General features: G+C 68.7%; 52 protein-coding genes and 3 tRNA genes (2 of these 55 only partly in view). 32 read left to right on the forward strand and 23 right to left on the reverse strand.

Annotated elements, in window-relative coordinates; translation table 11 throughout:
* A protein-coding gene (locus tag OHA61_RS24580) for a DEAD/DEAH box helicase (RefSeq protein ID WP_406304838.1) crosses the window boundary here: on the forward strand, window positions 1-2,788 show its 3' portion. 2,753 nt of this gene lie to the left of the window's left edge; the window shows 2,788 of its 5,541 coding nt (coding positions 2,754-5,541); the start codon falls outside the window, past its left edge; the stop codon is at window positions 2,786-2,788.
* 58 nt (window positions 2,789-2,846) lie between these two features.
* Here OHA61_RS24580 and OHA61_RS24585 read toward each other — a convergent pair whose 3' ends face one another.
* Window positions 2,847-3,056 (reverse strand): DUF397 domain-containing protein, encoded by a 210-nt coding sequence (locus OHA61_RS24585; RefSeq protein WP_406304839.1) that lies wholly within the window; start codon window positions 3,054-3,056, stop codon window positions 2,847-2,849.
* Window positions 3,037-3,903, reverse strand: a complete 867-nt coding sequence (locus tag OHA61_RS24590) for a helix-turn-helix domain-containing protein (protein ID WP_406307446.1) — start codon at window positions 3,901-3,903, stop codon at window positions 3,037-3,039. Before OHA61_RS24590 ends, OHA61_RS24585 begins: the two co-directional genes overlap by 20 nt.
* Window positions 3,904-4,119: 216 nt before the next feature.
* On the opposite strand from OHA61_RS24590, the gene OHA61_RS24595 reads away from it, so the two are divergent.
* Both OHA61_RS24595 and OHA61_RS24600 read left to right on the forward strand, forming a co-directional pair.
* Window positions 4,120-4,755: an ATP-binding protein gene (locus OHA61_RS24595; RefSeq protein WP_406304840.1), complete on the forward strand. Its 636-nt coding sequence runs from the start codon at window positions 4,120-4,122 to the stop codon at window positions 4,753-4,755.
* A gap of 465 nt (window positions 4,756-5,220) precedes the next feature.
* Complete coding sequence (locus OHA61_RS24600; protein WP_406304841.1) at window positions 5,221-6,432, forward strand: DNA cytosine methyltransferase; 1,212 nt, start codon at window positions 5,221-5,223, stop codon at window positions 6,430-6,432.
* On the opposite strand, the gene OHA61_RS24605 is transcribed toward OHA61_RS24600, so the two are convergent.
* From OHA61_RS24605 to OHA61_RS24625, 5 genes are all read right to left on the reverse strand, one after another.
* On the reverse strand, window positions 6,367-6,828 hold the full coding sequence (locus OHA61_RS24605) for a very short patch repair endonuclease (protein ID WP_406304842.1): 462 nt from the start codon (window positions 6,826-6,828) through the stop codon (window positions 6,367-6,369). The genes OHA61_RS24600 and OHA61_RS24605 overlap by 66 nt on opposite strands.
* Window positions 6,821-7,438 carry a hypothetical protein gene (locus OHA61_RS24610; RefSeq protein WP_406304843.1) on the reverse strand — a complete coding sequence of 206 codons (618 nt, stop codon included), beginning with the start codon at window positions 7,436-7,438 and terminating at the stop codon, window positions 6,821-6,823. The genes OHA61_RS24605 and OHA61_RS24610 overlap by 8 nt, the downstream gene beginning before the upstream one ends.
* 42 nt (window positions 7,439-7,480) lie before the next feature.
* The gene (locus tag OHA61_RS24615; protein ID WP_406304845.1) at window positions 7,481-8,887 is read right to left on the reverse strand and encodes a PIN-like domain-containing protein; all 1,407 of its coding nucleotides are present in this window, start codon (window positions 8,885-8,887) and stop codon (window positions 7,481-7,483) included.
* A 202-nt stretch (window positions 8,888-9,089) separates the two neighbouring features.
* Window positions 9,090-10,061, reverse strand: coding sequence for a NaeI family type II restriction endonuclease (locus tag OHA61_RS24620; protein WP_406304846.1), 972 nt, complete (start codon window positions 10,059-10,061; stop codon window positions 9,090-9,092).
* Between the two features lie 202 nt (window positions 10,062-10,263).
* Entirely contained in the window at window positions 10,264-11,274 is a 1,011-nt protein-coding gene (locus tag OHA61_RS24625; RefSeq protein WP_406304847.1) for an SEC-C metal-binding domain-containing protein, read from the reverse strand.
* A gap of 139 nt (window positions 11,275-11,413) precedes the next feature.
* Here OHA61_RS24625 and OHA61_RS24630 point away from each other — a divergent pair, with 139 nt between their 5' ends.
* The 4 genes from OHA61_RS24630 to OHA61_RS24645 all read left to right on the forward strand — a co-directional run bounded on the left by OHA61_RS24630 (window position 11,414) and on the right by OHA61_RS24645 (window position 14,425).
* Window positions 11,414-12,193 carry a class E sortase gene (locus OHA61_RS24630; RefSeq protein WP_406307448.1) on the forward strand — a complete coding sequence of 260 codons (780 nt, stop codon included), beginning with the start codon at window positions 11,414-11,416 and terminating at the stop codon, window positions 12,191-12,193.
* A 76-nt stretch (window positions 12,194-12,269) separates the two neighbouring features.
* Entirely contained in the window at window positions 12,270-12,590 is a 321-nt protein-coding gene (locus OHA61_RS24635; protein ID WP_324978074.1) for a DUF6412 domain-containing protein, read from the forward strand.
* 99 nt (window positions 12,591-12,689) lie between these two features.
* A complete protein-coding gene (locus OHA61_RS24640) occupies window positions 12,690-13,439 on the forward strand; it encodes a YidC/Oxa1 family membrane protein insertase (protein ID WP_406304848.1) in 750 nt (249 codons plus the stop codon).
* A gap of 125 nt (window positions 13,440-13,564) precedes the next feature.
* Window positions 13,565-14,425, forward strand: a complete 861-nt coding sequence (locus OHA61_RS24645; RefSeq protein WP_406304849.1) for a fumarylacetoacetate hydrolase family protein — start codon at window positions 13,565-13,567, stop codon at window positions 14,423-14,425.
* Between the two features lie 57 nt (window positions 14,426-14,482).
* Here the strand turns inward: OHA61_RS24645 and OHA61_RS24650 are convergent, their stop codons facing one another.
* Window positions 14,483-14,977: a heme-degrading domain-containing protein gene (locus OHA61_RS24650; protein ID WP_406304850.1), complete on the reverse strand. Its 495-nt coding sequence runs from the start codon at window positions 14,975-14,977 to the stop codon at window positions 14,483-14,485.
* A complete protein-coding gene (locus tag OHA61_RS24655; RefSeq protein WP_406304851.1) occupies window positions 14,974-16,053 on the reverse strand; it encodes a Gfo/Idh/MocA family oxidoreductase in 1,080 nt (359 codons plus the stop codon). Before OHA61_RS24655 ends, OHA61_RS24650 begins: the two co-directional genes overlap by 4 nt.
* Before the next feature lie 66 nt (window positions 16,054-16,119).
* Between OHA61_RS24655 and OHA61_RS24660 the strand changes: the two genes are divergently transcribed.
* The 14 genes from OHA61_RS24660 (at window position 16,120) to OHA61_RS24725 (ending at window position 30,070) form a co-directional block, all read left to right on the forward strand.
* Window positions 16,120-17,196 (forward strand): ROK family protein, encoded by a 1,077-nt coding sequence (locus OHA61_RS24660; protein WP_406307450.1) that lies wholly within the window; start codon window positions 16,120-16,122, stop codon window positions 17,194-17,196.
* A gap of 136 nt (window positions 17,197-17,332) precedes the next feature.
* Entirely contained in the window at window positions 17,333-18,124 is a 792-nt protein-coding gene (locus OHA61_RS24665) for a hypothetical protein (protein WP_406304852.1), read from the forward strand.
* Between the two features lie 30 nt (window positions 18,125-18,154).
* Window positions 18,155-18,919: a GntR family transcriptional regulator gene (locus tag OHA61_RS24670; protein WP_406304853.1), complete on the forward strand. Its 765-nt coding sequence runs from the start codon at window positions 18,155-18,157 to the stop codon at window positions 18,917-18,919.
* 229 nt (window positions 18,920-19,148) lie between these two features.
* Entirely contained in the window at window positions 19,149-20,270 is a 1,122-nt protein-coding gene (locus OHA61_RS24675) for a TIGR03364 family FAD-dependent oxidoreductase (protein ID WP_406304854.1), read from the forward strand.
* Complete coding sequence (locus OHA61_RS24680; protein ID WP_406304855.1) at window positions 20,267-20,950, forward strand: phosphonatase-like hydrolase; 684 nt, start codon at window positions 20,267-20,269, stop codon at window positions 20,948-20,950. Before OHA61_RS24675 ends, OHA61_RS24680 begins: the two co-directional genes overlap by 4 nt.
* Window positions 20,947-21,999, forward strand: coding sequence for an ABC transporter ATP-binding protein (locus tag OHA61_RS24685; protein WP_406304856.1), 1,053 nt, complete (start codon window positions 20,947-20,949; stop codon window positions 21,997-21,999). Before OHA61_RS24680 ends, OHA61_RS24685 begins: the two co-directional genes overlap by 4 nt.
* 106 nt (window positions 22,000-22,105) lie before the next feature.
* Entirely contained in the window at window positions 22,106-22,900 is a 795-nt protein-coding gene (locus OHA61_RS24690) for a 2-aminoethylphosphonate ABC transporter permease subunit (protein WP_406304857.1), read from the forward strand.
* The gene (locus tag OHA61_RS24695; RefSeq protein WP_406304858.1) at window positions 22,887-23,684 is read left to right on the forward strand and encodes an ABC transporter permease; all 798 of its coding nucleotides are present in this window, start codon (window positions 22,887-22,889) and stop codon (window positions 23,682-23,684) included. Before OHA61_RS24690 ends, OHA61_RS24695 begins: the two co-directional genes overlap by 14 nt.
* Before the next feature lie 14 nt (window positions 23,685-23,698).
* Window positions 23,699-24,754, forward strand: coding sequence for a 2-aminoethylphosphonate ABC transporter substrate-binding protein (locus tag OHA61_RS24700; RefSeq protein ID WP_406304859.1), 1,056 nt, complete (start codon window positions 23,699-23,701; stop codon window positions 24,752-24,754).
* Window positions 24,755-24,884: 130 nt separating this feature from the next.
* Entirely contained in the window at window positions 24,885-26,423 is a 1,539-nt protein-coding gene (locus OHA61_RS24705) for an alkaline phosphatase family protein (protein WP_406304860.1), read from the forward strand.
* Window positions 26,424-26,500: 77 nt separating this feature from the next.
* Complete coding sequence (locus tag OHA61_RS24710) at window positions 26,501-27,280, forward strand: HAD-IIA family hydrolase (RefSeq protein WP_389371884.1); 780 nt, start codon at window positions 26,501-26,503, stop codon at window positions 27,278-27,280.
* 149 nt (window positions 27,281-27,429) lie between these two features.
* Window positions 27,430-27,981, forward strand: a complete 552-nt coding sequence (locus tag OHA61_RS24715; RefSeq protein ID WP_406304861.1) for a hypothetical protein — start codon at window positions 27,430-27,432, stop codon at window positions 27,979-27,981.
* A 1-nt stretch (window position 27,982) separates the two neighbouring features.
* Window positions 27,983-28,651 carry a class F sortase gene (locus tag OHA61_RS24720; RefSeq protein WP_406304862.1) on the forward strand — a complete coding sequence of 223 codons (669 nt, stop codon included), beginning with the start codon at window positions 27,983-27,985 and terminating at the stop codon, window positions 28,649-28,651.
* 411 nt (window positions 28,652-29,062) lie between these two features.
* Window positions 29,063-30,070, forward strand: a complete 1,008-nt coding sequence (locus tag OHA61_RS24725) for a glycoside hydrolase family 6 protein (protein ID WP_406304863.1) — start codon at window positions 29,063-29,065, stop codon at window positions 30,068-30,070.
* 359 nt (window positions 30,071-30,429) lie between these two features.
* Here the strand turns inward: OHA61_RS24725 and OHA61_RS24730 are convergent, their stop codons facing one another.
* From OHA61_RS24730 to OHA61_RS24740, 3 genes are all read right to left on the reverse strand, one after another.
* Complete coding sequence (locus OHA61_RS24730) at window positions 30,430-32,382, reverse strand: galactose oxidase-like domain-containing protein (RefSeq protein WP_406304864.1); 1,953 nt, start codon at window positions 32,380-32,382, stop codon at window positions 30,430-30,432.
* Window positions 32,379-34,301: a glycosyltransferase family 2 protein gene (locus tag OHA61_RS24735; protein WP_406304865.1), complete on the reverse strand. Its 1,923-nt coding sequence runs from the start codon at window positions 34,299-34,301 to the stop codon at window positions 32,379-32,381. The genes OHA61_RS24730 and OHA61_RS24735 overlap by 4 nt, the downstream gene beginning before the upstream one ends.
* Before the next feature lie 445 nt (window positions 34,302-34,746).
* A tRNA-Lys gene (locus OHA61_RS24740) sits at window positions 34,747-34,820 on the reverse strand.
* A 146-nt stretch (window positions 34,821-34,966) separates the two neighbouring features.
* Here OHA61_RS24740 and OHA61_RS24745 point away from each other — a divergent pair.
* The 5 genes from OHA61_RS24745 (at window position 34,967) to OHA61_RS24765 (ending at window position 40,440) form a co-directional block, all read left to right on the forward strand.
* Window positions 34,967-36,310, forward strand: coding sequence for a peptidoglycan-binding protein (locus OHA61_RS24745; protein WP_406304866.1), 1,344 nt, complete (start codon window positions 34,967-34,969; stop codon window positions 36,308-36,310).
* Between the two features lie 35 nt (window positions 36,311-36,345).
* Window positions 36,346-37,521 carry an SPFH domain-containing protein gene (locus OHA61_RS24750; RefSeq protein WP_406304867.1) on the forward strand — a complete coding sequence of 392 codons (1,176 nt, stop codon included), beginning with the start codon at window positions 36,346-36,348 and terminating at the stop codon, window positions 37,519-37,521.
* A 121-nt stretch (window positions 37,522-37,642) separates the two neighbouring features.
* Window positions 37,643-38,230 carry a lytic polysaccharide monooxygenase gene (locus OHA61_RS24755; protein WP_406304868.1) on the forward strand — a complete coding sequence of 196 codons (588 nt, stop codon included), beginning with the start codon at window positions 37,643-37,645 and terminating at the stop codon, window positions 38,228-38,230.
* Window positions 38,231-38,256: 26 nt separating this feature from the next.
* Window positions 38,257-39,918 carry an AMP-binding protein gene (locus OHA61_RS24760; protein ID WP_406304869.1) on the forward strand — a complete coding sequence of 554 codons (1,662 nt, stop codon included), beginning with the start codon at window positions 38,257-38,259 and terminating at the stop codon, window positions 39,916-39,918.
* 264 nt (window positions 39,919-40,182) lie between these two features.
* The gene (locus OHA61_RS24765; protein ID WP_406304870.1) at window positions 40,183-40,440 is read left to right on the forward strand and encodes a hypothetical protein; all 258 of its coding nucleotides are present in this window, start codon (window positions 40,183-40,185) and stop codon (window positions 40,438-40,440) included.
* A gap of 38 nt (window positions 40,441-40,478) precedes the next feature.
* Here OHA61_RS24765 and OHA61_RS24770 read toward each other — a convergent pair.
* From OHA61_RS24770 to ehuB, 6 genes are all read right to left on the reverse strand, one after another.
* A tRNA-Lys gene (locus OHA61_RS24770) sits at window positions 40,479-40,552 on the reverse strand.
* A gap of 85 nt (window positions 40,553-40,637) precedes the next feature.
* Window positions 40,638-41,396: an IclR family transcriptional regulator C-terminal domain-containing protein gene (locus tag OHA61_RS24775; RefSeq protein WP_324980305.1), complete on the reverse strand. Its 759-nt coding sequence runs from the start codon at window positions 41,394-41,396 to the stop codon at window positions 40,638-40,640.
* Window positions 41,397-41,563: 167 nt separating this feature from the next.
* Entirely contained in the window at window positions 41,564-42,331 is a 768-nt protein-coding gene (gene ehuA, locus OHA61_RS24780) for an ectoine/hydroxyectoine ABC transporter ATP-binding protein EhuA (protein ID WP_406304871.1), read from the reverse strand.
* Window positions 42,321-42,971 (reverse strand): ectoine/hydroxyectoine ABC transporter permease subunit EhuD, encoded by a 651-nt coding sequence (ehuD, locus tag OHA61_RS24785; RefSeq protein WP_266476120.1) that lies wholly within the window; start codon window positions 42,969-42,971, stop codon window positions 42,321-42,323. The genes ehuA and ehuD overlap by 11 nt, the downstream gene beginning before the upstream one ends.
* Window positions 42,968-43,642 (reverse strand): ectoine/hydroxyectoine ABC transporter permease subunit EhuC, encoded by a 675-nt coding sequence (gene ehuC, locus OHA61_RS24790; protein WP_406304872.1) that lies wholly within the window; start codon window positions 43,640-43,642, stop codon window positions 42,968-42,970. Before ehuC ends, ehuD begins: the two co-directional genes overlap by 4 nt.
* Window positions 43,639-44,520, reverse strand: a complete 882-nt coding sequence (gene ehuB / locus OHA61_RS24795; protein ID WP_406304874.1) for an ectoine/hydroxyectoine ABC transporter substrate-binding protein EhuB — start codon at window positions 44,518-44,520, stop codon at window positions 43,639-43,641. Before ehuB ends, ehuC begins: the two co-directional genes overlap by 4 nt.
* A 42-nt stretch (window positions 44,521-44,562) precedes the next feature.
* Between ehuB and OHA61_RS24800 the strand changes: the two genes are divergently transcribed.
* A complete protein-coding gene (locus OHA61_RS24800) occupies window positions 44,563-45,054 on the forward strand; it encodes a DUF3830 family protein (protein ID WP_406304875.1) in 492 nt (163 codons plus the stop codon).
* Here OHA61_RS24800 and OHA61_RS24805 read toward each other — a convergent pair.
* Both OHA61_RS24805 and OHA61_RS24810 read right to left on the reverse strand, forming a co-directional pair.
* Window positions 45,035-46,441 (reverse strand): amidase, encoded by a 1,407-nt coding sequence (locus OHA61_RS24805; RefSeq protein ID WP_406307451.1) that lies wholly within the window; start codon window positions 46,439-46,441, stop codon window positions 45,035-45,037. The genes OHA61_RS24800 and OHA61_RS24805 overlap by 20 nt on opposite strands.
* Window positions 46,425-47,387 carry a D-2-hydroxyacid dehydrogenase gene (locus OHA61_RS24810; RefSeq protein ID WP_406304877.1) on the reverse strand — a complete coding sequence of 321 codons (963 nt, stop codon included), beginning with the start codon at window positions 47,385-47,387 and terminating at the stop codon, window positions 46,425-46,427. Before OHA61_RS24810 ends, OHA61_RS24805 begins: the two co-directional genes overlap by 17 nt.
* Window positions 47,388-47,489: 102 nt before the next feature.
* Between OHA61_RS24810 and OHA61_RS24815 the strand changes: the two genes are divergently transcribed.
* From OHA61_RS24815 to OHA61_RS24830, 4 genes are all read left to right on the forward strand, one after another.
* Window positions 47,490-48,332: a decarboxylase gene (locus OHA61_RS24815; protein WP_389371867.1), complete on the forward strand. Its 843-nt coding sequence runs from the start codon at window positions 47,490-47,492 to the stop codon at window positions 48,330-48,332.
* Entirely contained in the window at window positions 48,329-49,066 is a 738-nt protein-coding gene (locus OHA61_RS24820) for a decarboxylase (protein ID WP_361911938.1), read from the forward strand. Before OHA61_RS24815 ends, OHA61_RS24820 begins: the two co-directional genes overlap by 4 nt.
* Before the next feature lie 82 nt (window positions 49,067-49,148).
* Window positions 49,149-50,222: an LLM class flavin-dependent oxidoreductase gene (locus OHA61_RS24825; protein WP_324980280.1), complete on the forward strand. Its 1,074-nt coding sequence runs from the start codon at window positions 49,149-49,151 to the stop codon at window positions 50,220-50,222.
* Window positions 50,223-50,433: 211 nt separating this feature from the next.
* Window positions 50,434-52,113, forward strand: coding sequence for a glycosyl hydrolase family 18 protein (locus OHA61_RS24830; protein ID WP_406304879.1), 1,680 nt, complete (start codon window positions 50,434-50,436; stop codon window positions 52,111-52,113).
* Window positions 52,114-52,396: 283 nt separating this feature from the next.
* Here OHA61_RS24830 and OHA61_RS24835 read toward each other — a convergent pair whose 3' ends face one another.
* Window positions 52,397-54,205: a putative bifunctional diguanylate cyclase/phosphodiesterase gene (locus tag OHA61_RS24835; protein ID WP_406304880.1), complete on the reverse strand. Its 1,809-nt coding sequence runs from the start codon at window positions 54,203-54,205 to the stop codon at window positions 52,397-52,399.
* Window positions 54,206-54,558: 353 nt separating this feature from the next.
* On the opposite strand from OHA61_RS24835, the gene OHA61_RS24840 reads away from it, so the two are divergent.
* Complete coding sequence (locus tag OHA61_RS24840) at window positions 54,559-55,815, forward strand: M6 family metalloprotease domain-containing protein (RefSeq protein ID WP_361911926.1); 1,257 nt, start codon at window positions 54,559-54,561, stop codon at window positions 55,813-55,815.
* A gap of 82 nt (window positions 55,816-55,897) precedes the next feature.
* On the opposite strand, the gene OHA61_RS24845 is transcribed toward OHA61_RS24840, so the two are convergent.
* Both OHA61_RS24845 and OHA61_RS24850 read right to left on the reverse strand, forming a co-directional pair.
* Window positions 55,898-55,971, reverse strand: a tRNA-Lys gene (locus tag OHA61_RS24845).
* Window positions 55,962-56,438 carry the 3' portion of a bifunctional DNA primase/polymerase gene (locus OHA61_RS24850; protein WP_406304882.1) on the reverse strand. Its footprint extends 180 nt past the window's final position, so 477 of the gene's 657 nt are visible here — the last part of the coding sequence; its start codon lies beyond the right edge, outside the window; it ends in the stop codon at window positions 55,962-55,964. The genes OHA61_RS24845 and OHA61_RS24850 overlap by 10 nt, the downstream gene beginning before the upstream one ends.

The raw sequence follows: 56,438 nt of genomic DNA on the forward strand, positions 1-56,438 counted from the left end.
GAATCTTCTGAGGAGCATCCAGGAGTCGCTCCGTAGCGAGATGCTCGGAGGCCTTTTCGGCAGCGCCGGAAGGGACTTCGAGTCGCTTGGTCTCGGCTGGCTGAGCCTCGCTTCGGACACTTCTCCTGTCGGTGCTGATACCGCGTCGGACATTGCGCTTGTGCGGGCCAGCCTTCGAGTTCTCGGCCACCTCCGCCGCTTTCAGGAACTGCGGGACGGGCGGGCTGAGCCGCCCGCACCTTTGCGGATCTTCTGGGAGGCTGTCGCCGCGGATCTAGGCCAGGATCAGGAAGATGTACGCCGCAGAGCTGAGCGGGCCTGGGGCGACGCCGTAGTCGATTACGTCATCAATCCGGAGAAGGTCAGTCTTCGGCCCGCTGGCCCGCACATGTGGGTCTGCGCGAAGTGCAAGCGTAAGCACTTGCACAGGGGAGTCGGCCTCTGCACGAAGCCCAAGTGCGGGCGCCTGCTCTCGTCGGAGCCAACACCAGTGAGCAGGGCGGATGACGACTACTACGCCTGGCAGGCGTCCGAGGGCAACGGCAGGTTCCGCCTTAATTGCGCAGAGCTGACTGGCCAGACGGACCGGCTTGACGCCCAGGCACGGCAGGCCCGCTTCCAGGAGATCTTCCTTGAGGGCACAGAAACCAAGGGGCCCGACAGCGTCGATGTTCTCTCGGTGACCACGACCATGGAAGCCGGCGTAGACATTGGCTCGTTGGCCATCGTGCTCATGGCCAACATGCCGCCTACCCGCTTCAATTACCAGCAGCGTGTAGGCCGTGCCGGACGTCGTGCCGCGCCGGTGGCGCTTGCGCTGACCGTTTGCCGAGGCCGTAGCCACGACGAGCACTACTTCCAGGCACCGGAGCGGATCACCAACGACGAGACGCCCGAGCCGTACCTCTCGACGGACATGCGTGACATCTATCAGCGCGTTCTCGCCGCTGAAACCCTCCGCCGAGCCTTCGCGGCGGTCGGCGGTGACGCAGCAGATGGGCAGGAACTCGACCTGACACGCAATGTCCATGGCCAGTTCGGCACCGTTGCTGACTGGGGTCGGGTACGCAAGGCCATCAGTGTCTGGATCGACGGACACCACCAAGTCATCGCCGGGATCGCCCGCGCATTGGCGGCCCGTACCCAGGAACCGGAGAAGGCACAGGATGCCTGCCACTGGGTCCGGAGCAGCTTCGTCAGCGAGATCGATGAAGTCGCTGATGCCGGACATGGCCACGGAGATCTCAGCCAGCGGCTGGCCGAAGAGGGCCTGCTGCCGATGTTCGGCTTCCCCACCAGCGTCCGGTACCTCTACACGCGCAAGCCCAGCCGGGCCTACCCATGGCCGCCCGCCGGTGCAGTCGACCGGGGGCTGCCCATTGCGGTATCGCAGTTTGCGCCGGGCGCAGAGACGGTGAAGGACGGAGCGGTATATACGTCTGTTGGTGTCGTGAACTTTCGCCCTGCTGGACTCGATGCACAAGCTGTCCGCGATCCGATGGGTCCCGCGCGGCACATCGGAATCTGCCGCGCGTGCTCCCATGTGGAGGAAGGGATCACGCCGACGCTGTCGACGGAAAACGATGAGCCGTTGTCCTGCCCCGCGTGCACCTCAGCCGAGGGTGCGTACGCGCATGTCGAGCTCCGTGAACCTGAAGGCTTTTTCGCACCCCCTAAGTGGCCCTACAAGCGGGACTTTGACGGGAACTTCTCCTGGCGAGCCCGCTCGCTCGCCCCGAGGACGGGGGCGAACCTCGAGACCGAAGCGCGTGAACGCAACGTCGGCCCAGAGAGTATCGCTGTCCATGCCGGCAAGGGACGCAGGTATGCGGTGAACGATAATGGCGGCAGCCTCTTCAGGTTCGCCCCCGTCCTGGCCACCAACATGTGGTCTGGCGCCTACGCCGAGCTGGGCGCGATCGAGCGGTCACCACTGATTAAGGTGCACGAGGACCAGGCGATCAGCGTGGCGCTCGGTGCCACTCAGCGGACTGATCTGTTTCTCTTCGGCCCGCGTGAGCCCGTCTTCCGCGAATACGGATATCGGCTCGACCTGTCGCCTGTGCCGCATGTCAATGGCTTCCCCGACGACCGTACGGGCCGTAAGGCAGCCTGGCACTCGCTGGCAGCCCTGCTGCGGAAGTCCGCCGGGGTGCTGCTCGACATCCAGCCGTCTGAGATTGCCGCCGGGATCCATGGCGCGGTGACCAAGGACGTTGGAGCCAGGGTCTTCGCTTTCCTCTCCGACACCCTCGACAACGGTGCCGGCTACTGCACGCACCTCGCGGAGCCAGACACGTTCGGCCAGCTGATGGAGGTCACCGATGCCATGCTGGCAAGGCTCCGGGATGGCAGCCACGGAAGTGAGTGCAGGGGCTCCTGCTACGACTGTCTGCGCGACTATACAAACATGGCCTACCACCCGCTTCTCGACTGGCGGTTGGCTGCCGACCTGCTGAACATCATGCGTGGCGACAGGCTTGACCTGGACCGCCAGAACGCAACCATCTTGCTGACGAACTGGGCCGCCGACACGGAAGAGGCGGGGGCGGTGATGGAGCTTGAGAGCCACCCGGTGGTGCTCTTCGATGAGCGGGTCGCGGTCGCCGTGAAGAACCCCTTCGAGATGGTTGGCGAGCATCTGGAGAGCAATCGGATTATGAAGTTCGGCGACGAGATTGCTCAGCAGGGATGGGACGTTGAGGAGGTCGTCTTTGTTGACGACTTCCTCCTGGAGCGGGTGCCTTCACGGTTCACTGTCCAGCTGCGTGACTTCCTGGACCAGTAGCTGGCCCATCCAGAGTGCCCTGCTGCAGCCTTGGCTGCAGCAGGGCTGCCTCGGTGGGTCAGCCGAGCTGTCCCTTCTGCACAGCGCTGATGAACCCGGTCCATGCTGCGGCTTGCACGCTTAGCTGCTGCCCGCGCAGCTGCTTGCTGTCGCGCACGGCTGTGCGGCCTTCGATGAAGGCCGTTTCCACGCACTCGGTCTCATTGCCGCCGCTGTACGTCGACTTGAACCAGGCGGAGTCTGGAATCTCAGTGCTCGCTCGTCGCATCCTTCAGGTCCTCCTTGGCACGGTTGATCAGCTCCCGTGATGCCTCGATGTCCAACGCTTGTGCGCGCAGGTATTCGAACGCAAGCCGGTAGCGGTTCAGTTCCGCCTCCTTCTCCATGAAGACGGAGCCGATGTGAAGGTCGACGTACACCACATCCAGGGAGGGCTCGGCGCCGCCGAGGATGACGAAACTGCCGAGGGCTGCGCAGTGTGCGCCACGAGCGAAGGGCAGGACCTGAAGCGTGATGTTCCCTGACCCGCCGACGGAGAGCAGATGGCTGAGTTGCTCATGCATGATCTCGGGGGAGCCCATGACGCGGCGGATGACGGATTCATCGAGGATGGCCCAGAGGTGAGGGGCCTTGGGGCGGGTGAGGATCTCCTGGCGCCGCATGCGGATATCCACAAGGCGTTCGATCTCTTCAGGCGATCGGCGCATCTCGTTGGCCTGCTGTAGCGCGGTGGTGTAACTCCGGGTCTGGAGCAGACCAGGTACGTACACACAGGAGAAGTGGTCCTCGCGCACGGCCTCGTCTTCGAGGGTGAGCATCAGGTTCATCGTCTCCGGGATGTGGTCAGCAAATGAGCTCCACCACCCCTGCTGCTTCGCATCCTTGGCAAGAGCGACAATGGCTCTGCGCTCAGAGTTACTTGCTCCGTACTCACGGCAAAGACCGTCGACCACCAGCCATTTGACCGGCCCCTCGGTCGTCTCGTACCGGCTGACCGTGGCCTTGGATACCCCAACGAGCTGACCGGCTTCCTCCAGAGTCATCCCCTTGCGGGCACGCAGCTTGCGCAGCGTCGCGCCGAGGTGGCGTCGGCGGGTTGTGGCCCTCGCTGACATATGGATTCCTTCCAGTCCGGCCGGAACGCTGACCGGCTGCCCCAATGAGGCTAGATGCACGCTGAGTTGACGCACTACCAGATTCACTCGATCCATTCGCGTGAGAAGTTACACGGTGAGACTTCTCGGTGTCATACTCGCACCGAGGCGCTACGCAGTGCAGTCGTACAGATACGGCAGGCGCAGCACTGATGTGGCCAGGGAGGGAGTACCGGCATGACTAGTCGCGGCAACGCTCAGACTCCACATCGACACGTGATCCCGTTCAGGGCGTCCCCCGACGTGTTGTCCAGCCTCCGGCGGGCTGTGAGGGCGGAGCTGCGCCCCTGGGGCCTGGCGGGTCTAGCGGATGAGACTGAGCTCGTAGTGACCGAGCTCGCGACAAACGTGGTCAAACACGTGGGCATGGGAAGTGCTGCAACCCTCGTCCTTGAGCTGCACGCTGCCCGTATCCGCGTGGAGATCCACGACACGAGCTACAAGGTCCCGGTCCCCGCTGAGGAGGGGTGGCCGTCAGAGTGCGGCCGCGGTCTCCATCTGCTGTCCGCGATGGCGCACGACTGGGGCATCCTCGTGACAGCATCGGGGAAGGCGGTCTGGTGCGAGCTTTCGGTCGCCGCAGACGGTGCGTGCACTCGTATTCAGCGAGCCAATGCGGTCCTCGGCGACTACCGGGAGCTGGCCGGACCGGCGGTCGCGCCGTTGCTCAGCTGCCCACGAGCCCACGAGGAGACAGCAGTCAGTCTGATCGCTGACCTGCTTCACTGGCTGGCCGCCCAGGGGGCTGTCCCTGACGATGTCCTTGACCGAGCGCAACGGCAATACGAAGCCGAACTGGATGCTGCCGCGTGAACACCCAGGTGGTGGCCGGGTCCGCCCAGCTGGCCGCAGCGGGTTGTGCTATCTCGCCCCCAGGACTCCAGGGGTGAGGCAGGGTTCTCCGGAGCGGGCATCGCGGCAAGTGCGGTGCCACCGGAATTCCCGACCGCCCCTGGTCTCGCGAGGACGGGATACGGGGCTGCCCGAGTTTCTCGACGTGCGCGATTCTGCGGTCAGGTGCGAGCGGTCGCCCCTGTGGTCTGTTCGACGGCTGTTGCACTGCGTGCGCACAGGCTGGCAGCAGTTGGCCAAGGGGCCGTGCAGGCCCACGCGTCGCGGGCAATATCGTAGGCGTGTCCTCTGTCACGTGCGGGTCGGTCGGGGCGCGATGATGTGTGACGCAAACTTGGAGGCGGTCGCGTTGTCAGTGGGGTCTGTCACCCTCTGTGATGACTGGTGCCAATCGGCACCAGTCGGGCACGTCTGGAAGGAGGGTGCATGACCAGCACCGAGAGGAAGTTCTCCTCGGTTGAGATTTGCGCTGGGGCGGGTGGGCAGGCGCTAGGCCTGCATAATGCGCTGTTCAAGCATCTCGCGCTGATCGAGATCGACCCCAATGCGGTAGCCACCCTCGAGAAGAACGTGCAGGGCAACGCGGAATGGGGGGACTGTGAGGTCATTCAGGCTGACCTCACTGAGCTCGCCCCGGAGGAGCTGAGAACGAGACTGCGGTTGGATCCCGGAGATCTGGATCTGTTGGCCGGCGGGGTCCCCTGCCCGCCGTTCAGTGTCGCGGGGAAGCAGCTGGGGCCGGACGATGAGCGGGACCTGTTCCCGACCATGCTCGAGCTCGTCGAAGAGCTGGAGCCCAAGGTCGTAATGATCGAGAACGTCCGGGGGCTGCTGGAGCCTGAGGAGAAGTTCCGCGAGTACCGCAGGTCGATCCTGGGGGAACTTGAGTCCCTGGGCTACGGGAAGTGCTACTGGGACGTCCTGGAAGCCAAGGACTATGGGGTCCCGCAGCTCCGTCCGCGCGCCATCCTGGTGGCGATGAAGAAGGCGTACGTTCCGTTCTTTCCGACTCGGAAGCCGAAGGCACTCCCCCTGGTGACAGTAGCGGCGGCGCTGGAGGACTCCATGCGCGAACGCTTTAAAGACGTCGACGACCCGCGGGCCGACGAGAGGTTCGAGCGGTGGCTGGAGATGGCGTCGAGAGGCGTTGCCCCCACACTCGTCGGTGGCTCAAAGAAGCATGGCGGCGCTGACCTCGGCCCGACCCGGGCCAAGAAGGCCTGGGAATACCTGGGTGTGTGCGGGCTCGGTGTTGCGAACAAGCCCGAGGACATGGAGCGCCTGGAGAGCAAGGACCGTGATCTCTTTGCGGCTGCGGGCCCTAAGCTCACGGTGACCCAGGCGGCACTTATCCAGGGATTCCCGAAGGAATGGGAATTCACGGGCAAGAAGACCGCAGCGTACCGGCAGGTGGGGAACGCCTTCCCGCCACCGGTCGCTCAGGCTGTGGGCGAACAGATCAGGGAAGCACTCGAGGCGGCCATGAAGGCCGGGGTCAAGGCGCCGGTGCGGCAGGAGCGGGCCAAGGTCGGGGAGCTGAACAGCGGAGAGCTGTTCAGCATGGCCGATCTCTCAGCCCCTGTCATTCCGGAGCCGGCTGACCGTCGCAGCGATCGTGAGGGCGCAGTCGTCGGGTGACTCGTGCTCCCAGAATCGGAGCACGGTCCAACCGGCCGCGCGGAGGCGCTGGTCCGTGTCGAGGTCACGGGCCATATTGCGCGTGACCTTGCCCGACCAGTAGCTGGGGTTGGTCTTGGGTGGGACGTAGTGCTCGGGGCAACCATGCCAGTAACAGCCATCAATGAAGACCGCGACCTTCGCTGGGCGGAAGACCATGTCAGCCGTCCGGCGAAGATCGGGTAGCGGCCTGGCCGCTACCCGATAGCGCAGACCTTGCGCGTGAACGAGTCGTCGGATCAAACGCTCAGGTGCCGTGTCCCGGCTGCGGATGGCCTGCATGTTCCGGCGACGGGCAGCCGAAGAGGCCCAGGAACCTGGCGGCGGCTCCCAGTCGCTGCCACTGCTGCTACCCATCCTTTGGAATGCCCGCCCTCTCGAGAATCCGCTGCTTTTCACCCGTGGTGAGTACCTTGCTCTGTCGGACCTTGTTTCTCACTATAGCGGGAATCATTCCGAAGTCTATTTCGAGAGAACGCAGTTCGTAGACATTGATTCCTTCCAGCTCGTACCAAGCGAGGTCAAATCCGAGCTCGCGCAGCTCACGGGCTCTCCGCTCGGTGTGCACATCGTCTGCAGTCACAATTCGCAGCATTGCTGAAGGTACCGGTTGCGCCAAGTTCTCTTGAAGTAAGGAGAAGAGGCGCTCGTGAGTCTTGCTGCCATATGGACTCTTGAGCAGATTCGCCGGAACGATGTCTATGTAACGAGTAGTCATCTCCTTCTGGATTTCAGCATGCAGTGCCCGGAACTTCTGGTTCTCAGGCGGCAGGTGCATCAGCATTCGGGACTGTATAGCTCGCGCGGTGATGTCCTTGGCGTACGTGTAGGCCTCGAATAGCGACTGAGGGTTTCCTGGGTCTGGATTCACTTGATCTGCAATCTCCGAAAGGAGGTTCTTCAAGGCATGCCGTGCGTCCGGCTGGAGTTGGCGCCACAGATCCTCAGGCGACTGCTGACTGGTCACTTGGTGACTCCGTTCTTCAGGTGGGCGAGCTTCACGGCCTGGCTATTGATCGTCTGTCCGCTCGAAGTCCAGCTGTCGGGCGGCAAGCTGCTGAAGGATTTGCCTGTCGTGGCGCGACGCACTTATGACGGTCTGAGCAAACCAAGGCGCTATCCACGATGAACTCCGGTAGGGCCATTCACCCAGGTGGAGACGGCGTCCGGGCAGCCACGCAGGAGCTGGCTGTATCGCCGAGCGAGTCGCCGGCGCTACGGACACGTCTGGTTCGTCGTCGAAGCGCGGGCGCCGGTCCAGCTGTGCGGTGACGCCGATCAGCCACCAGGTGAACAGCAGGCGAGAAGCTGCGTCATTGATGTTGTCCAGAAGGGATTGATCCAAGCCTGCAGCATCGAATGCCGCTGCGATAAGTTCTTGCCCTGGCTGAACATGGACGGCTTCCTGCTCTGAGATCACAGCCTCGACGAGATGCTTGGCTGCGCGGTCGATCTCTGCATAGGTCTCGTCGGCGATCTCTGCGTCCAGAAAGCGGTTCACGCCTCGGTAGAACTCACCTGGTGTCTCGATCCGCAGTTCGGCCCCCGTGCGCATCCTCAACTCGCTTGCCAGATAAGGCCAAGGGCGGGAACTCAAGCCGTTGCCGGCTGGCTGGTACCAGTCGTCCTTCGTGTCATTGGAGACAAACAGCAAACGGGAACGCTCCGGCGAGTCCGCCATATGCCCAATCGTCTCCTCCCAGAGGAGGAAGTCGCCGGACGAGGAGAGTGGTGTCCCTTTTCCTTCGTCAGCGAAGCCTGGCGGGATGCGGTTAGGGAACCTGTACGACGAGGCTTCATCAACGCGCCGCCGGAGCTCGGCAGGATCCGGTGGCTCGGCGATCTTGTCGCCGAATAGTGCAGCCACTTGGGAGAGCACGGGGTCACCCTTATTCACGGATGAAATGGCAAGGTCGTACTCCTTGAGCCTTTGGAGGTGATCGCCGAGGGCTTTGCTCCACTCACTATGCAGCTTCTTAACGGCCTCATCGGAGATCTCAGATTCAAGTGCTGCCTTGGCCGTGGCGTCCTGCGCATACTTGATCAACAAGTCTTGGACAAGCTTCCGCGCGTCCACAATCGCCGTGCGTGCCTCTCCGAGCTTCTTGTGCAGAGCTTTGGAGGCATCTTCCAGTGCCTTCTTCCTGCCGATGATGATGCGATGACGGTTCTGGACAAACTCAAGCCCGACCTGATGTGGGAGCCACAACCGATGCTGCACACTCCGGAGGGCTCCCATGACCTGCTCACGGGCAGCAGGTGTGTATTCGTAGAGGCTCAGCAGCACGTTTGTGTCAAGTACGACGGTCCCCTGCCTGAAGAACTGTTCCCGGTCAGGTCCGTCCTCGGACGGGCTGTTCTGAATCCAGTCCCGGTACTGCCTAATCAGCGGGTACTCGCCGTCCGGGCCGTCCACTGGTCAACTCCTGTGTGTAGAAGGGGGATCGCTGGAGTGGATGATCCCACTTACCGTATGGCTTGTGGCCTCGCACGAGAAGATCGCACGTGCGCGAGCGACCAGGCCTTCCAGCGTCCGGCAGGCCATCGAGGCTGATGTGTCATGGCGAGGGACGACTTCGAGGTGAGTACAGGCTGTGTGTCAGTCTCGCCGGTCGGCTCTAGCGGGATGGGAGCTTTGGGGCGGGGACGTCCACGCTCTCCCCATCGCCTACTGCGACCCAATGGAAACCATCAAGCTCAACAGATGGGCGGTCGTCATGATGAGGCTGGGCCCGTGCGACCTGGAAACTGACGAACTCGCCTTTCTCTGGGATAGGTCCCCCCAGTGCCTGAGCCACGGCTCGGTGGTTCGCAGAGTCCCCGGGAATGATGATCCCCTCCTGCCGAAGGGCTGGCCGAGCTCGCGTTCCGCTCTTGTCGTCGCGGACACGAGCCATGTAATCGTGCTGCTGGCCCAGAGTTCTCACGACATTGCGATCGATCCGGCGTCGCTGGACGCGCCGGAATAGCTCGTTGATCCGCCGCTGCCCTGATGTAGGCGCGAGGATCGCATCTCGTATATCTGAATCCAGATGTAGCAGAAGATTCTCCTTCAGCGGCTCTCTGCGCCAGAGCCACGTGATCATCGAGCGGTGGGTTTGCGTGAGCCTGAACTTCCCATCGCGATTGCCCTTCTTGGTGATGTTCCCGCTCGTTGTCAGTCTCTTGCGATCCGCGCGGAACAAGCCGGCGCTCCAGAGACCCTGATGGTCGTCCGCCCAGACGACGAGGCAGATCTCATCCAAGGCCTCCGGCGGGATCATCCAGCCGAATTCCTTCTGAGAGAACTTGCAGTCCACCTCAATGCCTTCGATCAGGTAGTCCATGTCCTGCCCGCTGAGGAAGTCGAACTCCCGCAGCAGATTGATCTCTACCAGCGTGCCCGCGTGCGTCTTTTCGGTCTTGTGAAGGTCGTTCCAGTCGAAGCGTCCCGTGTGCTCCCCGTCGAGCAATTGATCAATGGTGTCCCGGAGGACCTGGCCGAAGCGCTGGCCGTCCGGGTCGAGCGCTATCAAGTACTGGTGAACCAACATGAGTTGAGGATCATCGCAGACGCCAGGTGCAGGTCCTGGCGGGTCGAACAGGGTCACTCACGGCTCCTTCTGAGGACAACTGGGGATGCCTCAACGTCACTTTTGGGGACTTGTGGACCTCGCAGGTGTGCCTGACACATCGAAGTCCCTGAACGGCGTCGGCGTGGGTTCAGTGTGTGCAGGCAAAGATGGCTTAACAGAGCGCGAGGCGCAGGGCGCAGTGGCAGGAGGCGCCCAGGTCAACAGGCAGTCGAGAGCCTCACGGCTGATTCGGCCCTCCGTGGCAGTCCCTGTACGCCACCCCCGACCCGCACCAGCACGCCGCCCCCCGCGCCGGAGGCCATGCCACCGCCCGGCCCCTGGCCGCCAGCGTTGTTGCGTACTGCGGGAGCAGGTCCGCGTTCGACGGGGAGGACTGTTCCGAGGCTGCGAAGGCCTCGTACGACGGGACCGTGCCCGTCACGATGCCCAGGTTGCCCGTGCCCGTGGCCGAGAGGTCGCGCAAGGATGCCTCGAGGTCCGTCAGGTGGGCATCGTGGGTCGGGTATTCGCGTTCCAACTCGGGGTAGGCCGCGAGCAGTTCGTCCAGTTCGGGCTCCGGCCAGTGGAGGACCGCCACCGGGAACGGGCGGGACAACGCCGAGCGGTAGGAGCCGAGTTCGGAGCGGAGGCGGGCGATTTCTGCCTGGAGTTCGGCCGGGTTGTCGGAGCCCAGGGCCCACAGGCGCTTCGGGTCGTGTAGTTCGTCCAGGGAGATGTCTCCCGGGTGGACCCGGTCCGCCAGGGCGTCGCGGTCGTCGTGGGGGAGGCCCAGGAGGCGGCGGACGCGGTGGCGGCCGGCGAGGAGGGACTGGGTGGCGTAGGGGACTTCGTCGTCGTCCGCGGGGAGCAGCAGGTCCAGGGCCGTGGTGAAGCAGTCGTGGGACGCCTCGAGCTCGTCGTGGGACTCCAGCGTCTCCGCGATGATCTCCCAGGGCGCCGCGTCGGCCGGGGCCGCCGTGCGGATGCCGTTGATCAGGGCGCGGGCCTCTGCCTCGTGGCCGTACTCCCACAGGTTCGCGGCCTGGAGGGCCTTGATCAGCAGGGTGTGTTCGGAGTCCGTCGCGAGGAGGTTGTCGTAGAGGGTGGAGGCGCGTTCGCGGTCGCCTGCCAGCTCAAAGTGAGCCGCGGCTTGGAGGAGCAGTTGCTCGTCGTCCTCGGGGTACTGCGCGGCGGTACGCAGCAGGCGCTCGGCTTCGGCGATGTGATCGGCAGGCGTGTCGGGGCGCATGGTGGACACCGTACTGCTGTACGGCGGTTCGGCGGGATGAAGCCCATACGACATGGCGTACGAGAGGGCTGATGAGTAGCGGCGTACGGATCTGGTGACTTCGGCGATCAGCACCTATCGTGCGCCCGTGCGGGAGCGGATGACGGTCGTCGTGCAGGGGCGCGGCTCGCGGAGGCGGGCCACGCTCGCCCGTGGGCTCTGGGCGGGTGCCGAGGTCGCCGTCACCTTCGGGGTCGTCGTACTTCTCCTCGTCGTACACCAGCTGTGGTGGACCAACCGGCAGGCCCGCGAAGGCGCCGAGCACAAGGTGCAGGCCCTGGAGCGGGAGTGGGGCAGCCCGGCAAGTGAGGAAGGGGACATATCGGGAGGGGAGGGGGAGGTCCTTCCCGAAGCCGGCGCGTCGAGCGAGCCCGAAAGCCCTCACTCCGATCCGCCGACCCCGCCGAGAACCACACCCCGCTGGGACCAGGCGTACGCCGTCCTGCGCATCCCCCGCCTCGGTGTCGTCGCCCCCGTCGCCCAGGGCATCGCCAAGCGGGGAGTCCTCGACAAGGGATACGTCGGGCACTACCCCGGAACCGCTCAGCCCGGCGAGGCCGGGAACTTCGCCGTCGCCGGGCATCGCAACACCCACGGCGAGCCCTTCCGTCACATCAACCGGCTCCGCGACGGTGACCAGATCCAGGTCGAGACGCGCCAGGGGGTCTACCTCTACGTGGTCGACGCCTCGCTGGCGCAGACCTCCCCCCGGGATACGGGAGTGATCGCCCGCATCCCGCGCAGCATCGTGAAGCCCTCCGCCGGATACAGCGAGCCCGGCTACTACCTCACCCTCACCACCTGCACGCCCGAGTTCACCTCCACCTACCGGCTCGTGGTCTGGGGGAAGCTGAAGTCCGTGCGGCCCCGCCAGAGCTAGCAGCCGTCGTGTATAACGGCTGGAGGGTTCGAGGACCGATCTGAACGATGTGAACGATTCGAGAGGAGGAGTGGGCATGGGGCAGCGTCGACTGCTGCAGTCGGTTCGGCCCGCCGCGCTCCTGTTTTTCCTCCTCGTCGAAGTCCTCCTCATCGACGGCGGCGGCCTCACCGCCGCGCTCGCGCTCGCCGCAACCGCCACGGCTGCCGCCGGTTCCGCGCTCGTCGTCTGCGCCGTCATCAGCGCGCGCTGTGCGCCCGTCGTGCCCCGCACCCGGGTCCGCACCGCTATCCGCGACCGCGAGCAGCGCACCGCATTCCTGCCCCAGCGTGATCCCGACGCGAAGGGGCGTACCAGGCCCCGAGCGCCCGGCCGTGCCCTCCTGACGGCCGCGTAGGGCAGCTCCCGTAGGGGACCCCACTCGTACCACCCTTCGCGGGCGTCATGCCGACGTATGTCCTCATCCGGCACGACGAGACCCTCGGAGGGCTCACCCATGTCCGTTTTCGCCAGCCTGGTCGCACAGCTCGCCGACCTGCTGCAGCCGCTGTTCCACGCGTCCGCCACCGCCGCCGCGATCATCCTGTTCACCGCGCTCGTACGGCTCGCCGTCCATCCCCTCTCGCGGGCGGCCGCCCGCGGGCAGAAGGCCAAGGCCAGGCTCTCGCCGCAGATCGCCGAGCTGCGCAAGAAGCACGCCAAGGACCCGGACCGTATGCAGAAGGCGTTCCTGGAGCTGCATGCCGAGGAGAAGGTCTCGCCCCTCTCCGGCTGTCTGCCGAGCCTGCTGCAGCTGCCCGCCTTCTTCCTCATGTACCACCTGTTCTCCAGCGCGCGGATCGGCGGCGAACCGAACGGCCTGCTCTCGCACACCCTCTTCGCCGCGCCCCTCGGTGACCGCTGGTCGGACGCCCTCGCGCATGGCGGGGTCTTCGGCGGGGCCGGGCTGGTGTACCTCGTACTCTTCGCGATCGTCGCCGCCGTGGCGACGTACAACTACCGGCGTACGAAGCGGCAGATGGCGGCCGCGCCCCTCGCTGCCGACCAGCAGATGCCCGGCATGGGCGCGATGAGCGCGATGACGAAGGTCATGCCGCTGCTCTCCTTCTTCACGCTGCTGACCGTGGCGTGGGTGCCGCTGGCCGCCGCGCTCTACATCGTCACCAGCACCACCTGGACCGCCGTCGAGCGGGCGTTCCTCTACCGGGACATGCCTGTCGCCGGCGCGCTTGCTACTGCCGCGTAAGGGTCCAGGTTGTGAACGGGGTCTTGCGGAGTGGTCTGCCGTCTTGGAGGATCAGCCAATCCTCAGATCCTCCCGATGGCCGCTACCCATCGTCGGGGCTCGCACTCGACCAGGGGAGATTGACCATGAAGCTGCTGCGTGTCGGTACTGCCGGTGCCGAGCGACCGGCTCTGCTCGACCAGGACGGTACGACCCTGCGCGACCTGTCCGGCCTCGTCACCGACATCGACGGCCAGCTGCTCGCCGACGCGTCCGCCCTCGCCCGGATACGGGCCGCGGCGGACGCGGGCGGGCTGCCCGTCCTTGAGTCCGACGGCCTGCGGACCGGTGCGCCGGTCGCCCGTATCGGCAAGGTCGTATGCATCGGGCTGAACTACCACGACCACGCCGCCGAGACGGGCGCGGACGTCCCGGCCGAGCCGGTCGTTTTCTTCAAGGCCGCCGACACGGTGGTCGGACCGCACGACACCGTGCTGGTGCCGCGCCGCAGCCGCAAGACCGACTGGGAGGTCGAGCTCGCGGTGGTGATCGGGCGTACGGCTCGCTACATCGAGGACGCCGAGGACCCGCTGTCGTACGTCGCCGGGTATGCGGTCGCGCACGACGTCTCGGAACGCGAGTTCCAGATCGAGCGCGGCGGCACCTGGGACAAGGGCAAGAACTGCGAGACGTTCAACCCGCTGGGCCCCTGGCTCGTGACGGCGGACGAGGTCCCCGACCCGCAGGCGCTGAGCCTGAAGCTGTGGGTCAACGGCGAGCTCAAGCAGAACGGCTCCACCGCGGACCAGATCTTCCCGGTGGCTGAGGTCGTGCGCTACGTCAGCCAGTTCATGACCTTGTACCCCGGCGACGTCATCAACACGGGGACGCCGGCGGGTGTGGCCCTTGGACAGCCGGAGCCGAAGCCGTTCCTGCGGGCGGGCGACGTGGTGGAGCTGGAGATCGACGGGCTCGGGCGGCAGCGCCAGGAGCTCAAGGACGCGTAGTCGGCATGGATAGCCCGGCGCGGGGTTCGGGACCGGTCCCGTATCCCCGCGCCGGAGTCAGTGACCGCCTCGGTGGGCGGAGATGAAGCGCTCCAGCGCCTCGACCACCATGGCGTGATCCTCGGCCTGCGGCAGGCCCGAGACCGTGACCGTACCGACGACGCCCGCGCCCTCGACGGTGATCGGGAACGAGCCGCCGTGGGCCGCGTAGAGGTTCGGGTCGAGGCGCGAGGAGTCCTCGAAGGTCGTGCCCTTGGCGCGGTGGCGGGCGCCGACGAGGAACGAGCTCTCGCCGTAGCGCTCGACGACCCGGCGCTTGCGGTCGATCCACGCGTCGTTGTCGGCGCTCGACCCCGGCAGCGCGCAGTGGAAGAGCTGCTGCGTCCCGCGGCGGATGTCGATCGCGACCGGGGCCTCGCGGAGGTGGGCCATTTCGACCAGCAGGCTGCCGAGCGCCCAGGCGTCGTCGTGGGTGAAGCGGCGCAGCGCCAGCTTGCGTTCCTGGGCCTCGATCTCCTCGACGGTGAGCGGGGCGGGGATGGGGACGGTCATAGCTTGACCTCCACGGTGATTCCTTCGCGTGCGGAGCGGCGCGCGGCCTCCAGGACGTCCAGCGCCTGAGCCGCCTCGTGGGCGGTGACCGGCGGGGGAGTGCCGTCGCGCAGGGCGACGGCGATCGCCGCGTAGTACGCGGGGTAGTCGCCCGGGGCCGACTCGACCGGGCGGCCGCCGTCGCCCGCGCCGATCCGGCCCCACAGGGACTCGGGCTCGACGCCCCACGCGTCCTTGTCCCCGGTCGGGCGGACGCCGTCGCGCAGGGCCGCCTCTTGGGGGTCGAGGCCGTACTTCACGTATCCGGCCTTCGAGCCGAGCACCCGGAAGCGGGGGCCGAGCTGTGCGGTCGTGGCGCTCATGTACAGGTGGGAGCGGACGCCGCTCGTGTGCGTGAGCGCGATGAACGTGTCGTCGTCCGTCTTGGCGCCGTGGCGGCGCACGTCCGCCTCGGCGTACACGCGCTCGACCGGGCCGAACAGGGTCAGCGCCTGGTCGACGACATGGCTGCCCAGGTCGTAGAGCAGACCACCGATCTCCTGCGGGTCGCCCGACTCACGCCAGCCGCCCTTGAGTTCGGGCCGCCAGCGCTCGAAGCGGGACTCGAAGCGCTGTACCTCGCCGAGCTCGCCGGCCGCGATCAGCTGCGTCAGGGTCAGGAAGTCGTTGTCCCAGCGGCGGTTCTGGAACACGGAGAGCAGCAGGCCGCACTCCTCGGCGAGGGCGGCGAGCTCGCGTGCCTCGGCGGCCGTGCCGGCGACCGGCTTGTCGACGACGACCGGGAGACCGGCCTTGAGGGCGGCGGTGGCGAGCGGGAAGTGCGTCTTGTTGGGGGAGGCGATCACGATCAGGTCGAGATCGTCCGTGCGGTCTCCCAGCTCGTAGGGCGAGTCCGCGAACCGCACATCGGGGAACTCGGCGCGGGCCTGCTGTCGGCGCTCCGGGTTCGAGGTGACGATCGTGTCGAGGGCGAGGCCCTCGGTGGCGGCGATCAGCGGGGCGTGGAAGACGGAGCCCGCCAGGCCGTAGCCGACGAGGCCGACGCGAAGGGGAGTGCGGGTGCCGGTACCGGTCATGCCTTCCACTTAAGCAACGGTGTTGCCAAAGTGCAAGCGCAGAGGACAATGGGATCCGTGAAGCCCATGAACCGAACCATCAACGGAGCGAATCTGCCCGCGCTGCGCAGCCACAACGCCGCCCTGGCGCTCGATCTGCTGCGTACGGCCGGAGAGCGCGGCATCAGCCGGATGGAGCTGGCCGAGCGCACCGGGCTGACACCGCAGGCGGTCAGCAAGATCACCGCGCGGCTGCGGGAGGAGGGCCTGGCGGTGGAGGCGGGCCGCCGCGCGTCCACCGGTGGCAGACCCGGCACGGTGCTCCGCCTGGTTCCTTCGGCGGGGCACGCCGTGGGCCTGCACCTGGACCGCGACGAGCTGACGGCCGTCCTGCTGGACCTGTCGGGCGCCCCGGTCGCGGTGCGCACCGCTCCTCTCGACCTCGGCGCGGGAGCCAAAGCGGTCTTGGAGCGGGTGGCGGGCGAGGTGGAGGCGCTGCCCACGGCGGGCGGGCGCGTCCTCGGGGTCGGCGCCGCCATGCCCGGGCCCCTCGATCACGCCACCGGCGTCGCCCATCGCGTCACCGGGTTTCCTCAGTGGGACGGCTTCCCGCTCCGGGATGCCCTCGCCGTCCGGCTCGGGCACGCCGTCGTACTCGACAAGGACACCAATGCCGCCGCCCTCGCGCTCGCTCTGCGGGGAGCCGGGGAGTCGTTCGCGTATCTCCACCTCGGGACCGGGCTCGGCGCCGGGCTTGTGCTCGGCGGGGCGCTGTACCGGGGTGCGCGCACCGGGGCGGGGGAGTTCGGCCATCAGGTCATTCAGCTCGACGGGCCACAGTGCGCGTGCGGCAGGCGCGGGTGCATCGAGGCGCTGTGTCTGGGAGCCGTGGGGCTGGGGGATCTCGACCGGGCCGCGGGCGTGCTGGGGACCGGTGCCGCCAATCTCGTCGAACTGCTCGACATCGACCGCGTACTGCTCGGGGGCCGGGTCGTCGCCGCGGACGCCGAACCGTTCGTGCGCGGCGTCGGCGAGCAGGTCCGCGTCCCGGTGGCGCTCGCCGAAGGGGGTGCGCACGTCGTCGCCGAAGGCGCCGCGCAGCTCGTCCTCGCCCCTCTCTTCGGCCGGGCCGAGGTCGCCGTCACCGCACCGAAAATAGGCTGATAGGGCGGATCTGCGCGGCTGATCGGCCCTGCCCGGACGTGGCGACCGGTCACCGCCGCGCGCGCGTGGAAGGGTCTGGCTGCATGACCGGGTGTCCCCCCGGGGTTCGTACGCAGCCGAGCAGCAAAGGTCCCCCATGCGACTGCGCAATGCCCTCGCCGTCGGAGTCACCGCGGCCACCATCGCGCCCGCGGTGCTCACCGGCGCGGCCGCGACGGCCGCCGCCGTGACCGCCCGTACTGCCGCCGAGACCCTCGCGGCGCCCGCCGCACCGCCGCTTCCCGGACGCCCCGACGACCAGCTGCCCACCTGTGGCACGGTCTCCGACCCCGACTTCCCGATCGACACCCGTATTCACGGCGGCCCGACCGCCCACCACCCCGGCGGTGGATTCAAGGAGTGGTCCGTGGACCTCGCCAACACCACCGGCGAGAGGTGCGGCAACATCCACCCGGTGATCGTCATCACCGCCCGCGACCCGGGACTCACGCCCGCCCGCCTCGCGCTGGAGTTCTACGACTCGGCGGCGGCCCGCTGGCGCCCCGTCACCCTGGAGACGACCGCCGAGGACGAGATCGTCGGCGCCTTCGACGACGGATTCCCCGGCTTCGTCGTCCCCGCCCACAAGTCGGTCACCGTCAAGGTCCGCCTCGCCCTGGCCTCCGACACCCCGCCCAACCAGGTCACGGTCAACGCCGCGGTCGTCCAGCGCCAGGGCGACGACGGCGACTGGGTCGGGGAGTCCGGCGACTACCGCTTCGCCGTCCTCGACGCCGACGCCCCCGGCGCGACCGACAACACCATCGACGAACTCGCCACCACCGGCACCGACACCCTCCTCCGCCACGGCGCGGCCCTCGGCGCGGTCCTGCTCGGCACCGGGATCCTCGTGCTCGCGCAGCGCCGGATGCGTGCGGGCCGCCGCTGACCGTTCAGATACGTCTGCGAACATCCCCTGGTGGACTACCCGAACGACCAGGCGCCCGGCGCCCCTGTCCGCTCCGGCATCCCGGAGCACGGACGCATCCCCAAGTACTACGCCGTCAAGGCCCGTATCTCCCTCCTGATCGAGGAGTTGGGCGAGGGAGGACTGCTGCCGACCGAGCGTGAACTCGCCGTACGGTACGAGGTCTCGCGCGAAACGGTGCGTCAGGCACTGCGCGAACTCCTGCTGGAGGGCCGGCTGCGCCGCCAGGGCCGCGGCACGGTCGTCGCGGGCGCCAAGCTGGAGCAGCCGCTCTCGCTCGCCAGCTACACCGAGGGCGTACGCCGCCAGGGACGCACCCCGGGTCGTACGCTCATCAGCCTCGACCGCTTCCCCTGCAACGACGCGCTCGCCGCCGACATCGGCGTGGCCCGCGGCGAGCCCGTATGGCACATGGAGCGAGTGCTGCTCGCCGACGACGAACGCGTCGGCCTGGAGAGTACGTACGTCTCCGTGGCCCGAGTGCCGGGCCTGGACGCCGACTTCGACCCCGATTCCTCCTTCTACGCCTATCTGCGCGAGCGGCTCGGGATCTCGTTCGGCGACGCGGACGAGCGGATCGAGACCGTGCTGGCGACACCGCGCGAGGCGCTGCTCATCGGCACGCCCCCTGCCCTGCCGATGCTGCTGATCCACCGCCTGTCGCGGGACACGGCGGGCAGGCCGCTGGAGCGGGTCCGGACCCTCTACCGCGGCGACCGCTTCAGCTTCACCGCGCATCTGGGCAATCAGAGCTGAGGGCTGAACGCGGGGGTTTCTGCCGGGGGTCCGGGGGTTGTCCCCCGGGAGATGCAGCACGGCGCATCTGGGCAATCAGAACTGAGCCGGCGCGATGTCGCAGCGCCCTCTGGACACCTCACGCTGGTAACGAGAAGGTAACGGGTCTAGGCCAAGATTGAGGGCCCGTTCACCGTCCCGTTGCCGACCGGCCCCGAACGGGACACCAACCCCGAGGAGCTTTGGCGTCGTGAGAGTCATCGTCGTAGGAGCCGGCGTGGTGGGAACCATGCACGCCTGGCACGCAGTGGAACGCGGCCACGAGGTCGTACAGATCGAGCGCGAGAGCGAGGCACGAGGCGCGAGCCTGCGCAATTTCGGCCAGATATGGGTCAGCGGCCGCGCGGGCGGCGAGGAGCTCGAAACCGCTCTGCGCGCCCGTGAGCTGTGGGAGTCCATCGGGGCGCGCGTGCCCGGGCTCGGCTTCCGGGCCATCGGCTCGCTCACTCCCGTACGCAGCGACCTGGAGCTGGCCGTCGCCGAGGCCGCCGTCGCGCGGCCCGACGCCCCGGCCCGCGGCTACAAGCTCGTCACCGCCGACGAGGCGCGCCGGATCAACCCCGCGCTGCGCGGCTCCTTCAGCGCCACCCTGTGGTGCGAGCGGGACGCGGCCGTCGAGCCCCGTCCCGCCCAACTCGCCCTGAAGGAGGCGCTACTGGCCTCCGGCCGCTACACCTACCTCGGCGGGCGCGAGGTCCGCGACGTGCTCGGTGACGGATCCGTCCGCGACGACCACGGCGACGTACACACCGGCGACGCCGTCGTCCTGTGCCCGGGCGCGGCGCTCTCCGGTCTCGTCCGCGAGCTCGTCCCCGACCTGCCCGTGCGCCGGGTGCGCCTGCAGATGATGCAGACCGACCCGCTCGGCGAGCCGCTGACCACCTCGGTCGCCGACGCCGACAGCTTCCGCTACTACCCGGCCTACGCGAGCGAGGCCCTGGACGCGCTCAATGCCGGACAGGACCAGACGCCAACCGCCGCGGCGCACAAGATGCAGCTGCTGATGGTGCAGCGCCGCGACGGCGGTCTGACCATCGGCGACACCCACGAGTACGAGCATCCCTTCGCCTTCGACACGATCGAGGACCCGTACGAGCACCTCACCGAGATCGTCGAATCCTTCCTCGGCAGGCCGCTGCCGAGGATCCGCCGCCGCTGGGCGGGGGTGTACGCGCAGTGCACCGACACCAGCCGCGTCGTGCACCGGCAGCAGGTGCGCGACGGAGTGTGGCTGGTGACAGGGCCGGGCGGGCGCGGCATGACCTGCTCGCCCGCCATCGCCGAAACGACCGCGAACGAACTGGGCTGGTGAAGAAGTTGAACGAGCTGAATCTCGTCGTACTGGACATGGCAGGCACCACCGTCGCCGACGGAGGCCTCGTCGAGCAGGCCTTCAGCGCCGCCGCCGAGCGGCTCGGCGCGGATCCCGCCACGATGATCGACTACGTCCGCGCCACGATGGGCGAGTCGAAGATCTCCGTCTTCCGTCACCTCTTCGGAGACGAGACGAAGGCGCAGGCCGCGAACGTCGCGTTCGAGGAGGCGTACGGCGCACTCGTCGACGGCGGGCGCATCGCGCCCGTTCCCGGCGCGCGGGAGGCGATTGAGCACCTGCGCGACCAGGGGCGCACGGTCGTCCTGACCACCGGCTTCGCCCGCACGACGCAGGACGCGATCCTGGCGGCGCTCGGCTGGCAGGACCTGGTCGAGCTCACCCTCTGCCCTGCCGACGCCGGCGGCCGCGGCCGCCCCTACCCCGACATGGTGCTCGCCGCCTTCCTGCGCACCGGCGCGGTGGACGGCGTACAGCAGATCGCGGTCGTGGGGGACACCTCGTACGACATGCTCAGCGGCGTACGGTCCGGCGCGGGGATCGTCGCCGGCGTGCTGACCGGCGCGCACGACACGGAGCAGCTGAAGACGCACGGCGCGACCCATGTGCTCGGATCCGTCGCCGAGTTGCCGGAGCTCCTGGCCGGGGCCGACCGATGACCAGCGGCATCCGCTTCGAGGACGTCTCGGTCGCGTACGGGAGAAATCTCGTGCTCGACTCGCTCGACCTCACCGTCGAGCCGGGCGAGGTCATGGCGCTGCTCGGGCCCTCGGGCTCGGGCAAGACCACGGCACTGCGGGCCGTCGCCGGATTCGTGCGGCTCGTCTCCGGGCGGGTGTTCATCGGCGACCGCGATGTCACCGCACTGCCGCCGCACCGGCGGGGTATCGGGATGGTCGTCCAGCAGTACGCCCTGTTCCCGCACATGCGGGTCGCGGAGAACGTGGCCTTCGGTCTCAAGGCGCAGAAGGCACCGAAGGCAGAGATACCGGCGCGGGTCGCCGATGCCCTGGAGATGACCGGGATGGCGGCGTACGCACGGCGCTATCCGCGCGAGCTCTCCGGCGGTCAGCAGCAGCGCGTCGCGATCGCGCGGGCGCTGGCGATCCGGCCCGGCGTGCTGCTCCTCGACGAGCCGCTGTCGGCACTGGACGCGCAGCTCAGGTCCGGGATGCTGGCGGAACTGGCACGGCTGCACCGGGAGTTGCCGGACGTCTCGATCCTGTACGTCACGCACGACCAGGTCGAGGCGCTGACACTCGCCGACCGGATCGCGGTGATGGACAGGGCGCGGCTGCAGGACTGCGGCACGCCGCAGGAGCTGTACCGGCGGCCGCGTACGGAGTTCACGGCGTCCTTCGTCGGCAACGCGAATCTGTTGCCGGTGACGGTCGGGGCGGGGGCGGTGTCCTTCGGTGGTGCTGAGCTGAAGGTGTCCACGGACCGCGTCCCGTCCGGCACGACCGCCACCTTGTGCGTACGCCCGCACCTCGTCGGACTCGGCGACGGGCCGAACGCGCTGCGCGGGACGATCGCTGAGGTCCAGTGGCGGGGCGCGACGCACCGGCTGTACGTGGACGTCGACGGTCACCGCGTCAAGGCGGACGTCCGTGAACTGCGGGCGACGCCTTCGCTGGGGGACGCGGTCACCGTGCACTTCGCGCCGGAGGACGCGGTGTTGCTGGCAGGCGGGGTGAGCCATGGGTAGTCCCGCTGGACGCCTGGCATTCGCTGAACGCCGTCCGGGCGTTGTGCCCACCCTCCCCCAGGGCCCTTCGGGCCTGGGAGGTGCCCCCATCGCCCTCGCGGAACGTATGCCCACAACGGTGTGGCTTCTTCCTCCAGTAGCCGTCCTGGCGCTCGTCTTCCTGTACCCGCTCGCGCTCGTCGTACAGGAGTCCCTCTCACCCGGCGCCTACTCCGACGTCTTCGGCTCCCAGGCCTTCCGCGACGCCCTGGCCACCACCGTATGGCTCGCCGTCGGTGCCACCGTCGGGTGTCTCGTCCTCGGGTTCGTCCTCGCCCTGATCATCGCCTTCGTGCCCTTCCCCGGCGGCAAGGCGGTCGCCAAGTTCATCGACGTCTTCCTCTCCTTCCCGTCCTTCCTCATCACGCTCGCGCTGCTCTTCGTCTACGGCACCGTCGGGATGGCCAACGGACTGTGGACGGACGTCACCGGGGCGGCCGAGGGCCCCTTCCACTTCCTCACCACCCCCTGGGGCGTGCTTCTCGCGGAGATCACCTACTTCACCCCCTTCGTGATGCGCCCCCTCCTGGCCGCCTTCTCGCAGCTCGACACCGCCCAGCTGGAGGTCGCCTCATCCCTCGGGGCGCGGCCCGCGCGGATCGTGCGGCGGGTGATCCTGCCCGAGGCGCTGCCCGCGCTCGCCGCCGGCGGGTCTCTCGTACTCGTCATGTGCCTCAACGAGTTCGGCATCGTCCTGTTCACCGGGGCCAAGGGAGTTACGACCCTGCCGATGCTCGTCTACGGCAAGGCGATCCTCGAGTCCGACTATCCGGCCGCTTGCGTCGTCGCCGTCGTCAACATCGCGATCTCCGTGGGTCTTTACAGCCTCTACCGAATGGTCAGCCGCCGTGTTGGTGCATAGCCGCAAGGGGAAATGGGCCGCCTGGGCGATCTTCCTCGTCCTGTTCCTGCCGCTCTTCGCGCTGCCGCTGCTCGTCATCGTCGCCGCGTCCTTCTCGACGCACTGGTCCGGCGCCTTCCCCTCCGGGCCGACGACCGAGCACTACAGCGCTGCCGTACGCGGTGAATCCCTCCAGGCACTCACTACCAGCCTGGTCACCGCCGTCACGGCCAGCCTGCTCGCCCTCACCGTCGGCAGCTGGGCCGCCATCGCGGCCGCCGGGCTGGGCAAACGCGGGCGGCGCGTACTCGACGCGCTGTTCGTGCTGCCCGTCGCCGTCCCCTCCGTCGTCTTCGGCCTGGCGATCCTCGTCGCCTTCTCCAAGCCGCCGATGCTGCTCAACGGCACCCGCTGGATCGTGATCCTGGCGCACACCGTGCTTGTCACGGCGTTTGCCTACCAGTCGGTCGCCGCCGCCATCATCCGTCTCGACCCGATGTACGAGCAGGCGGCGGCGAGCCTCGGCGCCCGCCCCTCGTACGTCCTGTTCCGGGTGAAACTCCCACTCCTGCTGCCGTCGCTCACCGCGGCCGCAGGGCTCTGCTTCGCCCTGTCCATGGGGGAGCTGAGCGCCACGATGATGCTCTACCCGCCCGACTGGGTGCCATTGCCGGTGCTCATCTTCACCGCCACCGACCGCGGGTCCCTGTTCACCGGATCGGCTCTCGCGGTCGTCCTGATGGGCACGACGCTCCTTGTCCTGCTCGCGGTCTCCCGTATCCGCACCAAAGCCTCTTACCGCTAGGAGAAGCACACGCCATGCACAGCCACATCAAGCCGATCGCCGCCGTCGTCGGCAGCCTCGCACTCGCCGCCTCCCTCACCGCCTGTGGCGGCTCGGCCGCCGCCGAAGAGAAGGTCGTCACCGTCTACAGCGCCGACGGCCTCAAGGGCGAGAAGGGCGACGGCTGGTACGACCAGGTCTTCAAGGACTTCGAGAAGGAGACCGGCATCAAGGTCAAGTACGTGGAGGGCGGCTCGGGCGAGATGGTGCAGCGCGCCGCCCGCGAGAAGTCCAACACCCAGGCCGATGTCATCGTGACTCTTCCGCCCTTCATCCAGCAGGCCGACTCCAAGGGGCTGCTCCAGGCGTACGACCCCAAGGGCGCCGACAAGGTCAACGGCGCCGACAAGTCCGGTGACGGCAAGTGGACTTCGGTCGTCAACAACTACTTCGGCTTCATCTACAACAAGAAGGAGCTGACGCAGGCGCCCACCACCTGGGAGCAGCTCCTCGACGGCAAGTACAAGGACAAGCTGCAGTACTCCACGCCCGGCGTCGCGGGCGACGGCACCGCCGTTCTCATCAAGGCCATGCACGACTTCGGCGGCAAGGAGCCGGCGAACGCGTACCTGAACAAGCTCCAGGCCAACAACGTCGGCCCGTCCTCCTCCACCTCCAAGCTCGCGCCCAAGGTCGACAAGGGCGAGATCCTCGTCGCCAACGGCGATGTGCAGATGAACTTCGCGCAGTCCAAGTCCATGCCGAACCTCGCGATCTGGTTCCCGGCGAAGGAGGGCGGCAAGCCCACCACCTTCGCGCTTCCCTACGCGGCGGGTCTGGTCAACAAGGCCCCGCACAGCGAGAACGGCAAGAAGCTCCTCGACTTCATGCTGACCGAGAAGGCGCAGAAGCAGGTCAGCGCGATCGGCGGCGGGTTCTCGGCCCGCGGCGATGTCAAGGCCACCGACGCCAACGCCATCGACCTCGTCAAGCTGCTCGAGGGCGTCGAGGTCTTCGAGCCGGACTGGAAGGACATCGACAAGAACCTCCAGTCCTATGTGGACGCGTGGAAGTCCGCGACCGGCAGCTAAGAGTTCACCGGAAACCTTCTGTTGCGGGACTGATTGTCGCGGAACGATAACGGGTACGGACCAACGCCCCCGGGAAACCGGGGGCGCTGCTCTGCCCGTAGACAACCTCAGCCCTCTGACGGAGGAACAGATGCCGCTCAACGGCATATCCAGGCGCTCCGTACTCGCCGCCGGCGCCGCCACCGCCGCGGTCGCCGCCGCCGGCACCCTCGCCACCCCCGCTCAGGCCGCCCAGGCCGCACCGACCCTCCCGAACGGCACCAGCAAGGACAAGGTGCTCTTCGTCGGCATGGACGGACTGCGCTACGACAGGATCGATGCGGCCAAGGCCCCGACCCTCAAGTCCCTGATGGCGAACGGGACATACGGCATGTCGCTGCTGTACGCCAACCCCATGGCGCAGACCTCGTCCGGACCCGGCTGGTCGACCATCTCCACCGGTGTCTGGCCCGACAAGCACGGCGTGAAGGACAACACCTTCATCGGCAAGAACTACGCCAAGTACCCCGGATTTCTGGCCCGGTTGAACCAGATCAGGCCCGAGCTGTCCCTCTTCGCCGCCGTCGACTGGCCCGAGCTCGACACCCATGGCACCGTCACCCCCGGCGCCGACGCCAAGCTCGTGTTCAACAACAACTACGCGGTGAACGACAAGGTCATCACCGATCAGACCGAGGACATCCTCCGCAACCAGAACCCGGACATCCTGTTCGTCTACTTCGGCGAGACCGACGAGATGGGCCACAGCTACGGCGCCGCGAGCCAGAAGTACCTCGACGCCATCGCCGTCCAGGACGCCTATCTCGGCCGGCTGCTGGCAGCGATCCAGGCCCGCCCCTCGTACGCCACCGAGCGCTGGACCGTCATCGTCGCCACCGACCACGGGCATGTCGACTCAGGCGGCCACGGCGGCAGCTCCATCGAGGAACGGCGTACGTTCGTGCTCGCCCAGGGCCCCGGCATCGCCGCCGGCGCCCGGCCCGCGGACACCCGGCTCGTCGATGTCGCCGCCACCGTCTTCAAGCAGCTCGGAATCACCCCCGACCCTGCCTGGGGCCTGGACGGCAAGCCCATCCAGGAACGCTCGACCGACCCCTTCGACACGCTGCAGTCCCAGCTGGGCCAGCGCGTCGACGAGACCGGAATCCCGGCCGGAGTGCTCGGCTTCACGCACACCGCGCCCAGCGGCTGGTCCGTGATCAACAGCGCGATGGGCACCGGCGGGGTGACCGAGTGGCGCGGCTGGGCCTTCGCCACCAACGAGTTCTGGTCCCGGGCCCAGCGGGACCAGTGGCGTGAGCTCAACGTCCGCTCGCGCGGCGTCTTCGCGGTCGCCGACTCCGACGAGTGGGACGACAGGACGAACTCGGGCGGCTACGACTCCACGCTCGTGACCCCGGCGTACAGCGTGAGCGGCAGGACGAAGGTGACGCTGGACTTCACCACCTTCTACCGCCAGGAGGGCAGCCAGACCGCCCAGGTCCTGGCCTCCTTCAACGGCGGCACGCCCACGGTGGTCAAGAGCTACACGGCCGATGTGGTCTCCCAGCCGCAGTCGCTGACCGTGAACGTCCCCTCCGGGGCCTCCAGCGTCAGCTTCCGTTTCCGCTACACCGGTTCCAACAACTGGTACTGGGTGATCGACGGGGTCAGGGTCTCGGCTTCCTGATTAGGCTGGGGGCGCCGCCACACCGTCGTCGCGGCGTCCCCAGCAGTTGAGTTTCTGCACGGCAGGAGTCCGCCCGCATGGCAGAGCGCAAGCCGATCGAATCCTGGCTCACCGACATGGACGGTGTCCTCATCCACGAGGGCGTGCCGATCCCCGGCGCCGACGCCTTCATCAAGAAGCTGCGGGAGACCGGGAAGCCCTTCCTGGTCCTGACGAACAACTCCATTTACACCGCGCGCGACCTGCATGCCCGGCTCTCCCGGATGGGCCTGGACGTGCCCGTCGAGAACATCTGGACCTCGGCGCTGGCCACCGCGCGGTTCCTGGACGACCAGCGCCCGGGCGGCACGGCATACGTCATCGGCGAGGCGGGTCTGACCACCGCGCTGCACGACATCGGCTATGTCCTCACCGACCACGATCCCGACTACGTGGTACTGGGCGAAACCCGTACATACAGCTTCGAGGCCCTCACCAAGGCGATCCGGCTGATCAACGCCGGGGCCCGGTTCATCGGCACCAACCCCGACGAGACCGGCCCCTCCGCCGAGGGCCCGCTGCCCGCCACCGGCTCGGTCGCCGCGCTGATCACCAAGGCGACCGGCAAGGAGCCGTACTTCGCGGGCAAGCCGAACCCGTTGATGATGCGGACCGGGCTCAACGCCATCGGTGCGCACTCCGAGACCAGCGCCATGATCGGCGACCGGATGGACACGGATGTGCTGGCCGGTCTCGAGGCGGGCATGGAGACCTTCCTGGTGCTGACCGGGCTGACCAGCCCCGAGGGCATCGACAAATTCCCGTTTCGGCCCTCCAAGGTCGTCGACTCGATCGCCGATCTCGTCGACCGGATCTGACGTCGGTCTCTCCGGCGCCCACCGGGTGTGCGCCGAACGGGTCTGATGCATTTGGGCACGTCAGGGGGCTCAAATGGACCACCGGGCCGCTCTTGCGGATGCGAAAACGCCCCAGACGCGTGAATCTTTTCCGTATCAGGAGGTTCACGATGCGTTCATGCTTGATAGCTCTCCGTGCCGCAGGGGCGGCCACGGTCCTGGTCCTGGCGCCCGCCGCCACCGCCGCACACGCCGACGACTCCGTACAGGTCGCGGTCGCCCCGGCCGCCGTCGTCCCGGGAGGTGCGGTGGCGATCAGCGTCTCGGGCTGCGAGGGAACGACGGCCACCGTCACGTCCCAGGCCTTCGCCGCGGATGTGGAGCTCTCCACCAGGCAGGGCTCCCAGTTCTCCGGACAGACGACCGTGAAAGCCGGCGTGAGCTTTGCCGCGTACGAGGTCAGCGTCGTCTGCGACGGCCATCGCCACCCGGCGAGGGGCCAGATCAAGGTCGTCCAGGCGCCGACGGATCAGCACACCCCTGTCGCACCGGTCCGCGCGGGCGGTGGCGGCGCGGCCCACCTCGCCGTGGCCACGACGGACCGCGTCGAGGGCACGGGCCCTGGCACCCCGCACGCCGTGATCGGTCTCGTCCTCGCGGGTGTGGCGGCCATCGCCGTGGCCTTCCGCAGCTCACGGCGCCGCCGGACGGAATCGGACTGACATGTCCTCCGCCGAACGCTCGGCGGGGAACGGTCGGCTGCTCACCGGAGTGGCCTGGGCGGTACTCCTGCTCGGGCTGTGGCTCTGGGGCAAAGGGTTCACCGGCGGCTTCGGCGGCACCTCCGCGCCGACCACGGGCGACGTGGCGGCGGTCGGACGGCCGCTCGGGGTGCCCCTGCCGCCCGCCCTCGATCCGCTGAGCCCCGCCAGGCCCGACCGGGTGGAAATACCGTCGATAGGCGTCGCCGCCCCCGTTGTCCCGCGCGGTCTGGACCCCGCCGGCGCGGTCGATCCTCCGCCGTACGCCATGCAGAACACCGTCGGCTGGTACGGCAGCGGCACGCAGCCGGGCGCGTCCGGCGCGGCGCTGCTCGTGGGCCATGTCGACACGGAGACAAAACCGGCCGTCTTCTACGGGCTGAGCTCCGCCCGTCCCGGCGAGAAGGTCCGGGTGAGCAGGGCAGACGGCTCGGTCGTGGAGTTCACCATCGACGACATCCAGGTCTTCGGCCGCGACCGCTTCGATCCGAGGAAGGTCTACGGGCCGCGCGAGGACGGGCGGGCGGAGCTGCGGCTGATCACCTGCGGCGGAACGTTCGACCGCGCGACAGGCACGTACAACGCGAATGTGGTCGTCTCCGCGTATCTGACCGCGGTGGTGAAGGATTGAGGTCCTGTCCGGCGAAGCGGTCGACAGGGTCCAACCTGGCTCGACCGACGACATGCTCCCCCCAGGGCCGTCGGCCGAGCCGGTCCTCGACCGCGGGCGCCCGGGCTGCGGGAGAAGCCCGGCACCGGCACGGGAGGTTCTGGTTGGTCCGGTCGCGCTCAAGGTCAGGGGCCGGGGCCGTTGCCCGACACTCTAGAGCGGTCGGTGGACCGGGCCTAGGGGCTGGATGACACCATGTCGTGAACTCGTCGCCCTCAGTGGCTATTTCCTGGCTGTCGCCCGGTGAGCACACCGCGACGAGGTACGGGCTCGTGGCTCTCACCCGGCGTGTGTCAGGATGGATTCGACCTGTCTTGTCCGGTGGGAAGCCCGGGCGTGCGGTCACCTGCAAGTGCAGCCAAGGGGGAGTGGATGTACGGGAGTTCCACCGGGCGTGCCCGCCTGTGCGGGGCCGCGGCGGCGGGGGCGGCGGTGCTGCTCTTGCTCGCAGGCTGTTCCTCCGGCGACGGCGAGGACAACAAACCGGCGGTGAGCCAGCAGCCCAAGGCGAACGATCCCTACTGGGTCAATCCCGACGGGAAGGCCGCGCGGCAGGTTGCCGCGTACCGCAAGGACGGCGACGACAAGAACGCCGAACTGATCAGGACGATCGCCGAGCAGCCCGTCGGCGAATGGATCGGCCCGGACAAGCCGGAGGCCGAGGCCAAGGGCTTCACCGAGGCGGCCGCGAAGGCCGACCGGGACGCACTGCTCGTCCTCTACAACATCCCGCACCGCGACTGCGGACAGTTCTCCAAGGGCGGCGCGGCCGACGGCAACGCCTACCGGGAGTGGGTCGACAAGGTCGCGGCAGGGATCGGCGACCGCCGGGCCACGGTGATCCTGGAGCCGGACGCGGTACTGCACCTCGTGGACACATGCACGCCGCAGGAGTTCCACGAAGAGCGGTTCGACCTGCTCAAGGGTGCCGTCGAGCGGCTGAAGCAGCAGCCGAACACGAAGGTGTACCTGGACGCGGGCAACGCGGGCTGGTCGCAGCCGGACGCGCTGTTCGACCCGCTGCGGCGGGCCGGGATCGACAAGGCCGACGGCTTCTCCGTCAACGTCTCCAACTTCTATCCGACCGCGGCGAGCAAGGAGTTCGGCCGCAAGCTGTCAGCGAAGGTCGGCGGCAAGCACTTCGTGATCGACACCAGCCGCAACGGCAACGGCCCGTACACCGCGGGCAAGGACCCGTGGTGCAACCCGCCGGGCCGCGCGCTGGGCGAGAAGCCGACGACACAGACGGGCGACGCGCTGGTCGACGCGTATCTGTGGGTCAAGCGGCCGGGGGAGTCGGACGGGGAGTGCAGGGGTGGGCCGCGGGCGGGGGAGTGGTGGGCGGAGTACGCGCTGGGGTTGGCGCGGGCGTCGAAGTAGGCGGTGCGGTGGGGGGTGCGCCTGCGGCGGGCTTGTTCCCCACCCCGCCGCTTCCCGAAAACTGGGGGCAAGCCCCCAGCCCCCCGACGGGGCTCCGCCCCGGACCCCTTGCGGGGGCGCTGCCCCCGGACCCCCGCGCCTCAAACGCCGGCGGGGCTGGATTGTGCGGCAGGGCCGCACATTCAGCCTGTCCGGCGTTTGAGGACACGCCCGAAGGGCGTATGGGGGCTTGGGGGCGGAGCCCCCGGTTCGCGCCGCGAAGCGGGCGCAGGGGTCTGGGGGCTTGCCCCCAGTTCGGGATGGGGGTACCTCCTACGGCCGCCAGGCCGTAGGGGGAGGGCGGGTAGGGGAAACACCCCCTACGGGACCTCCACCCACACACCCTCCGACGGCGTCCCCTTCTCGTCCGTCACGAACAGCATGTACCAGCCCGACGGCACCAGCGCCCGATTCGCCGGCACCGTCACCTCGATCCCGTCCGCCGTCTTCTTCACGTCCAGCGCGATCGACCGCTGGTCCGTGTCCGTGACATGCGTGACCGCGCTCGGCCGGATCAGCTTCGCCGTCTTGACGGACGCCGCGTCCTTGACCTTGAACGTCCCCGTGTCCCCGCGCGCGATGGACTTCGGCCCGCCGCTGATGACCGGCTTGGAGTCCCGGTAGAGATACGGCGGCGTGTAGATCTCGATGCGCTGCTCGAAGACGCCCGGCTTCGTGTTCGCCTTGTCCGCGAACAGCGAGTCCGAGCCGAAGATCATGACGCGCCCGTCGGGGAGCAGCACCGAACCCGAGTGGTAGTTGCGCCCCACCGCGGGGTCTGCGACCCGCTTGTACGTCCCGGTCTTCGGGTCGTACGTGCGCGCCTGGAGCACGTTCGAGCCGCCGCGCCCCCGGTAGTCCGAGGAGCCTCCGGTGACCAGGATCGAATCGTCCGGCAGCAGCGAGGCGCTCGGATAGCGCGTGCCCTTCTCCAGTGAAGCGCCGTCCTTGAAGCGGGGGTTGTTCTCCTTGAGGTCGACCAGGCGGGACTTCTCGCTCGCCTTCTCGGACTCGCCGACCCCGCCGCCGCCGATGACCATGAACCTCTGGTCCTGGGCGGGCGGCAGCATGACCGTGGCGGAGGTCTCCATCTTGTCCGGGTCGCTCAGCCCGGGGACCTTGACGAACTTGTTCGTCTTCAGGTCCCAGACGCCCGGCGCGCGGCCGACGTCGGCCGGTCCGTACCCGGCGTTGGAGCCGGAGTAGAAGAGCTTGCCGTTGTCCATCAGGAAGATCGCCGGGTAGGTGGGGAACTTCCTGATGATCCCGGTGTACTGCCACTTCTTGGTCTTCGGGTCGTAGACCTCGTCCTTGCCGGGGACGATCTGCCCGATCTCGTCGAGGCCGGAGAGCGCGAGGACCTTGCCGTCCTTGAGCGTGGTCAGCGTGGGGTACCAGCGGGCCTCGTTCATCGGGTCGACGGTGATGTACTTCTCCGCCACCGGGTCGAACTCGTAGGCCTCCTTGATGCCCTGGAAGTCCTTCTTGTCGAGGGCGAGCTTCTGCGCGATGCCGTAGATGTTGCGGGCGTCGGAGCCCTTGAGGCCCTGCACGCGGTAGTTGTCCTCGGTGCCGGTCTCGTAGTCCTTCCCGGACTCCTCGGCCTCCACGTAGATACGGCCGAGGCCCGGCTCGGTCCGCAGGAACCTGCCCGTCGCCGGGTCGAAGACCTTCTTCGCCTTCTCCACCAGGACGGGGTCCTTGGAGACGAAGGTCTTGCCGTTCTTCTTGCCGGTGAACTTGGTGCCCGCGGGCAGGGTCTTGGGCTCGTCCGGGTCCTCGTTGTGCACGACCATCAGGCCGCCGGCCTTGGTGGTGTCACCCTTGAGCTTCTCGTACCGCTTGGTGCCGCCCGCGATCAGGAGCTTGCCGTCGGGCAGTTGGGTGTGCCCGGCGCAGAACATGTCCTTGGGGGTGGGGATCTTCTTGAACTCATTGGTCTTCGGATCCCACAGGACCGACTCGAACTTCTTCGCGTCGAAGTTCTTCTGGTTGTTGCCCGATCCGGCGACGAGCAGCACCTTGCCGGTGTGCAGCAGCGCCGCGTGGATGGAGTTGATGCGGTACTCGGCGGGGACGTCCAGAAAGTCCCAGTGACCGTTCTCAGCCTTGTACTCGGGCTTGTTGATCTTGTAGTCGTGGTACTGGTCCGAGCCGAAGCGCCACAGCGCCGGCCCGTTGAAGCCGGCCACCGCGACGATCACCGCGGCGCCGATCGCTATCCGGCGGGCCCGGTTCTTGCGGTGGTTCGGCCGGACGGGCAGCGTGCTCATTTCTTACGTCCCCCAAGGGCGATCTGCATGGTCTGTTCTGCGGCGGAGCCCGGCCGCTGCTGCGGCACATGACCCTCGGGCCGGTCGGCGGGCGGCCGACCGCCGCCGTGGCGCCGTGTGCGCTTCTTCTTCTCGGCGCGGATGCCGTGGCGCCAGGCGAAGATCGGCGCCGCGGTGATCAGCAGGGCCAGCGTCGCCCACGTGATCATCGCCGGATGGTCGTGCCCGAAGTAGAAGGAGGAGCCCAGCGATCCGCCGAAGACGAGGATGAAGAAGAGATGGATCCGGAAGGTGCCGAAGAGGGTGTCCGGGCTGGACGAGTCGCCCTTGGGGGTCACGACGAACTTGCTCTTGCGGCGCAGTACGGCGTCCATCAGCGAGCGTGCGTAGATCGGTGCGGAGAGCGCGGACATGACCATGCCCGCGAGTCCGCCGGAGCCCTCGGGCTCGTGCGGCGAGACATTGTGGCGGCGGTTCCAGATGTAGAGGCCGATCTGGAGCGCCGAGGCATTGCCGTACAGCATCATCCAGATCGCGGGGTCGATCTGCACACCCGAGGCGCCCATGCCCAGGAACAGCGCACAGCTCAGCGCCGCCAGGATCCAGTTGAGGGCGGACATCGGGTAGAAGATGATCATCATCGTGTAGTTGAAGAGCTTGCCCGGCGGCAGGGAGTAGAAGCCCTTCCAGTACTGCTTCATGATCGTTTCGTATGTGCCCCGCGACCAGCGCAGCTGCTGGGTGAAGAAGTCGGTCCAGGCCGTGGGCCCCTCGCCGACGGCCAGCACGTCCGGGGTGTAGACCGAGCGCCACCTGTTGCCGGTGTCCGGGTTCTTGGCGCGGTGCATCTCGAAGCCGGTGGCCATGTCCTCGGTGATCGAGTCGTACAGGCCTCCGATCTGCTTGAGAGCCTTGATGCGGACGGCGTTGGAGGTGCCGACGAACATCGGGGCGCCGTAGCGGTTGCCCGCGCGCTGGATCAGGGCGTGGAAGAGGAACTGCTGGGACTCGGCGGCCTTGGTGACGAACGTGTCGTAATTGCCGTAGACCTGCGGGCCGATGACGAAGCCGACGTCCGGGTCGCGGAAGTAACCGAGCATCCGCTCCAGATAGTTGGGCAGCGGGATGTGGTCGGTGTCGACGGAGGCGAAGTAGTCGTAGTTGCCGCCGTGCGCCTCGAGCCAGGCGTTGTAGTTGCCGTGCTTGGTCTTGGCGCGGTGGGCGCCCTTGGTCTGGTTCCACTTCGCAATGCCCTTGCGGGAGAAGTGGTGGACGCCGAGGCGCGCGCACACCTCCTTGACGGCGGGGTCGTCGCCCTCGTCGAGGAGCCAGACGTGCATCAGCCCGCGGTGGCGGATCCTGACGGCCGCCTCCAGGGTCTTCGTCACCATCTCCAGGGGCTCCTTGCCCGGTACGAAGGAGGTGAGGAAGGCGACCTTGGTGCCGGACTCGGGCACCACGGGGACGGGGTCACGCGCCACCAGCGTCGCGTGCGCGTTGGACAGGACGTTCATCGTGCGGAAGAGCTCGATCAGACCGATCGAGACGAGCATGACGATGTCGAGGATGAGCAGCGTGTCGTTCTTCAGGTTCGGATCGCGCTCGGTCCAGTGCTGTGGCTGCATCAGCCAGGCGAACAGGCCCAGCGACACCAGCGGCGCTGCTCCCAGCAGCAGGGCGGCCCGTATGCGGTGCGGCTCCTGCGAAAGGAGGGAACGGTACTGCACCGTGTACGGCTTGGTGGGATCGGGCTGGGTGAGGGGGCCGGCGAGACGGCTGTAGTGCTCGTAGTCGTACCGCGGAAGCGCCTTCTTCGGGCGCAGCCGGTGCCCTCCGGTGCGCAGATGGGCGGGTACCCGGAGCTGAGTCGTCAGGGAAGGGTCGTTGTGCTGCCCGGCGCCGTTCGGCGTCGACGTCATGAGTCATCCCCCCGCACGCATGCTGGCTGCGTGTGATGTGGTCGGTTCTTAAGTCCTGACCCCGGTCCCCCTCGACCAGTTGCCCTGGACACATCAGTGGCGGGCCACCGTCCCTACAGACACGAAACAGTCACTCGCCGGTTGCATCATGCCCGTCACGTGTTCGGACCGTGATCGGGGTCCCCTTCCCCGCACTCCGACAACGGACTGATGCGCCTGTACTACCCTCAACTACGCGAAACGGATGCCCCATTGGAGCCATTGCTTCCAGGATAGGTTCTACGACCCCGGCCATGATCGCAAGGGTGAATGAAGCACTTAAGCGGATATATGTACGATTTAAGGGTCCCTTGTGGGCGAGCAGTGTTCGGGTGCAGGGCGGCCGAAAATAGCCGTAGGTACGACCGAGGCCCCCTCACTCGCCGTGAGGGGGCCTCGGTTTGCGTGCGCCGCCAGGGACTCGAACCCCGGACCCGCTGATTAAGAGTCAGCTGCTCTAACCAACTGAGCTAGCGGCGCCTGCTGACCTGGAGAACTCTACCGGGCGGCGAGGGGTGCTACTGACCATTATCTGATCGTTCCGGCCTGTCGGATCGTCGTTTATTACCGCTACTCCGTCAAAATGCGATCAAACGTGACAGATCAATGAGTGACAGGGGCCACGTATGACCGCGCCGGTATTCGAGGAATTCGAGCCCGCCGCCGACTGCGACTGCGCGGGGTGCGCGCAGCAGCGCCGGGCTCTCGCCGCGGGGGAGCACCCGGCCGCACACGGCTGCCGCCGGGCACTCGTGCTGTTCACGGCGGCTGGCGTGGTCCTGAGCGGCGGCGGAGGAGCAGCCGCAGCGACGACGGTCGGGGTCCCCTCCGCGCCCGGGTCCGCGCTCCGGTCCGCGTCGGGGGCGGCCGCTTCCGTCGACGATCCCGAGTTCACCAACGAGCAGGGCGGCACCGCACCGCTGCACGGACCCTCCGCCCATCCCGCCACCGCCACGGTCGCCGCCCCGCTGCGTCCGGTCACCCGGGCCGAGATCATCAACCGCGCCCAGCAGTGGGTAACTGCCAAAGTCCCGTACAGCATGGACCAGTACTGGTCGGACGGGTATCGCCAGGACTGCTCCGGCTTTGTCTCGATGGCCTGGAACATGGGCAGCAACGAGTGGACCGGGAGCCTCGCGCAGTTCGCCACCCGGATCACGCGCGAGGAGCTGGCGCCCGGCGACATCCTGCTCTTCCACAACCCGGACAATCCGACCAACGGCTCGCACGTCACGATCTTCGGCGGCTGGACCGACTACACGCACACCTATTACGTCGCGTACGAGCAGACGAAGCCGCACACCCGCAAGCAGCCGACGCCCATGGGGTACTGGACCAACGCCGACCGGTATCTGCCCTACCGCTACAACGGCCTCATCACCGCGACGACCAACGTGACGACCGCCGCGACCACCGCCGTGAGCGGGCCGTTCTTCGGCGATGAGTATCCGGGCGCGACAGCCTTCGGTCCCGGCGCGAACAACGCGCACATCACCAGGCTCGGCGAGATGCTCGTCGAGCGCGGCGGCAAGCACTTCTACACCAAGGGCCCCGGGCCCCTCTGGGGCGAGGCCGACCGCCGGGCCACCGAAGCCTTCCAGCTCGCCCAGGGCTGGCGCGGCCCGGCCGCCGACGGGATGCCGAGCGCGGAGACCTGGCAGCTCCTGACGGCCAGGCAGGGCAGGAGCATCCCCGCGGCGGCGCCCGGCCCCGGCGGCACGAGCGCGGCGAAGCCCACGTACCCCGGGACCCGGCACTTCAGGCCCGGCCGGTCCGGCGCGCATGTCATCCAGCTCCGCCGGAGGCTGGTCGAACTCGGCTTCGCCAAGCACTACACAGCCGAGCCCGGGCCGGCCTGGGGCGAGGCGGACCGGCGCAGTGTCGAGGCCTTCCAGCGGGCCCAGGGCTGGCGCGGCGCGGCGGCGGACGGATTCCCCGGGCCCGAGACCTGGCGCCGGCTCTTCGCCTGAGACACGCACCGAACCCATCAGTGGAGGCGGCAGTCATGAACACCACGCCCTCGGAGCCCGACGGCGAACCGACGTCCGACGGCCCGCGGCACACCCCCGTGATCGCCCAGGAGGTGACCACCGAGATCCCGGTGCATCTCCTCTTCCGTGACGACGACTCCCAGCCGATCGCCCTGCGCTCCGCCGTGGTGGCGCGGCGGCAGGGCACCGGCGAGCAGCCGAAGGTCGGGCGAAGGCCCGCGCCGCCGGCCGCCGTGCCCCTGCGGCCGGCGCCGCCCGTCGATCCGGACCTGGGCGAACGCCCCGCGTCCGCACTGCCCGGCTGGACCGGTCTGGTCGCGGGTGCGTGCGCGCTCGGCGGGGTCGGCGCGGTGCTGTGGGGGGCCGGGGCGGTGCCGGGCCCGGTGGCACGACTGCTCGGGCTGACCCCGCATCCGTTCCAGGGCATCGGGTTCGGACTGTGGTGTCTGCTCACGCTGGGCGTGATCCTTGTGCTCTTCGCCTTCGGCGGGCTCGGGCGCGGACGCGTCGGCCAGGCCTGGGTGCTCACGCTCTTCGGCGACTACTGCGGCAGCGTGCGGCGTACGGGCTTGCTGTGGGTGAGCCCCCTGGTGCTGCGCCGGCGCGTTGACGTACGGCTGCGGCACTGGCGCAGCGAACCCATGCCCGCGGTCGACGCGGACGGCACCGCGCTGCGGGTCGTCGTGCTCGTGGTGTGGCGGGTGGCGGACACGGCGCGGGCCGCGCTCGGTGTCGAGGACCACGAGGGCTATCTGAGCGAGCAGGTCGAGGCGGCGATGGCGCGGGTGCTCTCGCAGCTGCCCGCCGACGCACTTCATGAGGAGGCTCCCCCTGGCTTCGCCGGGGGGACCCCCACGCTGCGCGACGCGGAGGCGGTCGGCGACGCCCTGACCCGGATGCTGTCGGCGGACTGCGCGCCGGTGGGGATCGAGGTCTTCTCGGCGCAGCCGACGGGGATCGAGTACGCGCCGGAGGTGGCGGCCGCGATGCAGCGCCGGCGGATCGCGGCGATCGACGCGAAGCACCGCGACAGCGTGCTGACTTCGGTCGTGGACGCGGTGGAGGAGACGGTGAGCAGGCTGACCGCGCGGGGGCTCGTGGAGCTCGACGACTACGAGCGCAAGGCTCTCGTGAAGGACCTCACGATCGCCTTCTACACCGGGCGTTGTGGGGCGGCAGAAGGTACGTGATTGGTCTGGACATGTTCAAGTTCCGTTAATACCCTGGGGCTTGGTCTAGACCTGAATGTGCACCACCGCACGCGTGCAGCACGGCTCGCCTGAACTCCCCCACGTTCTCCAGGAGCGAAGCATGCGCAAGAAGATAAGCGCGGCCGTGGTCGGTCTCGCCGTAGCGGGCACCACTGTGCTCGCCACCGGCAGCGCCAGCAGCCACGGCTACACCGACTCGCCCATCAGCCGCCAGAAGCTCTGCGCCAACCGCACGGTCGCCGACTGCGGCGAGATCATCTACGAACCCCAGAGTGTCGAAGGCCCCAAGGGCTTCCCTGCCGCGGGTCCGGCCGACGGAACGATCTGCGCCGGCGGCAACAGCCGCTTCTCGCAGCTCGACGACCCGCGCGGCGGCACCTGGCCCACCACCAAGGTCTCCTCGGGCCAGAACTACACCTTCCGGTGGCAGTTCACGGCCATGCACGCGACGACCGACTTCAAGTACTACGTCACCAAGAACGGCTGGAACCCCAGCCAGAAGCTCACCCGCGCCTCGCTCGACTCGCAGCCATTCCTGACGATCCCCTACAACGGTCAGCGCCCGCCGTCCACGCTCAGCCACTCCGGGACGCTGCCGTCGAAGTCCGGAAGGCATCTGATCCTCGCGGTGTGGACCGTGCACGACACCGGCAACGCCTTCTATGCCTGCTCGGACGTTCAGTTCTGACGAGTAGTCAGTTACCGTGCGGCGTCATGAGGAACGCGGAAGCAGGAACCGTCGCGGAGCTCGTACAGCGCCAATGGGGCGATCACCGGGTGGGCCTGAGAGACCACGGTCACTCACTCACCCACCACCAGATGGCCGCGGGCGCCGCCGCACGGGCCGCGCTCCTCGTGGACCTGATGCCGCGCGGAGCCGAGCCACACCTCGGGGTACTGCTGGACAACACTCCCGAGTTTCCCCTGTGGCTCAGCGCGGCGGCTCTGGCCGGAGCCGCCGTGGCAGGCATCAACCCGACCCGCCGCGGGCCCGAACTGGCCCGCGACATCCAGCACACCGACTGCCGGGTGCTGGTCACCGAACGCTCCCGCCTTCCCCTCCTCGACGGTCTCGAACTGCCGGGGACACGGGTGCTGGTGACCGATCCCGACAGCGCCGACTACGCCGAGCTCCTCGCCCCGTACGCCGCCGCCGTACCGGGCGAGGCCACGCTCGGCCCTGTCGGGCCCGGCAGTCGGCTGCTGCTGTACTTCACCTCCGGGTCGACGGGCGCGCCCAAGGCAGCGATCTGCTCCCAGGGGCGGCTCGCGGCGGCGGGCGCGTCCCTCGTCGCGCACTTCGGCGTGCGCGAGGACGACGTGCACTACATCTGCATGCCGATGTTCCACGGCAACGCCGTCATCGCCGACTGGGCGCCCGCGCTGTCCGCGGGCGCTGCCGTCGCGCTGCGGCGGCGCTTCTCGGCCTCGGGCTTCCTGCCTGACGTACGGGAGTTCGGCGCCACCTACTTCACCTACGTCGGCCGGGCGGTGCAGTATCTGCTGGCCACGCCCGAGCGTGACGACGACCGCTCGCACTCCCTGCGGCTGGGCTTCGGCACCGAGGCGGGCGCGGTGGACGCGGCCCGCTTCCAGGCACGCTTCGGCGTACGCCTGGTCGAGGGCTACGGCTCCTCGGAAGGCGGCGCGGCGATCCAGCGGACCCCCGACACGCCCGCCGGCGCGACAGGCAGGGCCGGTCCCGGCGACGACCTCGCGGTGGTCGACCCCGACACGGGCAAGGAACGGGCGGCCGCGGTGCTGGACAAGGAGGGGCGGCTGCTCAACGGGGACGAGGCGATAGGGGAGTTGGTCAACCGCGGCCCGAACCCCTTCGAGGGCTACTGGCGCCACCCCGAGGCGGACGCGGCCCGGACCCGCGGCGGCTGGTACTGGACCGGCGACCTCTTTTTCCGTGACGCGGAGGGCTTCTTGTACTTCGCGGGCCGTACGGACGACCGGCTGCGGGTCGACAGCGAGAACCTCGCCGCCGCGATGATCGAGAACATCCTCGCCCGCTGGGAGCCCGCGGCGGCGGTCGCGGTCTACGCCGTGCCCGACCCGGTGTCGGGCGACCAGGTGATGGCGGCGATGGCCCTGCGGGACGGGGTTTCGTCCTTCGACCCGGAGGCCTTCGCCGACTTCCTGGCGGCGCAGCCGGACCTGGGCACGAAGATGGCGCCGCGGTTCGTACGGGTGCTGCGGGAGCTGCCGGTGACGGCGACGAACAAGGTTCACCGGGTGGGGCTGCGGAGGGTGGGGTTCGGGGGTGGGGACCCGGTGTGGTGGCGGCCGGGCGGCGCGGGGGCGTATCGGTTGCTGGGCGTGAAGGACCGGTCGGCGCTGGAGGCGGAGTACGCGGAGCGGGGGCGCTGAAATTCAGCCCCTCCGGCGTTTGAGGAGCGGGGGTCCGGGGGCAGCGCCCCCGCCACGCGGCGGAGCCGCAAATCGATACAGCGGGAAGGGGCGGGGTGGGGGCAAAGCCCGCCGCAGGCGAACCCCTCGCACGAGGCGTACAGGAGCATCACCGCCCGGCAGGCGGGTACCGCGTTCGGCGCTCTGCGTGAGGGGCCGGCGGACCTCGCGGCCGGGGCCGAGCGGGCCGCCGCCGAGCACGCGGCCCGTACCGCCGGCCGGGCCGTGCTCTTCCCCGGCGCGGCCGCCCTGACCGGCACACTGACCGTCGGCGAGCTGTCGGCCGCCTCCGCCGTCGACGAGGTGGCCACCCTCGGCGCGCCCGGCGCCGCGGACCCCGGCGGGCGGCTGGTCACCCGCGATCATGTGCGGCCCGAGTGGCGGGAGGGACGGCTGGTGCTCACGGTGACGCCCGCGGTGGGCGGCAGTCTGGTGCCGTTCGAGGCTCCCGATCCCACCCCGTGCTGCGCGGACCACACGTGAAAAAGCCCCTCGCGTGAGCGAGGGGCTTTCCCTGTCTGTGCGCCGCCAGGGACTCGAACCCCGGACCCGCTGATTAAGAGTCAGCTGCTCTAACCAACTGAGCTAGCGGCGCCTGCTGACAGAGAAAATAATACCTGCTCCGGAGGGGTGCTTCTGACACCCCCCGGGGGCACCCCCGCGGGGCCCGGGGGCAATGCCTAGATCGCCAGCGAGAGCACCACCGGCGCCGCCTTGCGGTTCAGCAGGTCGGCCGCCGAGCGCAGTCGGTGGGCGTGCTCGATCGGCATGGACAGCGCCAGGCACCCCACCGCCGAGCCCGCCGTCAGCGGGACCGCCGCGCAGACCGTGCCCACCGCGTACTCCTGGAGGTCCAGCACCGGGACCGTCGGAGGCTGACTGTCCAGCTTGGAGAAGAGCAGCTTCTCGCTGGTGATCGTCCGCGAGGTCAGGCGGGCGATCTTGTGGCGCGAGAGGTGGTCACGGCGGCCGTTCACATCCAGCTGGGTCAGCAGGCACTTGCCGACCGCGCTCGCGTGCGCCGCCGAGCGGAAGTCCACCCACTCGTTGACCTTCGGGGCGCGCGGGCCGTCGGCGTACTGGGTGATCTTCACCTCGCCGTCGATGTACCGGCTGATGTAGACGGCCGCGCCCACGGAGTCGCGCAGCTCGGTGAGCGTCTCCTGGATCTTCGCCTCCAGCGCCTGCTGACGGGTGATCCCCGAGCCGAGCAGGATCAGCGAGTCGCCGATCACATAGGCGCCGTCCGCGACCTGTTCCACATAGCCCTCGCGGCGCAGCATCGCCAGCATGGGAGCCAGATGGCCGGTCGGCAGACCCGTCTCGCGTGCGATCTGGACATCGGTGACACCGCCACCGTGCTTCGAGATCGTCTCCAGGACGCGCAAGACGTATTGCACCGAGTGGAACGGCGCGGTCGGCTCGGGCTTCAGCGCCACGGTTTCCCCCTACCAGGTTGTTACCGCAAGCTTCCGTACCACGATAGCGGCCAAGAGCCGTTTCCGGGGCGGCTGTTGGCGAGAATGATGGTGCGCCCCAGCCGCATAAGCTGGGGCGCATCCACTTGGCATATGCCAGGGTCACACTTTTCGGCCCGAGTAAATGGTCAGAGCACCGCACCGAGAAACTCGCGAGTACGTTCCTGCTCCGGATCGGAGAAGATTTTTTCCGGCGATCCGGACTCGATGACCCTGCCCGCGTCGAACATCAGCACCTCGTCGGAGATGTCCCGCGCGAAGTTCATCTCGTGCGTGACACACAGCATCGTGATGTCCGTCGAGCGCGCGATGTCCCGCAGCACGTCCAGCACGCCGGCCACCAGCTCGGGGTCGAGTGCCGAGGTCACCTCGTCGAGGAGCAGCACCTGCGGGCGCATCGCCAGCGCCCGGGCGATCGCCACCCGCTGCTGCTGGCCGCCCGAGAGCTGGGTCGGCTTCGCGTCACAGCGGTCGCCGAGGCCGACCAGTTCCAGCAGCTCCTTGGCGCGCACCTCGGCCTCGTCCTTGGACATGCCGAGCACGCGCACCGGAGCCTCGGTGATATTCCGCAGAGCGGTCATATTGGGAAAGAGATTGAACTGCTGGAAGACCATGCCGATCTGCTTGCGCGCTTCCCGGCGCTCCTTCTCGGCGGCTGGAAACAGCCGGTTCCCGTTCACCCGGATCGTGCCCTCGTCGGGCGTCGCCAGCGTCATCAGGAGCCGCAGGATCGTCGTCTTTCCGGAACCCGACGGACCTATCAGCGTGACGTGTTTGCCGGGTTTCACCGAAAAACAGAGGTTGTCGAGGACGGTGTTGTCGCCGAAGCGCTTCGTCACATTCTCGAAGCGGATCAGCTCGGACGTCGTATCGGTGGGGGCGGTGTCAGCGGACAAGACGGCGCTCCAGGGCTCGTACGAGAAGGGAAGCCGGATAGGCGATGAGAATGAAGGCGATGCCGATCACGGTCAGCGGCTCGGTGTACTGGAACGTCGATGCGCTCTCCAGTCGGGACTCCTGGAGCATCTCCAGGACGCCGATCGCGGCGAGCAGCGGCGTGTCCTTCAGCATCGCGATGACGTAGTTGCCCAGTGCCGGTGTGATGCGCCGGACCGCCTGCGGCAGGATCACCGCGATCCAGGTGCGGTGGGCGGGCAGGCTCAGCGCGGTCGCCGCCTCCCACTGACCGGCCGGTACGGCTTCGATGCCCGCCCGGTAGACCTGCGCGGTGTACGTCGAGTAGTGCAGCCCGATCGCGATCGTGCCGGTGGTCAGCGCCGAGAACTGCACGCCCCACTCCGGCAGTACGAAGTAGAGGAAGAAGAGCTGCACGAGCAGCGGTGTGGTGCGGATGAACTCCGTGATCAGGTTCACCGGCCACCGTACGAAACGGGTCGGCGCGCGGAATCCGATCGCCCAGAGAAGCCCGAGCGTGAAGGAGATCAGCGAGCCGAGCACCAGGATCTGCAGCGTGATCAGCACGCCGTCCCAGAAGCGCGGCATGAAGTCCGCCACGGCGGACCAGTCCCAGTTCACTTCGCGCCACCTCCCGAGACCGCGACGCCGATATTCCTCTTGGTCTTCTTCTCAAGGGCCTTCATGGAGCGTGTGATGACGAAGGCGAGCACGAAGTAGATGACCAGGCTGATGGTGTAGATCTGTGCGCTCTCCTGGGTCGCGAGCCGCACCAGATACGCGGCGAAGGACACGTCGCCCACCCCGAGCAGCGACACCAGCGCCGTGCCCTTGAGCAGCTCCACCAGCAGATTGCAGAACGGCGGGATCATCTCCGGCACCGCCTGCGGCAGCAGGATCAGCCGCATCCGCTGCCAGGGCGAGAAGCTGAGCGCGACGCCGGCCTCGCGCTGGGCCGGAGCCACCGAGTTCAGCGCGCCGCGCACGATCTCGGCGCCGTACGCGCCGTAGGAGAGGCCAAGTGCCAGCACCGCGGCCCACATCGGGACGAGCTGCCAGCCCAGCAGCGGAGGCAGCACGAAGAACAGCCAGAACATCAGGATGAGCGCGGACGTGCCGCGGAAGATCTCGGTGTAGAAGCCCGCAAGGAAGCGGACGAAGCGGGAGCGGTGGGTGCGGGCCATACCGACGGCGAAGGCGAGGAGACCGGCCAGCACCGCGCTGTACACCAGCAGTTGGACGGTGATCCAGATGCCCGGAAGTACCCAGTTCTGCCAGAGTCCGGCTGTCATCGGCACAGCTCCTCGGCAGTGAGAGCGGTCATCTCGTTCTTGGTGAAGCCGAACGGCCGCAGTATGCGGAAGAGTTCGCCGCTCTTCTTCATCTTGTGTATCTCGACGTTGAACGCGTCGCGCAGCTCGGTGTCGGTGGGGCGGAAGGCGAAACCGCCGCCGTCGATCTTCTTCTCGCCGTCCACGACGGCCGCGAACGGCGCGGTCGCCTCTGCCTTCCGGCTCTTCTTCACCACCTCGCGGGTGGTCAGCGCGGTGCCCGCGAAAACGTCGACACGGCCCGACTCGACGGCGTTCAGGCCGGCCACCTGGTCCTGGAGGATGACGATGTCCTTCTCCGGATAGCCGGCGGCGACCGCGTAGTCGATCTCCGCATAGCCGGTGCCGGTGGCGAACTTCGCCTTCGCCTTCACCACGTCCTCGTAGGTGTGCAGGTTCTTGGGATTGCCCTTGCGCACGATGAAAGAGTCGAGCATCTGGTACTCGGGGTCGGCGAAGATGACCTGCTCGCAGCGTTCCTTGTTGATGTACATCCCGGCCGAGACGACGTCGAACTGCTGTGAGTTGAGCCCGGGTATGAGGGAGGCGAAGTCCGTGGCGACCGGCTGGACACTGTCGATCCCGAGCCGTTTGAAGATCACGCGGGCCAGCTCCGGAGCCTCCCCCGTGAACTCGCCCTGGTCGTCGACATAGCCGTAGGGAACCTCGCCGGCGATGCCCAGGCGCACCGTGCGCTGGGACTTGAGCCGGGCCAGCGCGTCACCCGAGGGCACCCGGCTGCAGCCCGCCGCGCCCGCGGCACCGAGGGCACCGGCGGCAGCGGTACCGAGCAGCACTGTGCGTCTGCGAATTGATCCTGTCAGTCTTGTACGAGCCATGGGCGCGCGGCTACCCGGCTCCCGGCTGGGTATGCGTACGAGATGGCCGACCGATATGTGACCGTAGCCCTCGACAAGCGCGGTGTGCGTTGCACCGCGAAGCTCCTCGACGACAAGGCCCCGCTTGCCTGCGCGGCCGTGTGGGACGCGCTGCCCCTCGCGGGGGACGTGTACCACGCGAAGTACGCGCGCAATGAGATCTACGCCCTGTTCCCGGCGTTCGCGGAACAGGAGCCACCGCTGGAGAACCCGACGGTGACCCCGATTCCGGGTGATCTCTGCTATTTCACCTTCAGCGGTACGGAGTTGAGCACGGCGGCGTACGGATACGACCGCGACGTCTCCCGCCCGGTGACGGTCGACCTGGCGCTGTTCTACGAGCGGAACAACCTGCTGCTGAACGGCGACACCGGGTGGGTGCCGGGCATCGTGTGGGGCACGGTGGTGGACGGCCTGGACCGGATGGCGGACGCATGCCAGGACCTGTGGCGCGCGGGCGCGCTGGGCGAGACGCTCAGCTTCCGGCGAGAGTAGGCGCGTCGATCGCCGCCGCTCCCGACTCGTACAGCGCGTGCGCCGCACGCAGCACCACCGCGTCCGCGTGCCGCGGGCCGATCAGCTGGACACCGATCGGGAGCCCGTCCTCGTCGAGCCCGCACGGCACTGTCGCGGCGGGCTGCTGGGTCATGTTGAAGGGGTAGGTGAACGGCGTCCACCCCGTCCAGCGCCGGTGTCCGGAGTGCGCCGGGACCTCCGCGCCCGCCTCGAACGCCGTGATCGGCAGGGTCGGGGTGACCAGCAGGTCGAACGAGGTGTGGAAGCGGCCCATCCGCCTGCCCAGCGCCATCCGGGTGTCCACGGCCGCCAGGTACTCCAGCGCGCTGTACCGCGCGCCGTGCCCGGCGATCTCCCGCAGTCCCGGGTCCAGCAATTCGCGCTGGCGGGGCCCGTAGGGCTGGAGCAGCCGCGCCGCGCCGCTGAACCACAGGGTGTGGAAGGGCTCCACCGGGTCGGCGATGTCGGGGTCGGACTCCTCGATGTACGCGCCGAGTCCGGCGAGCGCCGCCACCGCCCGCCGTACCGCGGACGCCACCGCCGGGCGCACCGCCACCTGTCCGCCGAAGGACGGCGAGTAGGCGATGCGCAGCCCCTTCACGCCCTGCGCGAGCGCGCCGCGCACGCCCGCCGCCGGGCCCAGATGGGACCAGTCCCGCCAGTCCTCGCCGCTGATGACGTCGAGCATCAGAGCGGCGTCCGCCGCGTCGCGGGTCATCGGGCCCGCGTGCGAGAGCGTCCCGAAGGGGCTCGACGGATACAGCGGCACCCGCCCGTAGGTCGGCTTCAGCCCGAAGACGCCGCAGAAGGACGCGGGGATGCGGATCGAGCCGCCGCCGTCCGTGCCGATCGACAGCGCACCCGCGCCGAGCGCCACGGCCGCCGCGCTGCCGCCGCTGGAACCGCCCGACGTGCGCGCCGGATCGTACGGATTGCCCGTCACCCCGTGCCGCGGCGAGTCGGTGACACCCTTCCAGCCGAACTCGGGGGTCGTCGTCTTGCCGAGGAAGACCGCGCCATGCGCCCGCAGCCGTGCGACGGACGGCGCGTCCTCGTCCCAACTCCCTTGCTCGGAGACATTCCTGGAGCCGCGCAGGGTCGGCCCGCCGCGCTGCAGCAGCAGGTCCTTGACGGTCACCGGAACCCCGTCGAGCAGCCCCTGCGGCTCCCCCCGGTGCCAGCGCCCGGCGGACGCGCGCGCCTGGGCCAGTGCCTGTTCGGCGTCGACCCGGACGAAGGCGTTCACCAGCGGCTGCACCACCTCGATCCGCTCCAGCGCCGCGCGGGTCGCGTCGACGGGCGTGAAGTCGCCCTTTTCGTAGCCGGCCAGGAGCTGGTGGGCGGTGAGGTCAGTCAGCGGAGACATCATGCATGGGGACGTACCCACGTTTCTTGTCGACCACGTTCGGGAACGGCTTTCCGGCCTCCCACAATTCGTACAGCTCCACGAACTGCTCCCCGAGCCGGTCGCGCCAGCCGATCGTGTCGCCGCTCATGTGCGGCGAGACGATCAGCCCCGGCACGTCCCAGAGCGGGCTGTCGGGCGTGAGCGGCTCCGAGGCGAAGACATCGAGGGCCGCGCCCGCGATCCACCGCTTGTTCAGCGCGGCCACCAGATCGTCCTCGACGACCAGCGGCCCGCGCCCGACATTGATGAACCGCGCCGACGGCTGCATCAGACCGAAGCGCCGCGCGTCGAACATCCCGCGCGTCGCGTCGGTGAGCGGCGCGGCGCACACCACCCAGTCGGCGCGGGCGAGCAGCGGATCCAGGTCCTGGGCGCCATGGATGCCGGCGCGCTCGGTACGGCCCACGACCGCCACGGTGACACCCAGTGCCTCCAGGGTGTGGGCCACGGCCCGGCCGATGGGGCCCGCGCCGACGACGGTGGCCCGGGTGCCCGCTACCCGCAGGCCCTCGCGATGGCGCCAGCGCCGCTGCCGCTGGAGTTCCAGGGTGCCGGGGAGGTCCTTCGCCATGGCCAGGACCAGCCCGGCGACGTACTCGGCGATCGGCTCCTCGAAGACTCCTCGCGCATTGGTGACGACGGTGTCGGAAGCGATCAGTTCCGGGCAGAGCAGCCGGTCGACGCCCGCGCTCGGGGTGTGCACCCAGCCCGGCCGGGGACCCTCGCCCGGCCAGGCGGCGCGTACCGCCTCGGAGGTGAAGTCCCACACCAACAGCACGTCGGCGTACGGAAGTCGATCGGCCAGGGTCTGCTCGTCGGCGTACTGGACGTGGACCCGTCCGGCCAGTCGGCCGAGACGGGGCTCGGGGTCGGCCGCAAGCACCAGAAGAGTGGGTTCGGACATCAGGCGGAAGCCGTTTCGTAACGTCAGAGATGTACGGATTGACCACGCTCGCACCCGAACCTAACGTCGTCAACAACGGGCCAGGGCCATAAGGGGGCCGCTATGGATGTCTCCTTTCTCGGCGGACCACAGCCCCAGCACGGCGTCGGCGTGGTCGCCCCTTTCGACTTCGCGCTGGACCGTGAGCTGTGGCGCTGGGTCCCCGACGATGTCTCTCTGCGGCTCACCCGTACGCCCTACGTGCCCGTCGAGGTCTCCCTCGATCTCGCGCGGCTGGTGAGCGAGCACGAGACACTGCGCGACGCGGTACGGGCGCTGAGCGCATCCGAGCCCGAGGTGGTGGCCTACGCCTGCACGTCGGGGAGTTTCGTCGGCGGTCTCGCCGGTGAGCGGGCCATGTGCGAGGCGATGACCGCGGCGGGGGAGGTGCCCTCGCTGACCACCTCCGGCGCCCTGCTCGAAGCACTCGAAGAGCTGGGCGCCGGCCGTATCGCCCTGGTCACGCCGTACACGGAATCGGTCACCGAGGCGCTGGAGGAGTATCTCGGCGAAGCCGGGGCAACCGTCACCGGACGCGCTTTTCTCGGGCTGACCCGGCACATCTGGAAGGTGCCGTACCGGTCGGTGGTGGACATGGCGCGCCAGGCGGTGGTGGGCGCGGCCGACGCGCTCTTCATCAGCTGCACCAATCTGCCGACGTACGACGCGATCCCGCAGCTGGAGGCCGAACTGAGGATGCCGGTGCTCTCCGCGAATCAGGTGACGATGTGGTCGGCGCTGCGCCGGATCGGCGTGCACGCGGTAGGCCCCTATCAGGGCCTGCTGCTTCAGCCGGATGCGCAGGCGGAGGTGCCGCCCGCAGCCCAGGCCCTGCCCGCAGAGCCCTCTCAGCCGGCCCAGCCGACTCAGCCCGCTGGGCCCGAAGACCAGGAAGGCTGGACATGACCACGGTCGGACTCCTCTACCCCGGCCACTCCGCCGAGGACGACTACCCCCGGCTCGAGGTGCTGCTCGACAGCGACATCAGGCTGCCCGTCGTCCACACCGACATCGGCGAGGACGCCCACCGCGTCGACGCGCTGCTGCGGATGGGCGCGCCGGACAGGCTCGCGGCGCGGGTGGAGGAGCTGCGGCTGGAGGGTGCGGAGTCGGTGGTGTGGGCGTGCACCAGCGGGAGCTTCGTGTACGGCTGGGAGGGCGCGCACGAGCAGATCCGCTCGCTCGCCATGGCGGCGGGGATGCCCGCGTCGAGCACGTCCTTCGGCTTCGCGCACGCCCTGCGGGAGCTGGGCGCTCAGCGCGTCGCGGTCGCCGCGACCTATCCGGAGGACATCACGGCCCTGTTCACCGCCTTCCTCAAGGCGTCCGGGGCCGAGGTCGTGGCCGACCGGGCGAGCGGGATCGTGACGGCGGCCGAGGTCGGCACCTGGGGCCGGGAGGAGGTACTGGAGCTGGCGCGTGCGGGGGACCACCCCGACGCCGAGGTCGTCCTGCTGCCGGACACCGCCCTGCACACGGCGGCGTATCTCGCCGATCTGGAGCAGGCCGTGGGCAAGCCCGTGCTCACGGCGAACCAGGTGACCGTGTGGGAGGGGCTGCGGCTGGCGGAGCGCCGGGCGTGGGTGTACGGCCCGAAGCTCGGCACGCTCTTCCAGAAGGAGTTCGAGCACCCCGAATAGTCCGCGGGTACACCGGAATAAACGGAGAGGCCCTCCTGTTTGACTGCGCTGTAACCGTCTTCATGCGCAGGAGGACCCACCGGTGGACGACATTCGAGGCACGGCGATCGGTACCGCACCCGTACCGCTGTCGGTACTGGACCTGGTGACCGTCGGCGTCGGCCGCACCGCGAGCGACGCGCTGCGCACCAGCGTGGACATCTCCCGACTCGCCGAGAGCCGCGGCTTCCACCGCCACTGGGTCGCCGAGCACCACTCGATGCCGGGCGTCGCCTCGTCCTCCCCGGCGGTGATCCTCGCCCATCTCGCCGCACACACCGAGCGGATCCGCCTCGGCTCGGGCGGCGTGATGCTCCCGAACCACGCGCCACTGGTGATCGCCGAGCAGTTCGGCACCCTGGAGGCCCTCGCGCCGGGCCGTGTCGATCTGGGTCTTGGCCGGGCACCCGGCACGGACGGCGCGACCGCGGCGGCACTGCGCCGCACCGACCGGCTGAACGAGGGCGCTGACGACTTCCCGCAGCAACTCGCCGAACTCACCCGCTTCCTGGACGACGACTTCCCCGACGGCCATCCGTACGCCCGTATCCATGCCGTCCCCGGCCCCGTGCAGGGTCCCTCCGCCCGCCCGCCCATCTGGCTGCTCGGCTCCTCCGGCTTCAGTGCCCGGCTGGCCGGAGTGCTCGGACTGCCCTTCGCCTTCGCCCACCACTTCTCGGCCCAGAACACGGTCCCGGCGCTCGACCTGTACCGCGAGTCCTTCCGGCCGTCCGCGGTGCTGGATGCCCCGTACGCCCTGATAGGCGTCTCCGCGCTCGCGTCGGACGACGAGAAGGAGGCCCGCCGCCAGGTACTGACGGGTGCGCTGTCCATGGTCCGGCTGCGCACCGGCCGCCCCGGACTGATCCCGACGCCCGACGAGGCGGCGGCGTACGAATTCAGCCCCATGGAGCGGGAGTTCGTGGACAGCTGGCTGGCGAACGTCATTCACGGCACACCGGACGCGGTACGCACGGGCCTGGACGACCTCCACAAGCGCACGGGCGCCGACGAGTTGATGATCACGGCCAACGCGCACGGCCCCGACGCGCGGCTGCGTTCGTACGAACTGATCGCGGACGCCTACGATTTGCCGCGTGGAGTGGTTCATTCCTGAACCGCCTCCTCCCATGGCCTTAAGGCAGTCCTAAAACCGCTCGTCACCGATGGTGGCGAGCGGTTCCTTGTTGGGGGTGCACCCGCCTGACGAGGGGTTTCTCATGGAAATTGGTCTAGTCCTCATTTGGTTCGGACCATTGACGCGGGGGTGGCCGGATCGCTATCTCTTCTCCAACTCCCGTTCCGCACACCCCCCTCGGAGGAAGCCCGTGCGCTCCCGCAGACCCTTGATCGCCGCGCTCACCGGCGCCGCGCTCGCCGCAGGCGCCCTCGCCGCGTCCGTCGGCCTCGGCTCGGCCCAGGCGGCGGACGCCGCCGCGCCCTCGTCCGGCGGGGTGAAGATCGCGTACTACGACCAGTGGAGCGTGTACGGCAACGCCTTCTACCCCAAGCACCTGGACACCCGGGGCATCGCGGGCAAGCTCGATGTCATCAACTACTCCTTCGGCAACATCCACCCCACCGACCTGACCTGCTTCGAGGCGAACAAGGCCGCGGGCGACGACGCCAACCCCAACGCCGGTGACGGCGCGGGCGATTCGTACGCCGACTACCAGAGGTCGTTCGCGGAGGCGGACAGCGTCGACGGTGTGGCCGACACCTGGAACCAGCCGATCGTGGGCGTCTTCAACCAGTTCAAGGAGCTGAAGGCGAAGTACCCCAAGCTGAAGATCAATATCTCGCTCGGCGGCTGGACGTACTCCAAGTACTTCCACGACGCGGCCCTGACGGACGCGAGCCGCAAGAAGTTCGTGGCCTCCTGCGTCAAGCAGTACATCGCGGGCGACCTGCCGGTCGAAGGCGGCTACGGAGGCGCGGGCACCGCCGCCGGGATCTTCGACGGCATCGACATCGACTGGGAGTACCCGGGTTCGGAGAACGGCCATCTCGGCAACCACTACGGGCCCGAGGACAAGGCCAACTTCACGCTCCTGCTTGCCGAGTTCCGCAAGCAGCTCGACGAGTACGGCGCGGCGCACGGCGGCAAGAAGTACCTGCTGACGGCGGCGCTCCCGGCCGGCCAGGACAAGATCAAGAACATCGAGACCGACAAGATCGGCGCGTATCTCGACTACGCGAACATCATGACGTACGACCTGCACGGCGCCTGGGACACGGACGGCCCGACGTACCACCAGTCGCCGCTGTACTCCCCGGCGTCCGACCCGACGGACCCGATCCCGCCGGGCACACAGAGGTACTCGATCGACAACGCGATCGACGCGTGGCTGGACGGGAACACGGCGTACGGCATCGCGGGCGGCTTCCCGGCGGACAAGCTGACCCTCGGCTACGAGTTCTACTACCGGGGGTGGAAGGGCGTCCCCGCGGGCGCGAAGAACGGCCTCGCCCAGTCCGCGACCGGCGCCTCGACAGCCCGGCCGGTGAGTCAGCAGGCGGGCATCGCACACTACAAGGAGCTCGGCGGGATCGTCGACAACGCGGCGACGTTCTGGGACGACGAGGCGAAGGCGGCGTACTTCTACAAGGACGGCGAGTTCTTCACCGGCCTCGACAAGCGCGCGATCCAGGCGCGTGCGGACTACGCCCACAGCCGGGGCCTGGCGGGCGCGATGATGTACTCGCTGCTCGGCCTGGACGCGAACACGACGCTGCTGAACGACATCGTGACGGCGGTCGGCGGCTCCCCGACCCCGGACCCGACCCCGAGCCCGACGCCCTCTGCGAGCGACCCGACCCCCTCTCCGTCCCCGAGCACGCCGCAGACCGGCTGCACGGCGGCGGCCTGGTCGAGCACGGCGGTCTACACGGGCGGCGGCCTGGTCTCCCACAAGGGCCACAGCTGGAAGGCGCAGTGGTGGACCCAGGGCGAGGAGCCGGGCACGACGGGCGAATGGGGAGTCTGGCGCGACCAGGGCGCGTGCTGATGTAACCCCCGCCGGGGCTCCGCCCCGGACCCCGCGTCTCAAACTCCCCCCGGACTTCGTCCGGGGGGACCCCACGAGGCTGAATTTTCCCGCCGGTCGGCCTGATTTTGCAGGCCGACCGGCGGAAACTTCAGCCCGTCCGGCGTTTGAGGACATGCGGCCGAAGGCCGCATACGGGGTCCGGGGCGAAGCCCCGTCGGGGGTCTGGGGGCTTGCCCCCAGTTCGGGAAGGGCGGGTCGGGGACAAGCCCGCCGCAGGCGCACCGCCCGCGCCACCCCCCGCTCACACCGAAAGCGCCGCAGCCCCGATCAGCTCCGCAATCCGCTCCGGCGTCACCGCCCGCGAGTACAGCCACCCCTGCCCCGTATCGCACCCGATCCGCCGCAGTCGCGACGCCTGTCCCGCCGTCTCCACGCATTCCGCCGTGACCGTCAGCCCCAGCCGGTGCGCCAGTTGGACCAGCGCCTCGACGATCGTCTCGTCCGCAGGGTTCGGGTGCGCCTCGTCCTGGAAGCCGCGGACAAACGATCCGTCGAGCTTCAGTACGGATACCGGCAGCCGACTCAGGTACGCCAGGTTCGAGTAGCCCGTCCCGAAGTCGTCGATCGCGATCTGCACGCCCATGTCGCTCAGCGCCTGCAGCGCCTGGAGCGGGCGGCCCGCCGAGCCCATCACCGCCGATTCGGTGAGCTCCAGCTGCAGCAGATGCGGCGCGAGGCCCGTCTCGGCCAGGATCCCCGCCACGTCGGTGACCAGGTCGGAGTCCCAGACCTGCCGCACGGCGACGTTGACGCTGACGAAGAGCGGCGGTGCCTCGGGGTGTTCCTGCTGCCACTGGCGGGCCTGGCGGCACGCCGTACGCAGGACCCACCGTCCGAGCTGGATGATCGAGCCGTCTTCTTCAGCAATTCCGATGAACCGATTCGGCGCCAGCGTGCCGAACTGTGGGTGATTCCATCGCACAAGTGCCTCGACGCCCCGCGTGACCCCGTCCGCCATCCCCACCAGCGGCTGGTACTCCAGCGTGAACTCCCCGCGTTCCACGGCCGGCCGCAGTGTCGACGAGAGCGCCTGACGGGTCATCCGGTGCGCGTTGCGCTCGGGGTCGAAGAGGGTCCAGCGGGCCTTGCCGTCCGCCTTCGCCCAGTAGAGGGTGGTGTCCGCGGCCTGCATCAGGCCGGTGGCCGTGGTCCCCGAGACCGACCGTTCCACCACACCGATCGACGCCGAGACCGAGAGCCGCTGCCCTGCCAGGTCGAACGGCTGCTGTAACGCGGCCAGTACGCACCGCGCCAGATCGGCGAGTTGTTCCGTACCGGTGGAGTCCTCGACCAGGATCGCGAACTCGTCGCCGCCCAGCCGCGCCACCAAGTGGCCGCCGCTGCGCGTATATCCGTCGCTGTCCGCGCACTCGGTCAGTCGCGCGGCGACCGCCGCGAGGAGCCGGTCGCCGACCCGGTGCCCGAGTGTGTCGTTGACCGCCTTGAAGCCGTCGAGGTCGAGATAGCAGAGGCCGATCCGCCCGGTCGAGCCGTGGTCGTACGCCGATGATTCGAGCGCGGCCGACAGCCGCTCGAAGAACAGCGTGCGGTTGGGCAGCCGCGTCACGGCGTCGTGCATCTGGAGGTGGCGCAGCCGGGCCTGGAGCTCGCGGCGGTCGCTGATGTCCGCGATGGACAGCAGCACGTTGCGGCTGTCGGGCACGGGCGCCACCGTCACCTCGGCCCACAGCGCGTGCCCGTCGGGGTGCTTGAGGCGGCGCGTGCAGCGGAAGCGGGACCGTCGGCCGCGCAGCACCTCGCGGTACGCGTGCCAGGTGCGGCGGTCCGACGACAGGTCCACGAGATCCGCGGCGAACTGTTCCCGCAGGGTCACGGGTTCGGTGCCCAGCAGCGTGGCGAGTGCCGCGTTCGCAGTGAGGACGTGGCCCTCGTTGTCGACGACCGCCATCGCGAGATGGGCGGCGTTGAACGCGGCCCAGTGGTCACGCTGTTCCGCCGCGCCGGCAATGTGACGCTCCGTGACCGACGGCCGGACATTCCCGGGGACTGCGACTCCCGCGGGCCCTGTTCCTTCGGAGGTTCCGCTCACCGCTCGCTCCCGCAGTGCAGTTGTGTCGTCCAGGGTCGTACAGATGTGGTCGGGAAGAGGTCGGGAAAGTGAGCCGATCATAGAGCCAGGCGCCTGGGCCGTTCCAGCGACGACGCCCGCCGGGAGTCCCCTCCACGCCTTCGGCCGATCGTTTCTGCACAGGTCCTGGCCGGGCCCGACTCCGTTCTGACCGAATGTGACGTTCCGTGAGCCATCGGAGTGTCGCCGGGTCTCGGGTCGGTGTCAGGCCGGTGTCGGGTCGGTCACCCGGGTGGGGCAGCGGAACAGGGCGTACTACCGCAAACAAGCACAAGGTGGTTGAGGTGTCGCGCATTCCGTAGCCGGAGGTCCACGTGGAGGGTCAGCAGTCATCCGAGGGAACACCCGGGGGAGTGGAACGCGTACGTCTGCGCAGTGCCGCCGCCGCGCTCACCTCCCTCATGGCGCTCGCCGCCACATCCTTGGTCGCGGGCCCCGCGGTGGCATCCACCACGTCGGGCCCCTGCGCCCTTCCCCGCACCGCGGCGCACCACTCCCTGGGCGTGGACACCTGGAACGCTGCGTATCCGCGCCCGGCCCGGACCCTGAACGCGGTCGTGATCTTCGTGTCGTTCCCGGACCATGTGCCGGCGAACGCGCCGGACGAGCTCGCCGCCGACCACTTCCCGGCCACCAGCACGTTCTTCACACGCGCCTCCTACGGCAGGTTCTCGCTGCGGGCCGATCCGCAGCACCAGTGGGTGAGGATGCCGAAGGCCTCGACGGAGTACGGGATACGACGGGACTGGCGGTCCGAGCAGCGCAGCGCCTATCTGGGCGACGCGCTCGATGCCGCCGACGCGGGCGTGGACTTCTCGCGCTACGACATCGTCTACCTGGTCGCCGACCCGGACGCCCCCGGCGTGGACTCCGACGCGACGAAGGTCGTCAACCTCGACCAGCCGCTGCACGCCGACGGGACCGACATCGGTCGAGTCGTGACCGTCTTCGAACACCATCCGCCCGACCGCAATGTGCTGGCCCACGAGACCGGGCACGTCTTCGATCTGCCGGACCTCTACCACCGGCCGCTGGACGGACAAGGTGACTGGGACACATATGTCGGCGACTGGGATGTGATGGGCAGCCAGTTCGGGATGTCGCCGGACCTCTTCGGCTGGCACAAGTGGAAGCTGGGCTGGCTGGACCGCCAGGCCGTGCGGTGTGTCACCAGGACGGGGCTGATCACGCTGGAGCCGATCTCCGCCGCGCCCGCGCCGGGCGCGAGCCTCGGCACCCGGCTCGCGGTCGTACGGACCGGCCAGGACACGGCGCTCGCTATCGAGGCGCGCAGCGCGACGGGCAATGACGAGACGACCTGCACGGAGGGCGTGCTGATCTACCGCGTCCAGTCCGACGCGGACTCGGGCGGCGGCCCGGTCGAGGTCGTCGACACCCACCCGGAGACAGAGGCGTGCTGGGACGAGTCGGTGTATCCGCCGCTCGCGGACGCGCCGCTGGGGGTCGGTGAGACGTTCACGATGCCGGGGGCGCCGGGGGAGCGGACGCGGGTGGAGGTGGCGGACCGTACGCGCGCGGGTGCGTGGACGGTACGGATCTCGACGGTGTAGGCCCGCGGGGACCTGCGACTCCGGGCGGCTTCCCGGGCGCACGAAAAAGCCCCCCGCTTCCGCGAGGGGCCCCTTCCGTCTGTGCGCCGCCAGGGACTCGAACCCCGGACCCGCTGATTAAGAGTCAGCTGCTCTAACCAACTGAGCTAGCGGCGCCTGCTGACGTCGTAGACCTTAGCATCCTGATCGGCGGGAGGAAAAATCGATACTCGGACGCTCGGCGACGAGGCCGTGCGGGCCGCGCGCACGCATGCCCAGAGCACCACCTCGGGCCCCGGCAGCCAGGGGTGCCGGGTGTCGGGAGCCACCAGCCAGCGCGGTCCGGATGCCCTGTCGTCCTGGGCCAGCGGCGGGACGGTCACCGCGTCGCCGATGCCGTGGCAGAACATCGGCGGCACGGCGTCGCCCCACTCCTCCCAGTCGAGCAGGGACGGCAGCCGATGGGCGGTGCCGGGGGCGGTGAACAGCAGCATCCGGCCGCGGTGCATGGCGACGGGGCCGGAGCCGGGCCCCTCCTCCCACAGCCGGTCGAGCATCCGGCGGCCGAAGATCGCGGGCACGTTCACTACGTCGAAGACCGAGCCGCAGGGGAGTACGGCGGGGGCGGTCGGGCGGGTCTCCCA

Source organism: Streptomyces sp. NBC_00885, from assembly GCF_045207475.1.
Taxonomy (GTDB): Bacteria; Actinomycetota; Actinomycetes; order Streptomycetales; family Streptomycetaceae; genus Streptomyces.

Coding starts and splice junctions, on each gene's coding strand:
- OHA61_RS24650 (WP_406304850.1), bottom strand. CDS start 14,977: ATGACCGTCCCCATCCCCGCCCCGCTCACCGTCGAGGAGATCGAGGCC.
- OHA61_RS24815 (WP_389371867.1), top strand. CDS start 47,490: ATGGATGTCTCCTTTCTCGGCGGACCACAGCCCCAGCACGGCGTCGGC.
- OHA61_RS24690 (WP_406304857.1), top strand. CDS start 22,106: ATGCCCACAACGGTGTGGCTTCTTCCTCCAGTAGCCGTCCTGGCGCTC.
- OHA61_RS24685 (WP_406304856.1), top strand. CDS start 20,947: ATGACCAGCGGCATCCGCTTCGAGGACGTCTCGGTCGCGTACGGGAGA.
- OHA61_RS24705 (WP_406304860.1), top strand. CDS start 24,885: ATGCCGCTCAACGGCATATCCAGGCGCTCCGTACTCGCCGCCGGCGCC.
- OHA61_RS24745 (WP_406304866.1), top strand. CDS start 34,967: ATGACCGCGCCGGTATTCGAGGAATTCGAGCCCGCCGCCGACTGCGAC.
- OHA61_RS24625 (WP_406304847.1), bottom strand. CDS start 11,274: ATGCGCCCCGACACGCCTGCCGATCACATCGCCGAAGCCGAGCGCCTG.
- OHA61_RS24810 (WP_406304877.1), bottom strand. CDS start 47,387: ATGTCCGAACCCACTCTTCTGGTGCTTGCGGCCGACCCCGAGCCCCGT.
- OHA61_RS24725 (WP_406304863.1), top strand. CDS start 29,063: ATGTACGGGAGTTCCACCGGGCGTGCCCGCCTGTGCGGGGCCGCGGCG.
- OHA61_RS24720 (WP_406304862.1), top strand. CDS start 27,983: ATGTCCTCCGCCGAACGCTCGGCGGGGAACGGTCGGCTGCTCACCGGA.
- OHA61_RS24755 (WP_406304868.1), top strand. CDS start 37,643: ATGCGCAAGAAGATAAGCGCGGCCGTGGTCGGTCTCGCCGTAGCGGGC.
- OHA61_RS24645 (WP_406304849.1), top strand. CDS start 13,565: ATGAAGCTGCTGCGTGTCGGTACTGCCGGTGCCGAGCGACCGGCTCTG.
- OHA61_RS24590 (WP_406307446.1), bottom strand. CDS start 3,903: ATGTCAGCGAGGGCCACAACCCGCCGACGCCACCTCGGCGCGACGCTG.
- OHA61_RS24715 (WP_406304861.1), top strand. CDS start 27,430: ATGCGTTCATGCTTGATAGCTCTCCGTGCCGCAGGGGCGGCCACGGTC.
- OHA61_RS24605 (WP_406304842.1), bottom strand. CDS start 6,828: ATGGGTAGCAGCAGTGGCAGCGACTGGGAGCCGCCGCCAGGTTCCTGG.
- OHA61_RS24595 (WP_406304840.1), top strand. CDS start 4,120: ATGACTAGTCGCGGCAACGCTCAGACTCCACATCGACACGTGATCCCG.
- OHA61_RS24700 (WP_406304859.1), top strand. CDS start 23,699: ATGCACAGCCACATCAAGCCGATCGCCGCCGTCGTCGGCAGCCTCGCA.
- OHA61_RS24665 (WP_406304852.1), top strand. CDS start 17,333: ATGCGACTGCGCAATGCCCTCGCCGTCGGAGTCACCGCGGCCACCATC.
- OHA61_RS24750 (WP_406304867.1), top strand. CDS start 36,346: ATGAACACCACGCCCTCGGAGCCCGACGGCGAACCGACGTCCGACGGC.
- OHA61_RS24730 (WP_406304864.1), bottom strand. CDS start 32,382: ATGAGCACGCTGCCCGTCCGGCCGAACCACCGCAAGAACCGGGCCCGC.
- ehuC (WP_406304872.1), bottom strand. CDS start 43,642: ATGACAGCCGGACTCTGGCAGAACTGGGTACTTCCGGGCATCTGGATC.
- OHA61_RS24760 (WP_406304869.1), top strand. CDS start 38,257: ATGAGGAACGCGGAAGCAGGAACCGTCGCGGAGCTCGTACAGCGCCAA.
- OHA61_RS24635 (WP_324978074.1), top strand. CDS start 12,270: ATGGGGCAGCGTCGACTGCTGCAGTCGGTTCGGCCCGCCGCGCTCCTG.
- OHA61_RS24630 (WP_406307448.1), top strand. CDS start 11,414: ATGACGGTCGTCGTGCAGGGGCGCGGCTCGCGGAGGCGGGCCACGCTC.
- OHA61_RS24660 (WP_406307450.1), top strand. CDS start 16,120: ATGAACCGAACCATCAACGGAGCGAATCTGCCCGCGCTGCGCAGCCAC.
- OHA61_RS24820 (WP_361911938.1), top strand. CDS start 48,329: ATGACCACGGTCGGACTCCTCTACCCCGGCCACTCCGCCGAGGACGAC.
- OHA61_RS24655 (WP_406304851.1), bottom strand. CDS start 16,053: ATGACCGGTACCGGCACCCGCACTCCCCTTCGCGTCGGCCTCGTCGGC.
- ehuB (WP_406304874.1), bottom strand. CDS start 44,520: ATGGCTCGTACAAGACTGACAGGATCAATTCGCAGACGCACAGTGCTG.
- OHA61_RS24805 (WP_406307451.1), bottom strand. CDS start 46,441: ATGTCTCCGCTGACTGACCTCACCGCCCACCAGCTCCTGGCCGGCTAC.
- OHA61_RS24640 (WP_406304848.1), top strand. CDS start 12,690: ATGTCCGTTTTCGCCAGCCTGGTCGCACAGCTCGCCGACCTGCTGCAG.
- OHA61_RS24600 (WP_406304841.1), top strand. CDS start 5,221: ATGACCAGCACCGAGAGGAAGTTCTCCTCGGTTGAGATTTGCGCTGGG.
- OHA61_RS24585 (WP_406304839.1), bottom strand. CDS start 3,056: ATGCGACGAGCGAGCACTGAGATTCCAGACTCCGCCTGGTTCAAGTCG.
- OHA61_RS24735 (WP_406304865.1), bottom strand. CDS start 34,301: ATGACGTCGACGCCGAACGGCGCCGGGCAGCACAACGACCCTTCCCTG.
- OHA61_RS24800 (WP_406304875.1), top strand. CDS start 44,563: ATGGCCGACCGATATGTGACCGTAGCCCTCGACAAGCGCGGTGTGCGT.
- OHA61_RS24710 (WP_389371884.1), top strand. CDS start 26,501: ATGGCAGAGCGCAAGCCGATCGAATCCTGGCTCACCGACATGGACGGT.